The 54117-nt window shown below is 68.4% G+C and carries 58 protein-coding genes and 1 tRNA gene (2 of these 59 running past the window's edge); 29 read left to right on the forward strand and 30 right to left on the reverse strand.

Annotated features, from left to right (window positions below; all coding sequences use genetic code 11):
- The 3 genes in view from AC1RL8_RS29230 to AC1RL8_RS29240 are tightly spaced (at most 10 nt apart) and all read left to right on the forward strand, a layout consistent with a single transcriptional unit that may run on beyond the window.
- Window positions 1-603 carry the 3' portion of an alpha/beta hydrolase gene (locus AC1RL8_RS29230; protein WP_307636358.1) on the forward strand. 240 nt of this gene lie to the left of the window's left edge, so only the last 603 of its 843 coding nucleotides appear in the window; its start codon lies off the left edge, out of view; the stop codon is at window positions 601-603.
- Window positions 600-1190, forward strand: a complete 591-nt coding sequence (locus tag AC1RL8_RS29235; RefSeq protein WP_492687262.1) for a malonic semialdehyde reductase — start codon at window positions 600-602, stop codon at window positions 1188-1190. Before AC1RL8_RS29230 ends, AC1RL8_RS29235 begins: the two co-directional genes overlap by 4 nt.
- 10 nt (window positions 1191-1200) lie before the next feature.
- Window positions 1201-1938, forward strand: coding sequence for a sulfite exporter TauE/SafE family protein (locus tag AC1RL8_RS29240; RefSeq protein WP_159274679.1), 738 nt, complete (start codon window positions 1201-1203; stop codon window positions 1936-1938).
- Between the two features lie 12 nt (window positions 1939-1950).
- On the opposite strand, the gene AC1RL8_RS29245 is transcribed toward AC1RL8_RS29240, so the two are convergent.
- On the reverse strand, window positions 1951-2652 hold the full coding sequence (locus AC1RL8_RS29245; protein WP_492687263.1) for a YggS family pyridoxal phosphate-dependent enzyme: 702 nt from the start codon (window positions 2650-2652) through the stop codon (window positions 1951-1953).
- 51 nt (window positions 2653-2703) lie between these two features.
- Between AC1RL8_RS29245 and AC1RL8_RS29250 the strand changes: the two genes are divergently transcribed.
- The 3 genes from AC1RL8_RS29250 to AC1RL8_RS29260 all read left to right on the forward strand — a co-directional run bounded on the left by AC1RL8_RS29250 (window position 2704) and on the right by AC1RL8_RS29260 (window position 5995).
- Window positions 2704-3747, forward strand: coding sequence for a type IV pilus twitching motility protein PilT (locus tag AC1RL8_RS29250; protein ID WP_062482334.1), 1044 nt, complete (start codon window positions 2704-2706; stop codon window positions 3745-3747).
- Between the two features lie 134 nt (window positions 3748-3881).
- Window positions 3882-5018: a PilT/PilU family type 4a pilus ATPase gene (locus AC1RL8_RS29255; protein ID WP_062482331.1), complete on the forward strand. Its 1137-nt coding sequence runs from the start codon at window positions 3882-3884 to the stop codon at window positions 5016-5018.
- Between the two features lie 68 nt (window positions 5019-5086).
- A complete protein-coding gene (locus AC1RL8_RS29260) occupies window positions 5087-5995 on the forward strand; it encodes an NAD(P)-dependent oxidoreductase (protein WP_492687264.1) in 909 nt (302 codons plus the stop codon).
- 30 nt (window positions 5996-6025) lie between these two features.
- Here AC1RL8_RS29260 and AC1RL8_RS29265 read toward each other — a convergent pair whose 3' ends face one another.
- From AC1RL8_RS29265 to AC1RL8_RS29275, 3 genes are all read right to left on the reverse strand, one after another.
- Window positions 6026-6820, reverse strand: coding sequence for a BON domain-containing protein (locus AC1RL8_RS29265; protein WP_062482325.1), 795 nt, complete (start codon window positions 6818-6820; stop codon window positions 6026-6028).
- The gene (locus AC1RL8_RS29270; RefSeq protein ID WP_062482322.1) at window positions 6817-7458 is read right to left on the reverse strand and encodes an SIS domain-containing protein; all 642 of its coding nucleotides are present in this window, start codon (window positions 7456-7458) and stop codon (window positions 6817-6819) included. Before AC1RL8_RS29270 ends, AC1RL8_RS29265 begins: the two co-directional genes overlap by 4 nt.
- An 86-nt stretch (window positions 7459-7544) precedes the next feature.
- Window positions 7545-7916 (reverse strand): YraN family protein, encoded by a 372-nt coding sequence (locus AC1RL8_RS29275; RefSeq protein ID WP_095746991.1) that lies wholly within the window; start codon window positions 7914-7916, stop codon window positions 7545-7547.
- Between the two features lie 47 nt (window positions 7917-7963).
- Here AC1RL8_RS29275 and rsmI point away from each other — a divergent pair, with 47 nt between their 5' ends.
- Window positions 7964-8920, forward strand: a complete 957-nt coding sequence (gene rsmI, locus AC1RL8_RS29280; protein WP_307588163.1) for a 16S rRNA (cytidine(1402)-2'-O)-methyltransferase — start codon at window positions 7964-7966, stop codon at window positions 8918-8920.
- 11 nt (window positions 8921-8931) lie between these two features.
- On the opposite strand, the gene AC1RL8_RS29285 is transcribed toward rsmI, so the two are convergent.
- Together AC1RL8_RS29285 and AC1RL8_RS29290 are read right to left on the reverse strand one after the other, a co-directional pair.
- Window positions 8932-9483: an RNA 2'-phosphotransferase gene (locus tag AC1RL8_RS29285; protein ID WP_307588166.1), complete on the reverse strand. Its 552-nt coding sequence runs from the start codon at window positions 9481-9483 to the stop codon at window positions 8932-8934.
- A complete protein-coding gene (locus AC1RL8_RS29290; RefSeq protein ID WP_307588168.1) occupies window positions 9480-10400 on the reverse strand; it encodes a LysR family transcriptional regulator in 921 nt (306 codons plus the stop codon). Before AC1RL8_RS29290 ends, AC1RL8_RS29285 begins: the two co-directional genes overlap by 4 nt.
- 43 nt (window positions 10401-10443) lie before the next feature.
- Here AC1RL8_RS29290 and AC1RL8_RS29295 point away from each other — a divergent pair, with 43 nt between their 5' ends.
- The gene (locus AC1RL8_RS29295; RefSeq protein WP_492687265.1) at window positions 10444-10998 is read left to right on the forward strand and encodes a hypothetical protein; all 555 of its coding nucleotides are present in this window, start codon (window positions 10444-10446) and stop codon (window positions 10996-10998) included.
- An 11-nt stretch (window positions 10999-11009) separates the two neighbouring features.
- Here the strand turns inward: AC1RL8_RS29295 and AC1RL8_RS29300 are convergent, their stop codons facing one another.
- The 4 genes from AC1RL8_RS29300 to AC1RL8_RS29315 all read right to left on the reverse strand — a co-directional run bounded on the left by AC1RL8_RS29300 (window position 11010) and on the right by AC1RL8_RS29315 (window position 12999).
- On the reverse strand, window positions 11010-11738 hold the full coding sequence (locus AC1RL8_RS29300; protein WP_492687266.1) for a glutathione S-transferase: 729 nt from the start codon (window positions 11736-11738) through the stop codon (window positions 11010-11012).
- 89 nt (window positions 11739-11827) lie between these two features.
- Window positions 11828-12055 (reverse strand): hypothetical protein, encoded by a 228-nt coding sequence (locus AC1RL8_RS29305; RefSeq protein WP_062481748.1) that lies wholly within the window; start codon window positions 12053-12055, stop codon window positions 11828-11830.
- 161 nt (window positions 12056-12216) lie between these two features.
- Window positions 12217-12291: transfer RNA gene (locus AC1RL8_RS29310), tRNA-Arg, on the reverse strand.
- A 42-nt stretch (window positions 12292-12333) separates the two neighbouring features.
- On the reverse strand, window positions 12334-12999 hold the full coding sequence (locus AC1RL8_RS29315; RefSeq protein WP_370869694.1) for a TetR family transcriptional regulator: 666 nt from the start codon (window positions 12997-12999) through the stop codon (window positions 12334-12336).
- Window positions 13000-13181: 182 nt separating this feature from the next.
- On the opposite strand from AC1RL8_RS29315, the gene AC1RL8_RS29320 reads away from it, so the two are divergent.
- The 4 genes from AC1RL8_RS29320 to AC1RL8_RS29335 all read left to right on the forward strand — a co-directional run bounded on the left by AC1RL8_RS29320 (window position 13182) and on the right by AC1RL8_RS29335 (window position 19798).
- Complete coding sequence (locus AC1RL8_RS29320; protein ID WP_062481754.1) at window positions 13182-14477, forward strand: efflux RND transporter periplasmic adaptor subunit; 1296 nt, start codon at window positions 13182-13184, stop codon at window positions 14475-14477.
- Between the two features lie 15 nt (window positions 14478-14492).
- Window positions 14493-17660, forward strand: coding sequence for an efflux RND transporter permease subunit (locus AC1RL8_RS29325; protein ID WP_062481757.1), 3168 nt, complete (start codon window positions 14493-14495; stop codon window positions 17658-17660).
- A complete protein-coding gene (locus tag AC1RL8_RS29330; protein ID WP_062481759.1) occupies window positions 17653-19077 on the forward strand; it encodes an efflux transporter outer membrane subunit in 1425 nt (474 codons plus the stop codon). The genes AC1RL8_RS29325 and AC1RL8_RS29330 overlap by 8 nt, the downstream gene beginning before the upstream one ends.
- Window positions 19078-19192: 115 nt before the next feature.
- A complete protein-coding gene (locus tag AC1RL8_RS29335; RefSeq protein WP_062481762.1) occupies window positions 19193-19798 on the forward strand; it encodes a c-type cytochrome in 606 nt (201 codons plus the stop codon).
- Window positions 19799-19889: 91 nt separating this feature from the next.
- Here the strand turns inward: AC1RL8_RS29335 and AC1RL8_RS29340 are convergent, their stop codons facing one another.
- From AC1RL8_RS29340 to AC1RL8_RS29355, 4 genes are all read right to left on the reverse strand, one after another.
- Window positions 19890-20438: a DUF2946 family protein gene (locus AC1RL8_RS29340; protein WP_492687267.1), complete on the reverse strand. Its 549-nt coding sequence runs from the start codon at window positions 20436-20438 to the stop codon at window positions 19890-19892.
- A complete protein-coding gene (locus tag AC1RL8_RS29345) occupies window positions 20431-21447 on the reverse strand; it encodes a YheT family hydrolase (RefSeq protein WP_492687268.1) in 1017 nt (338 codons plus the stop codon). Before AC1RL8_RS29345 ends, AC1RL8_RS29340 begins: the two co-directional genes overlap by 8 nt.
- Before the next feature lie 81 nt (window positions 21448-21528).
- Window positions 21529-21981 (reverse strand): YybH family protein, encoded by a 453-nt coding sequence (locus tag AC1RL8_RS29350; protein ID WP_062481770.1) that lies wholly within the window; start codon window positions 21979-21981, stop codon window positions 21529-21531.
- Between the two features lie 52 nt (window positions 21982-22033).
- Window positions 22034-22837: a Rossmann-fold NAD(P)-binding domain-containing protein gene (locus AC1RL8_RS29355; protein ID WP_492687269.1), complete on the reverse strand. Its 804-nt coding sequence runs from the start codon at window positions 22835-22837 to the stop codon at window positions 22034-22036.
- Between the two features lie 47 nt (window positions 22838-22884).
- Here AC1RL8_RS29355 and AC1RL8_RS29360 point away from each other — a divergent pair, with 47 nt between their 5' ends.
- From AC1RL8_RS29360 to trxC, 4 genes are all read left to right on the forward strand, one after another.
- The gene (locus tag AC1RL8_RS29360) at window positions 22885-23484 is read left to right on the forward strand and encodes a LemA family protein (RefSeq protein WP_172438430.1); all 600 of its coding nucleotides are present in this window, start codon (window positions 22885-22887) and stop codon (window positions 23482-23484) included.
- Between the two features lie 12 nt (window positions 23485-23496).
- Window positions 23497-24423 (forward strand): TPM domain-containing protein, encoded by a 927-nt coding sequence (locus AC1RL8_RS29365; RefSeq protein ID WP_492687270.1) that lies wholly within the window; start codon window positions 23497-23499, stop codon window positions 24421-24423.
- Between the two features lie 5 nt (window positions 24424-24428).
- Complete coding sequence (locus tag AC1RL8_RS29370; protein WP_492687271.1) at window positions 24429-24959, forward strand: TPM domain-containing protein; 531 nt, start codon at window positions 24429-24431, stop codon at window positions 24957-24959.
- 61 nt (window positions 24960-25020) lie between these two features.
- The gene (gene trxC / locus AC1RL8_RS29375; protein WP_070063801.1) at window positions 25021-25470 is read left to right on the forward strand and encodes a thioredoxin TrxC; all 450 of its coding nucleotides are present in this window, start codon (window positions 25021-25023) and stop codon (window positions 25468-25470) included.
- Between the two features lie 18 nt (window positions 25471-25488).
- On the opposite strand, the gene AC1RL8_RS29380 is transcribed toward trxC, so the two are convergent.
- The 16 genes from AC1RL8_RS29380 to AC1RL8_RS29455 all read right to left on the reverse strand — a co-directional run bounded on the left by AC1RL8_RS29380 (window position 25489) and on the right by AC1RL8_RS29455 (window position 40325).
- On the reverse strand, window positions 25489-26013 hold the full coding sequence (locus tag AC1RL8_RS29380; protein WP_492687272.1) for a DUF3617 domain-containing protein: 525 nt from the start codon (window positions 26011-26013) through the stop codon (window positions 25489-25491).
- A 69-nt stretch (window positions 26014-26082) separates the two neighbouring features.
- A complete protein-coding gene (locus tag AC1RL8_RS29385) occupies window positions 26083-26781 on the reverse strand; it encodes a phosphatase PAP2 family protein (protein ID WP_492687273.1) in 699 nt (232 codons plus the stop codon).
- 52 nt (window positions 26782-26833) lie between these two features.
- On the reverse strand, window positions 26834-28000 hold the full coding sequence (locus tag AC1RL8_RS29390; protein ID WP_492687274.1) for a Gfo/Idh/MocA family protein: 1167 nt from the start codon (window positions 27998-28000) through the stop codon (window positions 26834-26836).
- A 158-nt stretch (window positions 28001-28158) separates the two neighbouring features.
- Complete coding sequence (locus AC1RL8_RS29395; RefSeq protein WP_095747005.1) at window positions 28159-29124, reverse strand: substrate-binding domain-containing protein; 966 nt, start codon at window positions 29122-29124, stop codon at window positions 28159-28161.
- A gap of 44 nt (window positions 29125-29168) precedes the next feature.
- Window positions 29169-30206 carry an ABC transporter permease gene (locus tag AC1RL8_RS29400; protein WP_492687275.1) on the reverse strand — a complete coding sequence of 346 codons (1038 nt, stop codon included), beginning with the start codon at window positions 30204-30206 and terminating at the stop codon, window positions 29169-29171.
- Window positions 30172-31707 (reverse strand): sugar ABC transporter ATP-binding protein, encoded by a 1536-nt coding sequence (locus AC1RL8_RS29405; protein WP_492687276.1) that lies wholly within the window; start codon window positions 31705-31707, stop codon window positions 30172-30174. Before AC1RL8_RS29405 ends, AC1RL8_RS29400 begins: the two co-directional genes overlap by 35 nt.
- Window positions 31704-32873 carry an ROK family protein gene (locus AC1RL8_RS29410; RefSeq protein ID WP_447748871.1) on the reverse strand — a complete coding sequence of 390 codons (1170 nt, stop codon included), beginning with the start codon at window positions 32871-32873 and terminating at the stop codon, window positions 31704-31706. Before AC1RL8_RS29410 ends, AC1RL8_RS29405 begins: the two co-directional genes overlap by 4 nt.
- Before the next feature lie 248 nt (window positions 32874-33121).
- Window positions 33122-33541: a F0F1 ATP synthase subunit epsilon gene (locus tag AC1RL8_RS29415; RefSeq protein ID WP_492687277.1), complete on the reverse strand. Its 420-nt coding sequence runs from the start codon at window positions 33539-33541 to the stop codon at window positions 33122-33124.
- Between the two features lie 18 nt (window positions 33542-33559).
- Entirely contained in the window at window positions 33560-34975 is a 1416-nt protein-coding gene (gene atpD, locus AC1RL8_RS29420) for a F0F1 ATP synthase subunit beta (RefSeq protein ID WP_062480184.1), read from the reverse strand.
- A 43-nt stretch (window positions 34976-35018) separates the two neighbouring features.
- A complete protein-coding gene (gene atpG, locus AC1RL8_RS29425; protein WP_062480182.1) occupies window positions 35019-35894 on the reverse strand; it encodes a F0F1 ATP synthase subunit gamma in 876 nt (291 codons plus the stop codon).
- Window positions 35895-35927: 33 nt separating this feature from the next.
- The gene (gene atpA, locus AC1RL8_RS29430; RefSeq protein ID WP_062480180.1) at window positions 35928-37541 is read right to left on the reverse strand and encodes a F0F1 ATP synthase subunit alpha; all 1614 of its coding nucleotides are present in this window, start codon (window positions 37539-37541) and stop codon (window positions 35928-35930) included.
- 47 nt (window positions 37542-37588) lie between these two features.
- Window positions 37589-38119 carry a F0F1 ATP synthase subunit delta gene (locus AC1RL8_RS29435; protein WP_062480178.1) on the reverse strand — a complete coding sequence of 177 codons (531 nt, stop codon included), beginning with the start codon at window positions 38117-38119 and terminating at the stop codon, window positions 37589-37591.
- A 7-nt stretch (window positions 38120-38126) separates the two neighbouring features.
- Window positions 38127-38597 carry a F0F1 ATP synthase subunit B gene (locus tag AC1RL8_RS29440; RefSeq protein ID WP_492687278.1) on the reverse strand — a complete coding sequence of 157 codons (471 nt, stop codon included), beginning with the start codon at window positions 38595-38597 and terminating at the stop codon, window positions 38127-38129.
- Between the two features lie 33 nt (window positions 38598-38630).
- On the reverse strand, window positions 38631-38900 hold the full coding sequence (gene atpE, locus AC1RL8_RS29445) for a F0F1 ATP synthase subunit C (protein WP_056576471.1): 270 nt from the start codon (window positions 38898-38900) through the stop codon (window positions 38631-38633).
- A gap of 49 nt (window positions 38901-38949) precedes the next feature.
- Complete coding sequence (atpB, locus tag AC1RL8_RS29450; RefSeq protein ID WP_095747009.1) at window positions 38950-39828, reverse strand: F0F1 ATP synthase subunit A; 879 nt, start codon at window positions 39826-39828, stop codon at window positions 38950-38952.
- A 26-nt stretch (window positions 39829-39854) separates the two neighbouring features.
- Complete coding sequence (locus AC1RL8_RS29455; protein ID WP_056576477.1) at window positions 39855-40325, reverse strand: ATP synthase subunit I; 471 nt, start codon at window positions 40323-40325, stop codon at window positions 39855-39857.
- 137 nt (window positions 40326-40462) lie between these two features.
- Here AC1RL8_RS29455 and AC1RL8_RS29460 point away from each other — a divergent pair, with 137 nt between their 5' ends.
- The 13 genes from AC1RL8_RS29460 to ispG all read left to right on the forward strand — a co-directional run.
- On the forward strand, window positions 40463-41356 hold the full coding sequence (locus tag AC1RL8_RS29460) for a D-amino acid aminotransferase (protein WP_492687279.1): 894 nt from the start codon (window positions 40463-40465) through the stop codon (window positions 41354-41356).
- The gene (locus AC1RL8_RS29465; protein ID WP_159279646.1) at window positions 41353-41661 is read left to right on the forward strand and encodes a YbeD family protein; all 309 of its coding nucleotides are present in this window, start codon (window positions 41353-41355) and stop codon (window positions 41659-41661) included. Before AC1RL8_RS29460 ends, AC1RL8_RS29465 begins: the two co-directional genes overlap by 4 nt.
- Window positions 41658-42335 carry a lipoyl(octanoyl) transferase LipB gene (lipB, locus tag AC1RL8_RS29470; protein WP_062480168.1) on the forward strand — a complete coding sequence of 226 codons (678 nt, stop codon included), beginning with the start codon at window positions 41658-41660 and terminating at the stop codon, window positions 42333-42335. The genes AC1RL8_RS29465 and lipB overlap by 4 nt, the downstream gene beginning before the upstream one ends.
- Window positions 42336-42342: 7 nt before the next feature.
- Entirely contained in the window at window positions 42343-43326 is a 984-nt protein-coding gene (gene lipA, locus AC1RL8_RS29475; protein WP_062480166.1) for a lipoyl synthase, read from the forward strand.
- A 418-nt stretch (window positions 43327-43744) separates the two neighbouring features.
- The gene (gene dxs, locus AC1RL8_RS29480; protein ID WP_492687280.1) at window positions 43745-45640 is read left to right on the forward strand and encodes a 1-deoxy-D-xylulose-5-phosphate synthase; all 1896 of its coding nucleotides are present in this window, start codon (window positions 43745-43747) and stop codon (window positions 45638-45640) included.
- Between the two features lie 34 nt (window positions 45641-45674).
- Entirely contained in the window at window positions 45675-46616 is a 942-nt protein-coding gene (locus AC1RL8_RS29485) for an SAM-dependent methyltransferase (protein WP_062480112.1), read from the forward strand.
- Between the two features lie 27 nt (window positions 46617-46643).
- Window positions 46644-47567, forward strand: coding sequence for an SAM-dependent methyltransferase (locus AC1RL8_RS29490; RefSeq protein WP_492687281.1), 924 nt, complete (start codon window positions 46644-46646; stop codon window positions 47565-47567).
- A 124-nt stretch (window positions 47568-47691) separates the two neighbouring features.
- Window positions 47692-48564, forward strand: coding sequence for a polyprenyl synthetase family protein (locus AC1RL8_RS29495; protein ID WP_070063858.1), 873 nt, complete (start codon window positions 47692-47694; stop codon window positions 48562-48564).
- A gap of 51 nt (window positions 48565-48615) precedes the next feature.
- Window positions 48616-49716, forward strand: a complete 1101-nt coding sequence (locus AC1RL8_RS29500) for a Rieske 2Fe-2S domain-containing protein (RefSeq protein ID WP_492687282.1) — start codon at window positions 48616-48618, stop codon at window positions 49714-49716.
- A gap of 25 nt (window positions 49717-49741) precedes the next feature.
- Window positions 49742-50695, forward strand: a complete 954-nt coding sequence (gene ispH / locus AC1RL8_RS29505; protein ID WP_487847397.1) for a 4-hydroxy-3-methylbut-2-enyl diphosphate reductase — start codon at window positions 49742-49744, stop codon at window positions 50693-50695.
- A 55-nt stretch (window positions 50696-50750) separates the two neighbouring features.
- On the forward strand, window positions 50751-51899 hold the full coding sequence (locus AC1RL8_RS29510; protein ID WP_492687283.1) for a Rieske 2Fe-2S domain-containing protein: 1149 nt from the start codon (window positions 50751-50753) through the stop codon (window positions 51897-51899).
- Between the two features lie 35 nt (window positions 51900-51934).
- The gene (locus tag AC1RL8_RS29515; RefSeq protein ID WP_492687284.1) at window positions 51935-52924 is read left to right on the forward strand and encodes a terpene synthase family protein; all 990 of its coding nucleotides are present in this window, start codon (window positions 51935-51937) and stop codon (window positions 52922-52924) included.
- A gap of 79 nt (window positions 52925-53003) precedes the next feature.
- A protein-coding gene (gene ispG, locus AC1RL8_RS29520; RefSeq protein ID WP_492687285.1) for a flavodoxin-dependent (E)-4-hydroxy-3-methylbut-2-enyl-diphosphate synthase crosses the window boundary here: on the forward strand, window positions 53004-54117 show its 5' portion. Its footprint extends 185 nt past the window's final position; 1114 of the gene's 1299 nt are visible here — the first part of the coding sequence; its start codon is at window positions 53004-53006; its stop codon lies off the right edge, out of view.

Below are 54117 nucleotides of genomic sequence, written 5' to 3' on the forward strand. Positions count from 1 at the left end.
CTCGACAAGAGCGACGCCTCGCTGGTCGCGCCGCCTTTCACCGCGGCCGGCTACGCGGTCGCGGTCGTCAACTATGCGCTGTGCCCGGCGGTGGACGTGGAGACCATCGTCGCGCAGGTTCGCCGTGCGGCCGCATGGCTCGCGTCGCACCACGCGCAATGGGATGCCCCGCCGGCACGCCTGTTCGCCTGCGGGCATTCGGCCGGCGGGCACCTGGCGGCGATGCTGCTGGCCACCGAGCCGGTGGTGGCGGCCGCGATCTGCATCAGCGCGCTGTACGACCTGCGCCCGCTGCTCGACGTGCCGTCGGTGATGGACGCCACGCGCTTCACGCCGCGCAGCGCGGCGGCGCTGAGTCCGGCGCTGTGGCGTCCCCTGACCGGTACGCGACTGCTCACCGCCCTGGGCGGCAACGAGAATCCTGGCTTCCGCGAACAATGCGACACCATCCGCCTGCACTGGCGCGACGTTCATGCGGGCCACATCGAGTGCCCGGGTCATGATCATTTTTCGATCCTCGACGAACTGACGCGCGCCGACGGCGCGATCGCGACAGCGACCTTGCGGCTGATGCAGTCCTTCGACCTTCCACGTTCCCCATGATTCCAGACAGCGCCCTCGACACCCTCTTTCGCCAGGCCCGCTCCCACAACGGCTGGCTGCCCCGCCCGGTCAGCGAGGCGCAGCTGCGCCAGATCCACGAACTCGTGAAGTGGGGTCCGACTTCGGCCAACTGCTCGCCGATGCGCGTGGTCTTCGTGCGCACCGACGAAGGCCGCGAACGCCTGCGGCCGCTGCTCTCGCCCGGCAATGTCGAGAAGACGATGACGGCGCCCGTCACCGCGATCCTCGGTTTCGACACGGCCTTCTACCGCGAGCTGCCACGGCTCTTTCCGCACCGGCCGTCGATGCAGGACGACTTCACGGGGCCCGACAAGGAGGCGCACGCGCTGCGCACGGCCTTTCGCAACGCGAGCCTGCAGGCGGGCTACTTCATGCTCGCGGCACGCGCCATCGGGCTGGATTGCGGGCCGATGTCGGGCTTCGATGCCGCAGGCATGGACGCAGCGTTCTGGCATGGCACGTCGGTACGCACGAATTTCCTGTGCAACCTCGGCCACGGCGACCCTGCCCAGCTGTTCGACCGCCACCCGAGGCTCGCGTTCGAAGAAGCCTGCCGCTTCGCCTGAGGGTCGCGCGATGCTTGTCGATGCGACGTTGATCGCCGCAGCCTTCGTGGCGGGCACCCTGAACGCGGTGGCCGGCGGCGGCAGCTTCCTGACGCTGCCGGCCCTGGTGTTCGCGGGCGTGCCGGCCGTGAGCGCCAACGCCACGGGCACGCTCGCGCTGCTGCCCGGCTACCTGTCGGCGGCCTGGGGCTTGCGCGGCGACACCCAACCGCCGCCCGGGCTGTCCATGCGGACGCTCGTGGTGCTGTCGCTGATCGGCGGCAGTACCGGCGCGCTGCTGCTCCTGCTGACGCCCGATGCCACCTTCCGCCGCGTCGTGCCCTGGCTGCTGCTGCTCGCCACCTTGCTGTTCGTGCTGGCACCGCGCCTCACGGCGTCTCGACAGTCGGGCGCGCACCGGCCGGCGGTCGCGATGGTCTCGGTGCTCGCCGTCACGGTCTACGGCGGCTACTTCAACGGCGGGCTGGGCATCCTGCTGCTGGCACTGTTCGGCTTGCTCGGCCAGACCCGCCTGCTGGCGGCCAACGGGCTCAAGAACCAGGTGTCGGCGCTGCTCACGCTGATCGCGGTCGCCCTCTATGCCTGGGGCGGCCTGATCGCCTGGCGCGAGGCCGCGATCATGGCGGGCGCCGCGCTGCTCGGCGGCTACCTCGGCGCCCGGGGCGCGCGGCGCCTGCCGCCGGCCTGGCTGCGCGCGGGCATCGTCGCCACGGGGCTGACGATGAGCTTGCTGTTCTTCCTGCGCTAGGGGCCTATGACTTCAGGCGGGCTTGCGCGCCCGCCCGCCGAAGATCGCCGTACCGACCCGCACCATCGTGCTGCCGGCGCTGACCGCCGCTTCGAGGTCGCCACTCATGCCCAGCGACAGCGTGTCCAGCGCGATGCCCGCCGCGCGGATCGCCTCGAACACCGCATGGGCGCGCAGGCACAGTTCGCGCTGCGCCGCGAAATCGGGCGCCGGTTCGGGGATCGCCATAAGCCCGCGCAGCGTCAGTTGTGGCAAGGCCGCCACAGCGCGCGCGAGCGCCAAGGCTTCTTCCGGCGGCACGCCAGACTTGTTCGCGCCGCCGTCCACGTTGACCTGCAGGCACACCTGCAACGGCGGCAGGTGGGCCGGGCGCTGGGCCGACAGGCGCTCGGCGATCTTCAGGCGGTCGATGCTGTGGACCCAGTCGAACTGCTCGGCCACGGGCCGCGTCTTGTTGCTCTGCAGAGGGCCGATGCAGTGCCATTCGAGCCCCGCGCGCAGGTCGGCCAGCGCGGCAATCTTGTCCAGCCCCTCCTGCACGTAGTTCTCGCCGAAGGCCGCCTGGCCGGCCGCGTGCGCCTCGCGCACCGCCTCCGGCCCGAAGGTCTTGGACACCGCCAGCAGGCGCACCGCCGACGGGTCGCGCCCGGCCTGCGCACAGGCCCGGTCGATCCGGGCCCTTACTTGCTGGAGATCGTCGCCAATCATCGTCATAATCTTCCGAATTCGTATCAAAACGTCACTAAAGCCTGCCTGAGGAGCCCCGTGGACATCACCCAACTGCTGGCGTTCAGCGTCAAGAACAAAGCCTCCGACCTGCATCTGTCGGCCGGCCTGCCGCCGATGATCCGCGTGAACGGCGACGTGCGCCGCATCAACGTCGATGCGCTGGACCACAAGGCGGTGCATGCCATGGTGTACGACATCATGAGCGACACGCACCGCAAGCACTACGAAGAGTTCCTGGAGGTCGACTTCTCGTTCGAGATCGACGGCCTCGCGCGCTTCCGCGTGAACGCCTTCAACCAGGCGCGCGGTGCGGCCGCGGTGTTCCGGACCATTCCCTCGAAGATCCTCACGCTCGAGCAACTCAACGCGCCGAAGATTTTCGGCGAACTCGCGCTCAAGCCGCGCGGCCTCGTGCTGGTGACGGGCCCCACGGGCTCGGGCAAGTCGACCACGCTGGCGGCGATGGTGAACTACCTCAACGAGAACGAGTACGGCCACATCCTCACGGTGGAAGACCCGATCGAGTTCGTGCACGAATCCAAGAAGTGCCTGATCAACCAGCGCGAAGTGGGGCCGATGACGCTGTCGTTCGCCAACGCGCTGCGCTCCGCGCTGCGCGAAGACCCGGACGCGATCCTGGTGGGCGAATTGCGCGACCTCGAAACCATCCGCCTCGCGATGACCGCGGCCGAAACCGGCCACCTGGTGTTCGGCACGCTGCACACCTCGTCGGCCGCCAAGACCATCGACCGGATCATCGACGTGTTCCCGGGCGAAGAAAAAGAAATGATCCGCGCGATGCTGTCCGAATCTTTGCAGGCCGTGATCTCGCAGACGCTGTGCAAGACCAAGGACGGCCAGGGCCGCGTGGCGGCGCACGAGATCATGCTGGGCACGCCGGCCATCCGCAACCTGATCCGCGAGGCCAAGGTCGCGCAGATGTACTCCACCATCCAGACCGGCCAGGGCTCGGGCATGCAGACGCTCGACCAGAACCTGACGGAGCTGGTGCGCCGCAATACGATCTCTGCCGCCGAAGCGCGCGGCAAGGCCAAGATTCCAGAAAACTTCCCCGGCTAGTCATGAGGCCCCCCGGCTTTTCACTTCGCTGCGCTTCGTGTAACTCCACCCCCCAAGGGGGAGGCGCGGCCGCCTTGGGGCGGCCCGGCGGTCGGCCGCCTGCAGATTCAATCTAGACATCAAGGAGCGCTCTCATGGAACGCGATCAAGCCAGCCAGTTCATCAACGACCTGCTCAAGCTCATGGTGAGCCGCAACGGCAGCGACCTGTTCATCACCGCCGATTTCCCGCCGGCCATCAAGGTCGACGGCAAGGTCACCAAGGTGTCGCAGCAGGCGCTGGGCGCGCAGCACACGCTGGCGCTCACGCGCTCGATCATGAACGACCGCCAGACGGCCGAGTTCGAGCGCACCAAGGAGTGCAACTTCGCGATCTCGCCGACGGGCATCGGGCGCTTTCGCGTCAACGCGTTCGTGCAGCAGGGCAAGGTCGGCATGGTGCTGCGGACCATTCCCGCCAAGCTGCCGACCATCGACGGGCTGGGCATGCCGCAGGTGCTCAAGGACGTGGCGATGACCAAGCGCGGCCTCACCATCCTGGTGGGCGCCACGGGTTCGGGCAAGTCGACCACGCTGGCCGCGATGATCGACTGGCGCAACGAAAATTCGTACGGCCACATCGTCACGGTGGAAGACCCGGTCGAGTTCGTGCACCCGCACAAGAACTGCGTGGTGACGCAGCGCGAAGTGGGCATCGACACCGACAGCTGGGAAGCGGCGCTGAAGAACACACTGCGCCAGGCGCCCGACGTGATCCTCATGGGCGAAATCCGCGACCGCGAAACGATGGAGCACGCCGTCGCCTTTGCCGAAACCGGCCACCTGTGCATGGCCACGCTGCACGCCAACAGCGCCAACCAGGCCCTGGACCGCATCATCAACTTCTTCCCCGAAGAGCGCCGCGCGCAGCTGCTGATGGACCTGTCGCTGAACCTGCGCTCGCTGGTGTCGCAGCGGCTGGTGCCCACCGAAGACGGCCAGGGCCGCGTCGCCGCCGTCGAGATCCTGCTGAACACGCCGCTGATCTCCGACCTGATCTTCAAGGGCGAAGTGGGCGAGATCAAGGAGATCATGAAGAAGAGCCGCAACCTGGGCATGCAGACCTTCGACCAGGCGCTGTTCGACCTGTTCGAGGGCAACGCGATCAACTTCGAAGAGGCGATCCGCAACGCCGACTCGGCCAACGATCTGCGCCTGCAGATCAAGCTCAACAGCCAGCGCGCGCGCAGCACCGACCTGGCGGCCGGCACCGAGCACTTCGCGATCGTCTGAGGCCGCCCCGCCGGCGCACCGCGGGGCGCGCCGGCCTTGTTTCTTTCTTTGGCTTTAAGCTGTCGGCCATGAGCAGCATCAACTCCCGCACCTACGAATCCGTTCCCGCCCAGACGGTGGCCTTTCTCGGCCTCGGCGTCATGGGCGGGCCCATGGCCGGGCACCTGGTCAAGGCCGGCCACACGGTCACGGTCTACAACCGCACGCCCGCCAAGTCGCAGGCCTGGGTCGCCGAGTTCGGCGCCCCCGGCCGCCACGCCCCCACCCCGCGCGAAGCGGCGGCCGGCGCAGACATCGTGTTCTGCTGCGTCGGCAATGACGACGACCTGCGCTCGGTGGTGCTGGGCGACGACGGCGCGCTGGCCGGCATGAAGCCCGGCGCCGTGCTCGTGGACCACACCACGGCCTCGGCCGACGTGGCACGCGAACTGTCGAAGGCGGCGCTCGCGCGCGGCTTGCACTTCATCGACGCGCCCGTGTCGGGCGGCCAGGCGGGCGCGCAGAACGGCGCGCTCACCGTGATGTGCGGCGGCGACGCGGCCGTGTTCGAGCGCATCCGTCCGGTGGCCATGGCCTTCGCGCGCGCCGTCACGCTGCTGGGCGACAGCGGCGCGGGCCAGCTCGCCAAGATGGTGAACCAGATCGCCATCGCGGGGCTGGTGCAGGGCCTGTCGGAAGCCATCGCCTTCGGCCAGCGCGCCGGCCTGGACATGGAAGCCGTGCTCGGCGTCATCGGCAAGGGCGCGGCCCAGAGCTGGCAGATGGACAACCGCGGCAAGACCATGATCGAAGGCAAGTTCGACTTCGGCTTTGCCGTCGACTGGATGCGCAAGGACCTGGGCCTGGTGCTCGACGAAGCCAAGCGCAATGGCGCGCGCGTGCCGGTGACGGCGCTGGTCGACCAGTTCTATGCCGACGTGCAGCAGGCCGGCGGCAGGCGCTGGGACACCTCCAGTCTCATCATCCGACTCAAATGAAAAAAGCCCGCGGAAGCGGGCTTTTTGGTTTCAGCGGACCGGCGAGGTCGTTGCACCACCGGCCGGCGCGGGCAGCGGCTCCATCGGCGGCAGCGGCACGCGCGAACCCGAGGCAGCACCCGGCGTCGATGGCGTCGCATTGCTCACCGGTGCGGGGCCCGTGCCGCCGCGCTGCGCAGCCGACTGGTTGGCCGCTTGGCTCGCGGCCAGGTCGGCCTCGCTCACCACCTCGACCACGCGCACGACCTTCGCCACGCCCGTCACGCCGCGCGTGATCTCGGTGGCGCGGTCGGTCTCGCGGCGCGTGGCGATGCCCATCAGGTAGACCGTGCTGCGCTCGGTCACGACCTTGAAGGAGTTGGCGAAGATGTCCTTGGCGTCGAGCAGCGAGGCCTTCACCTTGCCGGTGATGTACAGGTCGTTCGAGCGGTCCTGGAAGGTGCTCGGGGCGCCGATGGTGAGTTCGTTCACCACCGAGCGCACGTTGACCACGCGGCTCACCTCGTCCTCGACGCGGCGGCGGTCGGCGTCGTTGCCGACGGCGCCGGTCAGCAGCACCTGGCGGTTGAAGCTGGTGACGCTCACGTACATGTTGTCGTTGGCGATGTCGCGCACGCGGGCCGCGGCGCGCAGCTCGATGCCCTGGTCGTCGAGCTGGGCGCCCGAGCTGCGGCGGTCGGTCGCCACCATGCCCACGCCCACCACCGCGGCGCCGCCCACGACGAGCGGCACGCAGGCGGACAGTCCGGCCACCAGGGCGGCGCCCAGGGTGAGCGCCAGGGCGAAACGTTGGGTCGAGGCCTTGGTCAGGGTCGTCATGGTCATGAGGAAACTTCCTGTTCTCCGAGTAGCTGGGCATCCACGCCGTCGCACAGGCAATGCAGCGCGAGCAGGTGGATTTCGTGAATGCGCGCCGCACGCTCGTGCGGCACGCTGATCTGTACATCGGTTTCGCGCAGCGCGCGCCCGATGGCGCCGCCGGTGCCGCCGACGCCGGGCGCCGCGGTGGCCAGCCCCGTGGCGGCGTTGCCGAGCAGCGCCACCACCGTCATGTCGCGCTCATGCGCGGAAAGCACGGCGGCCAGCACCGCGGACGACTGCCCGCTGGCGCTGAGCACCAGCAGCACGTCGCCGGCCTGGCCGAGCGCGCGCACCTGGCGCGCGAAGCGGTCGGCATCGGCGGCCTGCGGGCTGTCGGCCGCCGGGTCGGTGGTGTCGCCGGGCAGCGCGATCGCGCCCAACTCGGGCCGCTCGCGTTCGAAGCGGCCCACGAAGTTCGACGCGAACTGGGCGGCCAACAGGCCCGACACGCCGGCGCCGCAGGCCAGCACCTTGCCGCCGCTGGTCACGCAGGCCAGCAGCGCCTGCATCGCTTGAGAGATGGGTTTGCTGAGGACCGGGCCGGTCTGGTATTTGAGGTCGGCACTGTCGATGAAGTGCTGCTGAATCCGTTGCTCGAGCATGGGGCGCGATGATAACTGGGGGTCGTGAAACAAGACGTTTGAGTGGTGGAGCCTTCAGCAAGGCTTCAGTTCCCTTTCGGGGTGCGTCAGCCGGCGTCGAAAGCGGCTTTCAGCCAGGTGATTTTCTCCTCGATCAGCACCACATCGAAACGGCATGGCGGCAATGCGCGCAAACGGCCCAGGTAGTGCCGCGCGGCCAGCACGATGCGCCGCTGCTTGCCCGCCGTGATGCTGCCGCCCGCGCCGCCGTGCGAGCCCGCGCTGCGCTGTCGCACCTCGACGAACACCAGCGTGCCATCGCGCGGATCGCGCATGATCAGGTCGACCTCGCCGCCGCCGCGCCCCGGCGTCCGATAATTGCGCGCGACCGGCACGAGGCCGGCCCGGCGCAGGTGGTCGAGCGCGGCGTCTTCCGCCGCATCGCCGCGATGCTTCGTCGTCGTGGTGCTTGTCGTCATGGCTCCCTGCCCTGTTTTTTGTTTTCGCTGCCCTACGGAGAAACCCCTTGGCTTCACTCGCCCCCGCTTCCTTCGGCGCGGCCCTGCCGGCCGCGCTCGACGCCGCGGGCGCGCAGCATTATCCGCAGGGCACGCTGTATGTCGTCGCCACGCCGATCGGCAACCTGGCCGACATCACGCTGCGCGCGCTGCATGTGCTGCAGCTGGTGGACGCCGTCGCCTGCGAGGACACGCGCCACACGCAGAGCCTGCTGCGCGCCTACGGCATCGACCGCCCCGGCGCCCAACTGCTCGCGGTGCACCAGCACAACGAGGCCGAGGCCGCACAGGCCGTGGTCGCGCGGCTCGCGCAGGGCGAGCGCATCGCCTACGTGAGCGACGCCGGCACGCCCGGCGTGAGCGACCCCGGCGCGCGCCTGGCCGCCGCCGTGCGCGCGGCCGGCCAGCGCGTGCTGCCACTGCCGGGCGCCAGCAGCGTCATCACGCTCGTGAGCGCGGCCGGGCTCGTGGCCGACGGCGGCGAGAGCAGCCACGCCCACAACAGCAGCGCCTTCGTGTTCGCGGGCTTCCTGCCGAGCAAGGCCGGCGAGCGCGACACCGCCGTGCAGGCCCTCGCGCAGGAGCCGCGCGCCGTGGTGCTGCTCGAAGCGCCGCACCGCATCGACAGCCTGGCCCGCGCGCTGGCCGTGCTGGGCGAGCGCCGCATCACCGTCGGCCGCGAGCTCACCAAGCAGTTCGAAGAAATCGCCACCGTGGCCGCCAGCGCGCTGCCCGACTGGTTCGGCGCCGACCGCGACCGCACGCGTGGCGAGTTCGCGCTGGTGCTGCACCCCGTGGCGGTGAGCGGCGACGGCGGTGCGGAAGGCGAGCGCGTGCTGCGCCTGCTGCTGGCGGAACTGCCGGTGAAGACCGCCGTGAAGCTGGCCGCCGAGATCAGCGGCGCGCCGCGCAACACGCTGTACGAGCTGGCGCTGCGCATCCGCAACGGCGCGGAAGGCGAGTAGACCGGCCGCGGCTACGCGCCGGGCCCGGGTTCCGACAGGAATTCCGGCGGCACGCGCGCGGTCAGCCAGACCCCGTTCTCGGCGAGATGAAACGCGTGGCCGAGCGCATGCATGCGGCCGGTGTCCACCCGCAGCACAAGCGCCTTGCCATGGCGCCGCCCCACCTGCACCGCCGTGGCCTCGTCGGCGGACAGGTGCACATGCTGCCGCGCACCCGGCAACAGACCCTGCACGCGGATGGCCGCCAGAAAGCGCGTCGCGGTGCCGTGGAACAGCAATGCCGGCGGCGTCACCGCCTCGAAGCTGCGGCTGACCTGCGCCGTGGAGTGCCCTTGCAGCGCGCGGATGCGCAGCCCGTCGCCTGACAGCTCGTAGCGCTTCTTCATCCCCGAATCGACGGCGCGCACGACGTCCGGCCGGGTCAGGTCGCGGCCAGACGCCACAGCGCCCGCGACGAGATCGTCGATGCCGGCCCACCCCTCTGCGTCGAGGCGCAGCCCGACGGATTCCGGCGCATGCCGCAGCACGTAGGCGATGAACTTGCTCGCGTCTTCGGGTGTCATGGCGCCTTCCGGCCGGAGGACTGAAGGGCCGCCCGCCAATGGTCGGCATGGGCCAGCAGTGCGTCCTTGAGGCGCTGCTCGTGCGGCGTGGGCGGACGGTCGGCCGCATGGAACACGTGGTACTCGAGCGGCGGATAGCCCTGTAATGGAATGGCGACCAGTTCCCGGGGGATGCGGCAGCAGGCATTCACCACTGCAAGGCCGAAACCCAGCTGGGCGAAACGCAGCATCAGTTCCCAGCCGTTGGCTTCGAGCGAGGGCTGCCAGGGCACCGACTCGGCCTGCAGCAGCCGGCCGAGCAGTTCGCGGTGCGGCCTGCCGGCGGGCGGCACGATCAGGTGCGCGCCCTTCAGGTCCCGCAGGCGCACCGACTTGCGCCCGGCCAGCGCGTGCGTGCGGGGCACGACCAGCACCTGCCCCACGGACGTCAGGCGCCGCGCCTGCAGGTCCGCGGGCACCGTGCCGAGCGGCGCGATGCCCAGCTGCGCCTGCCCGGCCCGCACCGCCTGGACCGCTTCGTCGCGGTTGCGCGTGAGCAGTTGCAGGTGCGGCGATGCGCCCGGTCCGGAGAACTGCGACAGCGCCTTGCCCAGCAGGTAGAGGTACGCGCCCTCGCCGGCCGCCAGCGTGACGACCGGCGTGTCCTGCCCCACGGCCAGTCCCTTGACGAAGCGCCGGTTGAACGTCAGCAACTCCCGCGCATGTCGCGCGACCTGCTCGCCGGTCTGCGTGAGTTGCAGCGCACTGCCCACCCGCACGTACAGCGTTGCATCGAGCTGCTCGGACAGCTTGCGCACCTTCGCATGCAAGGCCGGCTGGCTGATGTGCAGCAGTCGGGCCGACTCACTGAAGTTCAGCGTGTCGGCGAACACGGCGAAGGACTGCAGCGCGTCGAGGTTGGTGCGGGGTACATCCATCTATCCATTTTATGGATAACACCTTCAATATCAGTAGTTCCTGGTGAACGCCTTCATTTCTACGATCCGGCTGCTTCTTCAAGAACACAAGGAACAAGAAATGAAAAACACACACCCACTTCCCCGCCTCGGCATCGACATCGGCCGTGTGCTGATCGCGCCCGAGGACGCCGATGGCGCGGACACGTCCTTCATCGGCGGTTCGCTGGACGACGCGCTGCGCACACCGCCCTATGAAGGCATGTTCGATGCAGTCGGCCCGCTGGTGGACCGATTCGAGGGACGCGTCTGGCTGGTCTCGAAATGCGGCCCGAGCGTGCAGGCCAAGAGCCGTGCCTGGCTGCGGCATCACCGCTTTTTCGAACGCACGGGCATTGCGCCCGCCAACCTGCGCTTCTGCCTGCAGCGACCGCAGAAGGCCGATCACTGCCGCGAATTGCGCATCACGCATTTCATCGACGACCGCAGCGACGTGCTGCGTCACCTGGAAGGCATCGTGCCCCACCGGTATCTGTTCGGCCCCCAGCGAAAGCCAGTGACAGTCGCGGGCCTGGTGCGGCTGCCCGCATGGCAGGACGCTGCCGCGCTGGTCACCTGAGACGCCGGTCTTCAGCCGTCCAGCTCGGCATAGCGCCGAAAGATCCCGTCCTCGTTGAACGCGATGCGTCGGGGGCTTTGCAGGTAGTCGTGCACGCGCTGGCGTCGCCGGATGTTCGCGTGCAGCCTCACGACCGCGGGCGTGGCGTCGAGCGCTCGCGCAGCGGCCTTGGGAAAGGCGTACTGCAGGCCTTCCACCAGCTGGAACAGCGACAGGTCGGCATAGGTCAGCACGTCGCCGACCAGGTGCAGGTCGCCCGAAGGGTTGCGCTGCAGCACCTGCTCGAACCAGTTCAGGAATTTCGGAATGCGCGCTTCGCGGAAGGCACGCGCACGCTGCAGGGCTGCGTCGCGCTGGTCTTCGTAGTAGTCGCCGGTCGAGATCGGGTGGTGGGTGTCGTGCGCCTCGGCCACCGCGTCGGCGATGGTGAGTTGCAGCTGGTGCGTCCACAGGCCGTCGGATTCGCCGATGCCGGCCAGCCCGAGCTTGGGGCCGAGGTACAGCAGGGTCGCGGCGGTCTGGCCGACCACGATGTCGCCGTCGACGAGGAACGGCGGTGCGAACGCGGCGCGCGGGTTGCCGGGGTCGCCGAGCCGGCGGCCCAGCGCGGACTCGCCGCCGCCTTGTGAGGCGGGCAGCCGCGCGACATCGACGTAGTCGGCGCCCGCGGCCTCGAGTGCGAGCCGCACGAATTCGCCGCGGCCCTGGATCGTGGGCCAGTAATGCAGTTGGTATGCCATGCGGCCATGGTGGCAGGGCCGGCGGGGCGCTGCAACCGGCGGCCGGCGGCGAGGGAGCTCAGATCAGGCGGCGAAGGCGCGCGGCCGGCTCACCAGAACTTCCACCACGGGCGCGGCGGCTGGCGCAGGGCCAGGGGGCGGGTGTCCAGGTCGGCGCTCTGGCTCGGCGGAATCGAATCGCCGAAGCGGCGGCGCATCTCGGCCTCCAGGGCGTGTGCGATGCCGCGGGCCTGTTTCTCGCCGCGCAGCGCGCGCCGACGCCATTCGGCGGCGTGTGCTGCGAGGCTGGTTTCGTCCAGTTCGGAGAGCTCCATCATGCGGGGAATTTTTACATGCGTGCGTCCGGGTGACAGGGTGCAACGGCGTGTCACGGCCCGGTCGCGCGGATCTCCGGATCGGCCTTGTCTTGCAAGGCCGCGCCGGGTCGGGGAAGAAGTGAAAAAACCGGAAGCCCTTGCGGAATTTCCGGTCTTGAAGGTGGTCCCGCCGCCAGGAATCGAACCTGGATCTCAGCCTTCGGAGGGCCGAATTCTATCCGTTGAAATACAGCGAGAGGGGTGCTCCGGAATGCACCGGAGCCACACATTATGGCCTATCAGGCCGCGGTGGTTTCCGCGTCGTGCGCCGTCGGGACGCCACCGGCCGGCGTGCGCGGGAAACCGAGCCCGGCCAGGTAGACGCGGAAGGTGCGCCGCCCGGTCGACACGAGGTCGAAGGCCGTGGGGTCGAGCAGCCAGTTCTGGATCAGCCCGCCCATCAGGGCGTGCATGCCCTGCGCCGCGACCGCGCCCGGCAACGGCAGCCGGATGCGGGCGCGCCGCGCGGCCAGCCGCAGGGCCTTTTCGAAATCGACCACGCAGGCGTTGCGCGCGTCCAGGTGGCGCTGCTGCACCGAGGCCATGTCGTGCGTGTACTCGACCTTGTGGGTCGCGATGTCGAACACGCGCCGCACCTGCGGGTCGGCGACCATGAGCGTCAGCGCATGGATCAGGCCTTCCTCGATCTCGACCAGCGGGTCATCGCCGGGGATGTCGCTCTTGGGCGGCGTCTCCAGCGGCAGGATCACGCGCTCCATCATGGCGTTGAACAGATCGGCCTTGTCCTTGAAGTGCCAGTAGATGGCGCCCCGGGTCGCGCCGGCCTGCTGCGCGATCTGCTGCAGCGTGGTCTGCGAAACACCTTGCGCCTGAAACAGCAGTTCCGCGGCATCGAGCAATCGATTCCGCGTCGCCAGTGCTTCTTCCTTCGTACGACGTGCCACCAAGTCTCCTGATTTGTAAAGCGAACGCCCTTTGCGTATCGTGGGGCCATTGCATGGCTGTCACTATACATCCATGAATGTATGTAAACTAGCGCGCTTCTCGGATGGCCCACCTGCCCGTGCTGGTTTACGGATCTCTCCCGCAAACGCGCCATCTCCCGTCTTCGCATCAAAGGAATCACATGCCTCTTCTGCATGTCTCGCGTCAACCGTCCTTGTCGTTTTCGCCGCGTCTCGCGACCGTGGCCCTCGTCTCCCTCCTGTTCCTGGCCGCCTGCGGCAAGGGCGAGGCCCCGGCCGGTCCGGGCGGCGGTGGCGGTGGCGCCCGTCCGGCGCCTGAAGTCGGCGTGGTGACGGTCAAGCCCACCGACGTGGGCCTCGTGACCGAGCTGCCCGGCCGCCTCGAAGCCTCGCGCATCGCCCAGGTGCGCGCCCGCACGCCGGGCATCCTGCTCAAGCGCGAGTTCCGCGAAGGCAGCGACGTGAAGGCCGGCCAGCTGCTGTTCCGCATCGACCCCGCACCGCTGGTGGCCGCCACGCAGAACGCCCAGGCCGCCCTGGCCCGCGCCGAAGCCAACGCCGTGCAGGCCAAGGCGCTGGCCGACCGCTACAAGCCGCTGGTCGAGGCCAACGCCGTGAGCAAGCAGGAATACGCGACGGCCGTGGCCTCCGCCAAGACGGCCGACGCCGACGTGGCCGCCAACCGCGCGCTGCTGCAGACCGCCAAGATCAACCAGGGCTACGCCGATGTCACCTCGCCCATCGCGGGCCGCATCGGCCGCGCGCTGGTCACCGAAGGCGCACTGGTCGGCCAGGGCGACGCCACCGAGCTGGCCGTGGTGCAGCAGATCAACCCGCTGTACGTGAACTTCACGCAGTCGGCCTCCGACGTGCTCAAGCTGCGCCGCGCCGTGGCCGCCGGCCAGTACAAGCGTGCCAGCGGCGAAGAAGCCGCGAGCATCCGCGTGGTGCTCGAAGACGGCACCGACTACGGGCAGGACGGCAAGCTGCTGTTCTCCGACCTCACGGTCGACCCGACCACCGGCCAGGTCACGCTGCGCGCCGAGATCCCGAACCCCAAGGGCGAGCTGCTGCCCGGCCTGTACGTGCGCGTGAAGCTCGAGCAGGCCCAGGTGACGAACGCGATCACGGTGCCGCAACAGGCCGTCACGCGCACCCAGCAGGGCGACCACGTGACGGTGGTCAGCGCCGACGGCAAGCTGAGCCAGCGCACCGTGAAGATCAGCGCCGCCAAGGACAACCAGTGGGTGGTGCTCGACGGCCTGAAGGCCGGCGAACAGGTGATGGTCGACGGCTTCCAGCGCCTGCAGATGATGCCGCCCGGCACGCCCGTGAAGGCGGTGCCGTGGCAGAAGCCGACGCCGAACGGCGCGGCTGCACCCGCGGCACCGGCAGCGTCTGCTGCCGCAGCGGCACCCGCCGCCAGCCCGGCTTCGGCCCCGGCTGACAAGAAGTAATCAGGAGCGCCTCGCATGGCCAAATTCTTTATCGACCGACCTATCTTCGCGTGGGTGATCGCACTGTTCATCATCGTGGTGGGCGGCGTCGCCATCACGCAGTTGCCGATCTCGCAGTACCCGCCGGTGGCCCCGCCGGCCATCGTGATCAACGTCGCCTACCCCGGTGCCTCCGCGCAAACGCTCGAGGACAGCGTGCTGTCCGTGATCGAGCGCGAGATGAACGGCTCGCCCGGCCTGATCTACATGGAATCGGTGGCCCAGGCCGACGGCACCGGCGCCATCACCATCAGCTTCGAGGCCGGCACCAACGAAGACCTCGCGCAGGTGGACGTGCAGAACCGGCTCTCGCGCGCCACGCCGCGGCTGCCCTCGGCCGTGACGCAGCAGGGCGTGCGCGTGGACAAGTCGCGCAACAACTTCCTGCTGTTCGCGATGCTGTCCTCGGACAACCCCGACTTCGACCCGGTGGCGCTCGGTGACTACGCCGCGCGCAACATCGTGCCGGAACTGCAGCGGATCGACGGCGTGGGCCAGGCCCAGCTGTTCGGCTCCGAGAACGCGATGCGCATCTGGATCGACCCGGCGAAGCTGCAAGGCTTCAACCTGTCGGCCAACGACGTCAATGCCGCGATCCGCGCGCAGAACGCCCAGGTGGCGTCGGGCACGCTCGGCGACCTGCCGAACATCCCCGGCCAGGCGATCTCCGCCACCGTCACGGTGAACGGCCAGCTCAACAGCGTCGAGCAGTTCCAGAACATCGTGCTGCGCGCCAACACCGACGGCTCGACCGTGCGCCTGAAGGACGTGGCGCGCGTCGAACTCGGCGGCCAGAACTACGCCACCTCCGCGCGCCTGAACGGCGTGCCCGCGGTCGGTATCGGCGTGCAGCCCACGCCCACCGGCAACGCGCTGAAGTCGGCCAAGGCCGTGCGCGCCAAGATGGCCGAACTGGAGCGCTACTTCCCCAAGGGCGTGAAGTGGGACATTCCTTATGACAGCTCGCGCTTCGTGCAGATTTCGATCTCCGAAGTGGTGAAGACGCTGTTCGAGGCCATCGCGCTGGTGTTCCTGGTGATGTTCCTGTTCCTGCAGAACTGGCGCTACACGATCATCCCGACGATCGTGGTGCCGATCGCGCTGCTGGGCACCTTCGCCACGCTGCTTGCACTCGGCTTCTCGATCAACGTGCTCACCATGTTCGGCATGGTGCTGGTGATCGGTATCGTGGTGGACGACGCCATCGTGGTGGTGGAGAACGTCGAGCGCATCATGAGCGAAGAGGGGCTGTCGCCGCTCGACGCCACGCGCAAGGCGATGCAGCAGATCTCGGGCGCCATCATCGGCGTGACCGTGGTGCTGATCTCGGTGTTCGTGCCGCTGGCCTTCTTCGCGGGTTCGACCGGCAACATCTACCGCCAGTTCTCGGCGGTGATGGTGGCCTCGATCGGCTTCTCGGCCTTCATGGCGCTGTCGCTCACGCCGGCGCTGTGCGCCACGCTGCTCAAGCCGGTGGAAGCCGGCCACCACCATGAGAAGCGCGGCTTCTTCGGCTGGTTCAATCGCGGCTTCTCGCGCACGGCCAAGGGTTACGAAGGCGTGGTCGCGCGCATCCTGCGCCGCGCCGCACGCTACCTCGTGATCTACGCCGCGATCATCGGCGCCGTCGCGTACTTCTACACGCACCTGCCGAGCTCGTTCCTGCCCGAAGAAGACCAGGGCAACATCATCGTGAACGTGCAACTGCCCCCGGGCGCGACGCAAGAGCGTTCGCTGTCGGTGATGCAGCAGGTCGAAGGCTTCATCCTGAAGCAGCCTGAAGTGCAGAGCATCGTGAGCGTGATGGGCTTCAGCTTCTCCGGCCAGGGCCAGAACGCAGGCCTCGCCTTCGTGACGCTGAAGGACTGGGAAGAACGCAAGGACCCGGCCAACTCGGCCAGTGCGCTGGCCGGCCGTGCCTTCGGTGCGCTGTCGGGCATCCGCGACGCCTTCATCTACCCGCTGAGCCCGCCGCCGATTCCCGAGCTGGGCAACGCCAGCGGCTTCAGCTTCCGCTTGCAAGACCGCGCGGGCGCGGGCCACGAGGCGCTGATCAACGCGCGCAACCAGCTGCTGGGCATGGCCTCGCAGAGCAAGATCCTCGCGCAGGTGCGCCCTGACGGCCTGGAAGACGCGCCGCAACTGGAGATCGACATCGACCGCGACAAGGCCAACGCCCTGGGCGTGAGCTTCGACGCGATCAACAGTGCACTGTCGACCTCGCTGGGTTCGAGCTACATCAACGACTTCCCGAACCGCGGCCGCCTGCAGCGCGTGGTGGTGCAGGCCGATGCGCCGGCACGGATGCAGCCGGACGACCTGCTGCGCCTGAACGCCGTCAACACCAAGGGCCAGCCGGTGCCGCTGTCGGCTTTCGCGACCACCAAGTGGGTCTCGGGCGCCACGCAGACCGTGCGCTACAACGGCTACCCCGCCATCCGCATCAGCGGTGACGCGGCGCCGGGCCAGAGCACGGGCGCGGCCATGGCCGAGATGGAAAAGCTCGCCGGCCAGCTGCCGCAAGGCTTCGGCTTCGAGTGGACCGGCCAGTCGCGTGAAGAAAAGCTCGCCGGCTCGCAGGCCATGATCCTGTACGGCTTCGCGATCCTGGCGGTGTTCCTCTGCCTGGCCGCGCTGTACGAGAGCTGGTCAATCCCGCTGTCGGTGATCCTGGTGGTGCCGCTGGGCGTGCTGGGTGTGCTGGTGGCGACGATGCTGCGCGCCTATTCGAACGACGTGTACTTCCAGGTGGGCCTGATCACCATCATCGGCTTGTCCGCGAAGAACGCGATCCTGATCATCGAGTTCGCGAAAGACCTGCAGGCGCAGGGCCGCGGCGTGGTCGAGGCCGCGCTCGAGGCCGCACACCTGCGGTTCCGTCCCATCATCATGACCTCGCTGGCCTTCGGCCTGGGCGTGCTGCCGCTGGTCCTGGCCTCGGGCGCAGGCTCGGCGAGCCAGCGTGCCATCGGCACCGGCGTGCTCGGCGGCATGGTGACCGGCACGGTCCTGGCCGTGATCTTCGTGCCGGTGTTCTTCGTGGTGGTGCGCACGCTGTTCAAGGGCAGCGCGCGCCAGCACGAGGCCGACAAGCGGCATGCGGCAGCTGCCGGCATCACGGGAGATACCACACACCATGACTAAGAAACCTCTGATCCCCACCGTGCTGGCAGCCGCGATGCTGCTGGCGGGCTGCTCGCTGATCCCGACCTACGAGCGCCCCGCGGCGCCGGTGCCGACGACCTACCCGGGCGACCCGGCGCAGCCGTCGGGTCCCGCTGCGGCCGCCCTGCCCTGGCAGGACTTCTTCACCGACCCGCGCCTGGCGGGCCTGATCCAGACGGCGCTGGCGAACAACCGCGACCTGCGCGTGTCGGTGCTCAACATCGAGCAGGCGCGTGCGCAGTTCCAGATCGAACGCTCGGCGCTGTTCCCGGCGCTCGGCCTCACGGGCACGGGCTCGCGCTCGAGCCCCAACGCCTACCAGGCGATCGATCCGACGCAGGGCAGCGTGGCCTCGCAGTACGCGGTCAACTTCGGCTTCACTGCGTGGGAGCTCGACTTCTTCGGCCGCATCCGCGCGCTGAAGGACCAGGCGCTGTCGCAGTACCTGGCCACCGAAGAGTCACGCAAGGCCGCGCAGATCAGCCTGATCGCGGCCGTGGCCAGCGGCTGGCTCACGCTGCTGGCCGACGACGAGCTGCTCGAGATCACGCGCCAGACCATGGTCACGCGCGACGAATCGGTGCGCCTGACCAAGCTGCGCTTCGACAACGGCGTGTCGTCCGAGATCGACTTCCAGGCCGCGAACTCGCAGGCCGAGACCGCGCGCGCCGCGTATGCGCAGCAGCAGCGTGCCCGCCTGCAGGACGAGAACGCACTCGCGCTGCTGCTGGGCGCGCCGGTGCCGGCCGAGGCCACCGCCGGTGGCACCAAGGGACTCGCGGGCATCCGCCCGATGCCCGACGTGCCGGCCGGCCTGCCCTCCGACCTGCTGACCGAGCGGCCCGACATCCGTGCGGCCGAGCAGCAGCTGATTGCGGCCAACGCCAACATCGGCGCAGCGCGCGCGAACTTCTTCCCGCGCGTGTCGCTCACGAGCTCGATCGGCACCGCGAGCAGCGAGTTCTCGAACCTGTTCGATCGCGGCACCAAGGCCTGGAGCTTCGCGCCCACGGTCACGCTGCCGATCTTCGATGCGGGCCGCAACATCGCGGGGCTCAACTCGGCCAAGGCCGGGCGCGAGATCGCGGTGGCGCAGTACGAGAAGTCGGTGCAGACCGCGTTCCGCGAAGTGGCCGACGCACTCGCGGGCCGCGCCACGCTGGGCGAGCAGGCACGCGCGCAGACCGCGCAGGCCGACGCCGAGGCGGTGCGCTACAAGCTGTCCGACCTGCGCTATCGCAACGGCATCGCCAGCGCGCTCGACCTGCTCGACGCACAGCGTTCGCTGTTCACGGCGCAGCAATCGGCGGTGGCCACGCGCCTGCTGCAGCTGCAGAACCAGGTCACGCTGTACAAGACGCTGGGTGGCGGCTGGGCCACACGCAACAACGGTTGAGACACCTGCGCGTCCGATATGGAGAGGTCAATTGCCCGCGCGGGCAAAGGGCCTCTCTATAATCGCCGGTTGGTTAGAAAAAGCCCCCGACGAGCCCCCCGTTATTGAGGACGCCATGAGCGCAGACCCGCACAACCAGGCCACAGAAGAAGCCCATACCGGCCCGATCAAGAACCCGAAGCAACTGCTGCTCGCGGTATTTTTCTCTTTCATCATTCCGATCCTGATCATCGTGGGCCTCGTGTCCTATGTGGTCTCGGGCACCAAGCCCGCCGGTACCGCGGAGGGCGACAACATGGCGCTCTACGGCGTGACCAAGGAATCGCGCGACCGTGAAGTGGCCGAACGCCTCAAGAAGGTCGGCTCCATCGAGATCCGTGACGCCAACCGGCCGCTGGCTGCTGGCGACGCCGTGTTCAAGGCCCAGTGCGTGGCCTGCCACGGCGCACCCGGCATCCCCGGCGCCCCGCACCTGAACGACGCCGCAGCCTGGGGCCCGCGCATCGGCCAGGGCTACGCGACGCTGCTCGAGCACGCGCTCAAGGGCAAGGGCGCCATGCCCGCCCAGGGCGGTGGCGACTTCGAAGACATCGAAATCGGCCGTGCCGTGGTGTACCTGGCCAACGCCGGTGGCGCCAAGTTCCCGGTGCCGGACCGTCCGGCAGCGGCTGCCGCGCCGGCCGAAGGTGCTTCGGCTGCGGCCAGTGCGCCTGCCAAGTAAGCGATCGACGGCGCCTTGCGCCCATGAAAAAACCGGCTCTCAGGCCGGTTTTTTTACGCCCGGACGATCCGGATTGCTATCTTTTCAATAGCTATACAGCCACGCCTGCATGGCGCTCTGCTGGGCTCAGCACATGGCCGAAGCGCTCCGGCAGGTCGGCTGCGCGCACCGGCTCCGGCGTCCAGACGCCCTGCTCCACGGCCTCGGCAGCGATGCCCACGTCCTGCGTGTGCACCAGCCCGAGCCCCGCCGGCGCCACGAGATAGAGCCGGCCCTCTTCGTCAAGCAGGCAGCCCGACACCTCGGCCGGCGCGCCCGTGTGGGCCGTGACCGTGAACGCGCCCGCGCCCTGCTGCGCCACGCGCCACACCAGTGGCGCCGCCTCCAGCTCGACATACACGCGCTGCGGTCCGTTCTGGAAGAACCACTGGCCGTCGGCGTCGTGCTCGTAGTTGCGGTGGATGAAGTCGATCAGCTTGTCGTGCCGCAGCATCGAGCCCTTGGCGCTGCGAAACGGGCCCTGCGCCTGCGTGCGGTCGTCGCGCATGTACCAGTTGCCGCGCGCGTCCAGGCCGAGCCAGCCGTAGCAGTGCGGCACGTTCGGCCACTTGGCCAATGCCTGTTTGACGATGTCATCCATGGGCCGTATTTTGCGCCCGCGTCGACGAGAGGTGGTGCGCCAGCCACCCTCCCACGCGCTCGGGCATTCCGCCCACGTGCCCCGGCGGCAGGCCGAGCGGAAAGCCCACGTGGCCGCCACCCGCGGGCTGCCACAGCGTGACGCGCGACCCGACCTCGTTCGGCCCCGGCAGGCTGCGGGCCGGAATGAAGGGGTCGTTGCGGGCGTTCACCACCAGCGCGGGCACGCGGATCGCGCCCAGCAGCGGCTTGGACGAGCCGCGCGCCCAGTAGTCGTCGGTGTTGCGAAAGCCGTGCAGCGGGGCCGTGAACACGTCGTCGAAGTCGTAGAGATCGCGCGCGGCCATCAGCCGGTCGCGGTCGAACAGGCCCGGGAACTGCGCCAGCTTGGCCAGCGCCTTGGGCTTCATGGTCGCGAGGAACATGCGCGTGTAGACCAGCCGGTTGAAGCCGCGCCCGATCGCCTCGCCGCCCGCCGCCAGGTCGAGCGGCGCGCACACCGACGCCACCGCGTCGACCGAGGCCCGCGCGCTCTCGCCCGCCTCGCAGGCCCAGCGCAGCAGCGCATTGCCGCCCAGCGAGACGCCGGCCGCCAGCACCGGCCCGCCGCCGCCCTGCACCACGTGCTGCGCGTGCATGCGCCGCAGGATCCAGTCGATCTCCTCGTGGTCGCCCGAGTGGTAGGCGCGCGGCGCGAGGTTCAGCTCGCCGCTGCAGCCGCGAAAGTGCGGCACCGCGAAGGCCATGCCGCGCGCGGCGGCAAAGGCCGCGAAGGCCTCGGCGTAGTGGCTGCGCGAGGAGCCCTCGAGCCCGTGGAACAGCACCAGCAGCGGCCGGGGGCCGGGCTGCGGCGCATCGACGAAGTCGACGTCGATGAAGTCGCCGTCCGGCGCGGTCCAGCGCTCGCGGCGGTACACCGGCGCGGGCCCGTCGAAGCGGCGCGCGCACAGCGCGGCCCAGATGGTCTGCAGGTTGCCGCCGGGCAGCCAGCGCGGGGCGTCGTAGCCCATGGCGTCGTACGCAACGGGCGACGCGGAATCCGGTGAGAAAGAGGAAGAAGGAAAGGGAGAGGCCATCGCTCGAAGCAGGACTCAGTGCAGGACCTGCGGCGGATCGTTCGCGTCGTCCGGCTCGCGCGCGCTGCCCGGGCTCGCGTGGTGCGCCACCATGCGCCAGCCCTGCGCGGTCTTGTGATACACGTTGGTGGCCAGCACGAAGGCATGGCGCGGCCCCTCGGCCGTGAGCACCTCGATGCGCTCCAGCACGTTGTGCACGGCGCTCGCCAGCGACTCGATCTTGCGCACGCGCGCCGGCGTCGCATGGATGGCGCCGTTGGCGAACATCTGCTCGAAGGCCGCGCGGATCGCCACCGCGCCCACCAGCCGCGGGCCGCCCGGGTGGACGCAGAACACCTCGTCCTCGTCGGCCCAGCAGGCCATCAGCGCATCGACATCGCCGCGTTGCAGCGCTTCATAGAAGGCGGCCTCGACATCGTCGGCAGTGCCGCCGATGGCCGCGGCGGCGCGGAAAGGGGTCTTGGGCATGGCGGTGAGGGGCGAGAGCGAAGGGGGTAGGCCGGATTTTGCCCTGCCCATGTCACGGCCATGTGGCAGCAGGCGACCCGGCCGTGGGTGCTTCGGGCGCGGACGCCGGAATCAGCCACGCGCGCGCCGCCGCCTCGGTGGCGCCCTGCGCGGCCTGCCACACCATCTCGGGCGCGGCCACATGCACGCCGGGCGGCGCCACGCGCAGCGCGAGGTCGACCAGCTCGGCCATCTTGGGCGCGCGCACCGGCTGCTCGTTGGCCGGCACCATGAACCGCATGATCGACAGCATCCAGGCGGCCAGCCGCTCGCCGAGGTTGGCCAGGCGCACGTCAGCCGGCTTGCGCGCCGAGCGCAGCAGGATCACGCGCTCGAAGCCGCAGGCGACCACGGCCTGCTCGTCGAGGCTGGCCAGCCCGCGCTTGAGCGCCTCGGGCAGCCGGCCTCGGTCGTGCGGCTGCACGATGGCCAGCGTGCGCACGCCGCTGGCGCGCAGCCAGCGCGCCAGTTCGGGCAGGTCGGCGGGCTCGGGGTGCCACAGCGCGCGCTCGCGGCCGTGGTACAGGCGCGGCGGGTCGAAGGCGACCACCGCCACGTCGGCCGCCACCAGGGGCCACTGCGCGATCGGCAGCGCCGGGCACTGCACGGTCTCGACGCCGGGCAGCCCGTCGTGCATGGGCTCGCGCGCCAGCACGCGCGTGCGCTGGAAGCGGTGGCGGCCCGCGAGCCGGTGCAGCAACTCCTGGCCGAGCGCGCCGGTCGCACCCGCGATCAGCAGCGTGCCGGCGGGCGGCGCGGCCGCCGGCGGCACCGCGCGGTTCGCGGCCTGCAGGGCGTGGAGGGGATCGAGGGCCATGACCCCATCTATGCTAACTTCGGCCTCCTTCTGCGGAGGTAATGCAAATGATGATGAAGCGCTGGTTCCTGATTCTCGCGGCCGTCCTGTCCCTCAGCGGATGCGGCTACAACCAGTTCCAGTCCCTCGACGAGGCCAGCAAGTCGGCCTGGAGCGAGGTCCTCAACCAGTACCAGCGGCGTGCCGACCTCGTGCCGAACATCGTCGCCACCGTGAAGGGCGAAGCCAGCTTCGAGCAGGACACGCTCACCAAGGTGATCGAGGCGCGCGCCAAGGCCACCTCGATCCAGGTGACGCCCGAGACGCTCAACAACCCCGAAGCCTTCAACAAGTTCCAGCAGGCGCAGGGCGAGCTGTCGTCGGCACTGTCGCGGCTCATGGTGGTGGCCGAGCGCTACCCCGACCTCAAGGCCAACCAGGCCTTCCGCGACCTGCGCGTGACGCTCGAGGGCACCGAGAACCGCATCACCGTGGCGCGCAACCGCTACATCGAGAGCGTGCAGGAGTACAACGTGCTCGCGCGCAGCTTCCCGACCAACCTCACGGCCATGGTCTTCAGCTACAAGCCGAAGGCGAATTTCTCGGTGCAGAACGAAGCCCAGATCTCGACGCCGCCCACGGTCGACTTCAGCACCCCGAAGAAGTAAGAAGCGGCGCCGATGGCCGCAGCCCTGATCCGCCGCGCACTGGCAGCGATCTTCATCGCGGCCCTCGCATGGGCCGGCCTGCCCGCGCTGGCGCAGGGCCTGCTGCCGATCCCCACGCTCACGGCGCGCGTGATCGACCAGACCGGCACGCTCGACGCCGCGCAGCGCTCGGGCCTCGAGACCAAGCTCGCGGCCTTCGAGCAGCGCAAGGGCTCGCAGATCGTGGTGCTGATGGTGCCGACCACGGCGCCCGAAGACATCGCGAGCTACGCGCAGCGCGTGGGCGACACCTGGAAGATCGGCCGCAAGGGCGTGGGCGACGGCCTCCTGGTCATCGTCGCCAAGGACGATCGCAAGATGCGCATCGCCACGGCCAAGACGCTCGAAGGCGCGGTGCCCGACCTCGCGTCGGTGCGCATCATCGACGAGGAAATGAAGCCGCGCTTTCGCAACAACGACTTCGCGGGCGGCCTCAACGCGGCGGTGGACCGGCTCATCGGCCTGGTCGACGGCGAGCCGCTGCCCGAGCCTTCGCGCAACAGCAGTAGCGGCAGCAGCAACGACGGCTTCGACTGGGAGAACCTCGCGATCTTCCTGTTCGTCGGCGTCTTCGTCGGCGCCCCGATCGCGCGCGCCATCCTGGGCAAGACGATGGGCTCGGTCGCCATGGGCGGCGGCATCGGCGTGGTCGCGTTCTTCCTCACGACCAGCACCGTGATCGCGGTGATCGCCGGGATGATCGCGCTCATGGTTTCGCTGTTCTCGGGCCTTGCCGGCTTCGGTCCCGGTCGCGGCGGCCGAGGCGGCGGCGGTGGAGGTGGCTGGAGCAGCGGCGGAGGTGGCGGCGGCTGGAGCAGCGGCGGCGGAGGTGGCGGCGGCGGATTCAGCTCCGGCGGCGGTGGCAATTTTGGCGGCGGCGGCGCGTCGGGAGACTGGTGAACCTCATGGCAACTGCAGACCCCACGCTCCTCTCGAAGCTGGGCCGCATCTGGCGGCATCGCTGGACCGACGAAGCCGCCGTGCGCCGTGTGCTGCCGGCCGACGCGATGCAGCGCCTGGCCGGCCGCGTGGCCGCGAGCGAGCGGCGCCACAGCGGCGAGATCCGCATCTGCGTCGAGGCCGGCCTGCCGATGTCCTACCTGTGGCGCCACGCGCCGCCCCGAGAGCGCGCCGTGACGCTGTTCGGCAAGCTGCGCGTGTGGGACACCGCACACAACAACGGCGTGCTGATCTACCTGCTGCTGGCCGAGCACGCGATCGAGATCGTGGCCGACCGCGGCATCGACGCCCATGTGGGCTCCGCCGAATGGGCCGCCATGACGCAGCGCATGGCCGTGGCCTTCCGCGAAGGCCGCTTCGAGGACGGCATCACGCTGGCGCTGGAAGAGGTGTCGGCGCTGCTGATGGCCCACTTCCCGCTGGCCGACGACCAGCCCGACACCAACGAGCTGCCCGACGCGCCCGTGGTGCTCTGAGGCCCGGCGCCCTCGGCGCCGGCGCCTTGCAATCCGTGTACATGGCCCCTATTTTTCGGGCATGACCGAATCCGAATCGCTGCACATCGTCTGCCCGCACTGCCACACGACCAACCGCGTGCGCACGGCGCAACTGGGCAGCGCGCCCGACTGCGGCAGCTGCCACCGCCCGCTGTTCACCGGCCACTCCACCGCACTGCCCGACGTGGCCACCTTCGATCGCCACATCGCGCGCAACGAGATCCCGGTACTGGTCGATTTCTGGGCGCCCTGGTGCGGCCCGTGCCGCCAGATGGCGCCGGCCTACGAACAGGCGGCGGCCCAGCTCGAACCGCAGGTGCGGCTGGCCAAGGTCGACACCGAGGCGGTGCAGGCGCTGGGCGCGCGCTTCAACATCCGCAGCATCCCGACGCTGGCCCTGTTCAAGGGCGGGCGCGAGGTCGCGCGGCAGGCCGGCGCAATGGGCGCGGCCGACATCGTGCGCTGGGTCAAGGCCAACGGCGCAGGCTGATCCGACCACCGGCCGCGCTCACTTGCGCGGCGGCATCTTCGCCATCGCGTCGAGCATATTCATCTTCATGCCGTTGCCCATGACCATGTCGCCCGGCTTCTGGCCCGGCTTGCAGGGGCCGACCCACCTGGCGTCGACGACGCTCGTGCCTTCGGTGCGCCCCATCAGCGGCGGGCTGTAGGTCGACTTGCTTTCGACGCGGTAGGCGCTGCTGAAGTCGCCGCTCATCACGGCGCGCGAGGTCGCGGTGGTCGGCCCGATCTTGCAGACCGAGTCGATGACCAGCTTCACGCCTTCGAGGCGCAGGTCCTGCTTGGAACACATGTCCTTGCCCATGCCCTGCCCCATCTCGCGCATCGCCTTGTCGGTGGCCGCGTCGATGCATTGCTGGATCGTCTGGCCCGGCGTCTTGGCCGTGACCGCACCGCCCTCGCCGGTCTGGATTTCCCACAGGCCCGGCTTGCGCGCCGGGTAATCGATGGCCAGCGCGGGGCCGGCGAGAAAGCAGGCGGCGGCAGTGATGGAGAGCAGGCGAAAGGTCATGGCGGGCTCGGTGGACGGCGATGCCGCTTTGTACCGTCGGCGCCCGCGCGGCGGAATACCGCGATCGGTCTACGCCGCGACTGGCGCCAGGGCCGCTGATGGGCGCTCACGCAATGCGAAGCCCAGCGCCAGGCCCAGCCCGAGGCCGCCCAGCACATCGATCAGCACATGCTGGCGCACGGCCATCGTCGAGTACACGATGGCCACGGCCCACGCGAGGTTGAGCAGCCGCAGCCAGCCCGGCGCGCCGGCTTCGCGCAACTGCCGCGCCAGCACGATGCAGGCGAAGACCGAGAACGACACATGCAATGAAGGAAAGGCGTTGCCCGCCGCATCGAAGGTCTTGAGGAAGTGCAGCGACGAGCCCGGTGCAGCATCGATCGCGAAGTTCGGGATCGCCGTGGGCATCCACCAGAACACGGCCAGCGCGATCGCCGTCATCACCGCGCAGCCGATGGCGATGGTGTTCAGCTCGCGCCGATCCCTGGCCAGCAGCACCGGCAGTGCGATGTAGGCCCACAGCGTGAGGTACACCGGCAGCATCGCCGGCCAGAACGCGATCAGCCGGTCGACGGCCGTGAGCGGCAGCACCCACGCCGGCCCGGCGTGGTGCATGACCCAGAAGTACAGCGGGAAGAAACCCAGCGTGGCGACGGTGTTGCCGGCCAGCTTGAGCAGCCACAGCGTGCGGCAGCGCTGCCAGAGGGCGCGCGACCATGAAGGCTGAGGCGAAGGGGCGTCGAAAGAAGAAGAGGAGGAATGCGTCATGGCGGCCGCTGGTGCCGCGGCCTCGCCTCGTTTCAACGAGGCCCGTGCGCGGCTACCAGGGCGTCCACTTTAATTCGCTTCCAGCCGACACCACCGTGCGTTCGATGAAACGCACGCCGCGCGCACCATCTTCCACGCGCGGATAGTCCGCCGCCAGTGGATCGGCCACCTGCCCCGCGAGCCGCGCTCGGATGTCCGCCGCCACGCCCGCATAGACGTTCGCGAATGCCTCGATGAAGCCTTCGGGATGGCCGGCCGGCAGGCGGCTCGCGCGCCGCGCCGACTCGCACAGCCAGGGCGCGCCGCGCGTGAGCACGCGCCGGGGGCCGTCGTGCGGCAGGTGCACGAGCTGGCTCGGCTGCTCCTGGCGCCATTCGAGCGTGCCCAGCGTGCCGGAGACGCGCAGGCGCAGGTCGTTCTCCAGCCCGGTGTTGATCTGCGAGGCCACCAGCACGCCGCGCGCGCCGCCTTTGAAGCGCAGCAGCAGGCTGCCGTCGTCGTCGAGCAGGCGGCCCGGCACCAGCGCGCCGAGGTCGGCGCACAGGCTCTCGATCTCCAGGCCGGTGACGGTGGCCACGAGGTTCTCGGCGTGCGAGCCGATGTCGCCGATGGCGCCGGCCGCGCCGCTGCGCGCGGGGTCGGTGCGCCAGTCGGCCTGCTTGTTGCCGCCCGCGGCTTCCACGTGGCTGGCGAGCCAGCCCTGGTTGTATTCGACGACGACCTTGCGGACCTCGCCGATCTGGCCCGTGCGCACCATCTCGCGCGCCTGCCGCACCATCGGGTAACCGGTGTAGTTGTAGGTCACGCCGAACACCGTGCCCTGCTTCGCCACGGTGGCGACCAGCGCATCGGCCTGCGCGCGCGTGTGCACCAGCGGCTTGTCGCACACCACATGGAAGCCCGCCTCGGCGAAGGCCTGCGCCACCGGGTAGTGCACATGGTTGGGCGTGACGATCGAGACGAAGTCGATGCGCTCATCGGCCGGGCGCTTCAGCTCGTCGGCCAGCAGCGCCTGCCAGTCGCCGTGGTTGCGATCGTCGGCCAGGCCGAGGTCGCGGCCCGAGGCGCGCGCCTTGTCCGGGCTCGACGACAGCGCGCCGGCGACCAGCGCGATCTGGCCGTCGAGCGCCATGGCCTTGCGGTGCACGGCGCCGATGAAGGCGTCGCGACCGCCGCCGACCATGGCGCAGCGCAGCGTGCGAAGAGGGGTATCGCTCATCAAGCTCCTCGGTATTCCTGACTTGGTCACTGTCCCCTCTCCCTCTGGGAGAGGGCTAGGGTGAGGGCATCGGCCTTGGCATGCGCACAACCTGTGCCGGTGCTGCTGCCCTCACCCCAACCCTCTCCCCGAGGGGAGAGGGAGCAAGGCGAACCGCCTCAGAACGGCGAGTTCGGGTGGTAGAAGTCCTTGGCGTTTTCCTTCGTGATCAGCACCGACGGAATGATCGTCGTCGCCGGCAGCTTCTCGCCCTTCAGGCGCGCCTCGGCCGTGAGCTTGATCGCGTCGTAGATGAACTTGGGCGAGTAGCTCACGTCGGCCGTGATGCGCTTGTCCTTGCCGTCCATGATGGTCTTGACCATGTCCTTGGCGCCCGCGCCGCCGAACACGATCTTGATGTCGTCGCGCTTGGCCTGCGAGATGGCCTTGAGCACGCCCACGGCCATGTCGTCGTCGGCGGCCCAGATGGCGTCGATCTGCTTGAAGCGCGTCAGGTAGTCCTGCGTGACCTTGAAGGCGTCGTCGCGGTTCCAGTTGGCGTACTTGGCATCGAGCAGCTTGATGTCGGGGCTGCCCTTGAGCACGGCGTTGAAGGCGTCCATGCGCTCGTTGTCCAGCGTGGTCGCGATGCCGCGCAGCGCCACCACATTGCCCTTGCCGCCGAGCTGCTTGACGATGTACTCGGCCGGGATCTTGCCGAAGGCGGTGTTGTCGCCGGCCACGTACGCGTCTTGCGCGCTGGTGTCGGTCAGGCCGCGGTCGACCACGGTGACGTACGCACCCTTGGCCTTGACCTGCGCGACCGGCTTGGTGAGCGCGGCCGATTCGAACGGGAACACGACGAGCGCGTTGATCTTGGTGACCGTCGACAGGTCCTGCAGCTGGTTGGCCTGCTCGGGCGCGTTGGCGGCGGTCTTGATCGTGATCTTCAGGTCCTTGTGTTCTTTCTCGAGGTCCTTCTTCGCCTGGTTGGCCCAGTAGTTGATGCCGCCCATGAAGCTGTGCGTGGCCGCGGGAATCGACACGCCGAGGTTGACCTTGTCCGCGGCAAGCGCGGGCAGGCTGGCGGCGAACGCTGCGGTGGCAACCGCCGTGAGCGCGAGGCGTCGGGTGAAAGTCGTCATGCTGGATGTCTCCTCTTTGGTGGTGGAACGGAACGAACGGAAAACTAGCGGCGCCCGCGTTGAAGGAACGCGACGACGATGATCACGAAGCCCTGGACGGCTGCGTTGAGGTACACGCTGATGATGCTGGTGAGGTTCAGGATGTTGCTGATGACCGAGAGCAGGATCGCGCCCACCACCGTGCCGGTGATGCTGCCCGCGCCGCCCTTCAATGCGGTGCCGCCGACGATCACCGCGGCAATGGCTTCGAGCTCCCACAGCAGGCCGGTGGTCGGCGAGGCCGAGCCCAGGCGCGGCACGTACAGCAAGGTGGCAATGCCCACGCACACGCCGAGCAGCACGTAGGTGAGGATCTTCACGCGGTCGACGTCCACGGCCGCGTAGCGCGCCACCTGCTCGTTGGAACCGATGGCCTGCACGTAGCGCCCGTAGGCCGTGCGGTTCAGGATGACGCCGCCGATGACCGCGACGATCACGAACACCCACACCGGCACCGGGATGCCCGCAAGGCTCGCGTAGTACACCGGCGCATAGAGGTCCGACAGCTCGTTGTCGAGCGTGAGCGCGCCGCCGTCGGCAAAGTACGTGAGGTACGCGCGGAAGATGCCCAGCGTGCCCAGTGTCACGATGAAGGGCTCGATGCGTCCCTTGGTGATGAGCAGGCCGTGCGCCAGGCCGAACAGCGCGCCGAGCACCACGGCGAGCACCGCGCCCATCATCACCGCCATCAGCGGCGAGCCCGAGGCGGGGCCGGCCCAGTTGATGAACATGATCACGCTGCCCGCGATGAGCGCGGCCATCGAGCCCACCGACAGGTCGATGCCGCCCGAGATGATCACGAAGCACATGCCCACCGCGATGATGCCGATGAAGGCCGTGCGCGTGAGCACGTTCATCGCGTTGTCGACCGTGGCGAAGTCGCCGTTGAGCAGCGTGCCCGCGATGCACAGCAGCACGAGGCCGATGACCGGGCCGAGGCCGTGCAGGCGCTCGGTCCAGCGCGGCGTGCCTTCGCTGCGGTGTGGCTGCTGCGGCTGCTGAGCGGCGTCAGGCTGCGTGGGTGTCTGCGGTTCCGGTGGCATGAGCGATGAGCTCCTCTTCAGTCAGGTGGGTCGCGTCCAGCGTGGCAACGAGCCGACCCGCGCGCATCACCGCGACGCGGTGGCACAGGCCGATCAGCTCCATCAGCTCGGACGAGACGACGATCACCGCGAGGCCTTCGCGGGCGAGTCGCTGGATCAGGAAATAGATGTCGCGCTTGGCGCCGATGTCCACGCCGCGCGTGGGCTCGTCGAGCACCACCACCTTGGGCTGCGGCTGCAGCACCTTGGCGAGCGCGAGCTTCTGCTGGTTGCCGCCCGACAGCGACGAGGCCCGCACGTCGAGCGAGCCGGTGCGGATGCCGTAGTCCTTCACCGCCTCGCCGAGCGCCGCGCGCTCCGCGTCGGGCTTGAGCCAGGGCTGCGCGTAGCGCTCCAGCGCCATCAGCGTGAGGTTCTGGCGCAGGCCGAAATGCACGTGCAGGCCCTTGCCCTTGCGGTCTTCGCTGAGATACGTGAGGCCGTGTTTCGCGGCATCGCGCGGGTTGCGCCAGCCCTTGCCGTGGGGCACGGGCTCGCCGCGCATCTCGACGGTGCCGCTGGCGGGGCGCAGCCCGAGCAGGCCTTCGAAGAGTTCAGTGCGGCCCGCGCCGACGAGGCCCGCGAAGCCGAGGATCTCGCCGGGGCGCACCTCGAAGCTCGCGTCCTGCGCCCAGCCGGGCACGCTGAAGTTGCGCACGCGCAGGGCGGGCTTGTCGGCGGCCACGACGAGGTCGCGCGGCGGGTACAGGTCGGCGAGTTCACGGCCCACCATGAGGTTGGCCATCTGCTGGCGCGAGACATCGGGCGTCGGTGCGCGCGCCACGAAGCGGCCGTCGCGCATCACGATCACCTCGTCGGTGACCTGCTCCACCTCGTCGAGCTTGTGCGAGATGTAGACGATGGTCACGCCGTCGGCGCGCAGCTGGGCGATGAGCTTGAACAGGCGCTCGGTCTCGCCGGGCGTGAGCGTGGCGGTGGGCTCGTCCATGACGAGCAGGCGCGCGCGCCGGGCGATGGCCTTCGCGATCTCGACGAGCTGCTTCTCGGCGACGATGAGGCGGCGCACCTTGGTGCGCGGGTCGATGGCCAGGCCGACGGCGGCGAGCGCGGTGGCGGCATCGCGCTCCATCGCGGCGTCGTCGAGCAGGAACCCCTTCTTTTTCTCGTGGCCCAGGAAGATGTTCTGCGCCACGCTGAGGTCTTCGGCGAGGTTGAACTCCTGGTGGATCAGCACGATGCCCAGTGCCTCGGCATCGCGCGAGCTCGTGAAGCTTTGCGGTTGGCCGTTGATGCGCAAGGTGCCGCTGGTCAGCGACTCGTAGCCCGACAGGATCTTCATCAGCGTGGACTTGCCCGCGCCGTTCTCGCCGAGCAGGCCGTACACGCGCCCCGGCGCGAGCGCAAAGCTCACGCCGTGCAGCACCTGCACGGGTCCGAAGGCCTTCACCACGCCGTCAAACTCGACGGCCACGCTGCCCTTGGTTGCCACGGCGTTCGTCATGGCGCCACCCCGCGGGCCTTGAGCGTTTCCTGCATCGCCAGCACGCCCGCGCCGACGAGGCCGCCCTGCGTGCCCAGCGGCGTGTATTGAATCTCGAGGTGCCGCGTCGACAGCGCCAGCGAGCGCTGGTAGACGCTCTGGCGCACGGCCGCGAGAAACAGCGGCCCGATGCGCGTGATGCCGCCGCCGATGAACACGTGCGAGGGATTGAAGAAGTTCACGACCGACGCGAGCATCTGCCCGATCAGGCTGCCGGCGCGCTGGATGATGGCGTTGGCCGCCGGGTCGCCGCCGCGGCTGGCCTGGCCCACGTCGAAGGCATCGATGCGCCCGCGCGAGCGCAGGCATTCGGCGAGCGTCGCGCTTTCGCCGGCTTCGGCCGCTTGCATCGCCATGCGCGTGATCGCGGGGCCGGCCGCCATCGCCTCGACGCAACCCAGGTTGCCGCAGTGGCAGCGCGGGCCTTCCTGGTCGACGCAGATGTGGCCCACGTCGCCGGCCGAGCCGGCCGCGCCGCGGTACACCTCGCCGTGGCAGACGATGCCGCAGCCGATGCCGGTGCCGATCTTGATCACGAGGAAATTGGAGAGCGAGCGCCGCAGCCGCCACAGCTCGCCGAGCGCCATGAGGTTCACGTCGTTGTCCACGAACACGGGCGCCGCATAGTCCTCGCGCAGGTAGTCGCGGATCGAGAAGCTGTCCCAGGCCGGCATGAGCGGCGGGTTCACGAGCTGGCCGATCTCGAAGTTGACGGGGCCGGGCACGCCGATGCCGATGCCCAGCACGTTCCGTGGGCCCTGCCCGCAGCGGGCCAGCAGTTCGCGCATGAGCACGCGCACGCGCGCCAGCACCACGGCCGGGCCTTCGCGCACGTCGGCGGCTTCCTCGTGCTGGGCCAGCACCGTGAGGTCGGGACGCAGCACCGCGACATCGAGGCTGGTGGCGCCGATGTCGATGCCGACGAGCACGCCGAGTTCGGCATTGAGCTGGAGGTTTTCGGCGCGGCGTCCGCCCGAGGAGCGCTGCAGGCCGGCCTCGGCCAGCAGGCCCTGGTCGACCAGGCCGGCGATGAGCGCGTTGGCCTTGCTCTTGGAGAAGCCCAGCTGCTCGGCCATGGCATGGCGAGAGCCGCCGGCCGACCAGAAGGTCGATTCCAGCAACCGCATTTCGTCGGTCGTGATGCCGCTCCAGGGTGCCACGCGTGTTGTCTCCGCTCTTCTTGTGGGAAAGGCGCCGGTCAGAAAGCACCGGTCGCCGGGCGAAGGCGAATACTAGGAGGGCATCTTCAGCCGGGCAAGGCTGAACTTCGACCTATTTCAGATCGAATGCACCTTCATCCTGGCTCGGACGGACGAAAAAAAGCCGCCCGGAGGCGGCTTTTTCTTGGCTTCTGCCCGAGGGCAGCGGCTTTGATTTACTTCTTTTGGCGGTACTTGCGCAGCGCAGCGATCTGCGCAGCCATCACGGCCAGTTCCGACTGCGCCATCGCGATGTCGATGTCGCTCTTCGCGTTCTTCAGCGCTTCCTCGGCGGCCGCCTTGGCGTGGTTGGCCTTCTCGTCGTCGAGGTCCTTGCCGCGGATCGCGGTGTCGGACAGCACGGTGACGGCGTCGGGCTGCACTTCGAGGATGCCACCGGCCACGAAGACGAACTCTTCGCCGCCGTCGGCCGTCTCGATGCGCACGGCGCCGGGGCGGATGCGCGTGATCAGCGGCGTGTGACGCGGATAGATGCCGAGCTCACCGGCTTCACCGGGCAGCGCGACGAACTTGGCTTCGCCCGAGAAGATTGACTCTTCCGCGCTGACCACGTCGACGTGAATGGTGTTTGCCATCTGAGTTCCCATGTCGCCTTAGGCGACCTTCTTGGCTTTTTCGAACGCTTCGTCGATGGTGCCGACCATGTAGAACGCTTGTTCCGGCAGGTGGTCGGCTTCGCCGTTCACGATCATCTTGAAGCCGCGGATGGTTTCCGACAGCGGCACGTACTTGCCCGGCGAACCCGTGAACACTTCGGCCACGTGGAACGGCTGCGACAGGAAACGCTGGATCTTGCGAGCGCGGGCCACGGCGAGCTTGTCGTCGGGAGCCAGTTCGTCCATGCCCAGAATCGCGATGATGTCGCGCAGTTCCTTGTAGCGCTGCAGCGTGCCTTGCACGGCGCGGGCCACGTTGTAGTGCTCTTCGCCGACCACGTTCGGGTCGAGCTGACGCGAGGTCGAGTCCAGCGGGTCCACGGCGGGGTAGATACCCAGCGAAGCGATGTCACGCGACAGCACCACGGTCGAGTCCAAGTGGGCGAAGGTCGTGGCGGGCGACGGGTCGGTCAAGTCGTCGGCAGGGACGTACACGGCCTGGATCGAGGTGATCGAGCCGACCTTGGTCGACGTGATGCGCTCTTGCAGGCGGCCCATTTCCTCGGCCAGCGTCGGCTGGTAGCCCACGGCGGAAGGCATACGGCCCAGCAGTGCCGACACTTCGGTACCGGCCAGCGTGTAGCGGTAGATGTTGTCCACGAAGAACAGCACGTCGCGGCCTTCGTCGCGGAACGACTCGGCGATGGTCAGGCCGGTCAGGGCCACGCGCAGACGGTTGCCCGGGGGCTCGTTCATCTGACCGTAGACCATGGCGACCTTGGAGTCTTCGAGCTTCTCGAGGTTCACGACGCCGGAGTCGGCCATCTCGTGATAGAAGTCGTTGCCTTCACGGGTACGTTCACCCACACCGGCGAACACCGACAGACCCGAGTGGGCCTTGGCGATGTTGTTGATGAGTTCCATCATGTTCACGGTCTTGCCCACGCCGGCACCACCGAACAGGCCCACCTTGCCGCCCTTGGCGAACGGGCACACCAGGTCGATCACCTTGATGCCGGTTTCCAGCAGGTCTTGCGACGGCGACAGTTCGTCGTACGCGGGAGCCTTGCGGTGGATGGAGGCGGTCAGCGTCTGGTCGACCGGACCACGCTCGTCGATGGGCGCGCCCAGCACGTCCATGATGCGGCCCAGCGTCGCCTTGCCCACGGGCACGGTGATGGGGGCTTGCGTGTTGGTCACGATCAGGCCGCGGCGCAGGCCGTCGGAAGAACCCAGCGCAATCGTGCGGACCACGCCGTCGCCGAGCTGCTGCTGGACTTCGAGCGTCAGTGCGCTGCCTTCGAACTTGAGGGCGTCGTAGATCTTGGGCATCTTGTCGCGCGGGAATTCCACGTCGACCACAGCGCCAATACACTGAACGATCTTGCCTTGAACTGCTTCTGCTTGAGCCATGTCTGCTCCGATAAAAATTTAAATCTGTTGAGGTCCGAAGGGCTCAGACACCGGCGGCCGCCGCAGCGCCCGAAACGATTTCCGAGAGCTCCTTGGTGATGCCAGCCTGGCGGGTCTTGTTGTAGACCAGCTTCAGCTCGCTGATCACATTGCCTGCGTTGTCGGTGGCGGCCTTCATGGCCACCATCCGCGCCGAATGCTCGGACGCCATGTTTTCTGCCACGCCCTGGTAGACCAGCGACTCGACATAGCGGACCAGCAGCTCGTCGATCACGCTTTGCGCATCGGGCTCGTAGATGTAGTCCCACGAGTGCTGGCCTTCCTCGACTTGCAGCGAGTCTGCGGCCAGCGGCAGCAGCTGCTCGACGAGCGGCTCCTGCTTGATCGTGTTGATGAACTTCGTGTAGCACAGGTACACGGCCGAGAGCTTGCCTTCCGCGTAAGCGTCCAGCAGGGTCTTGACCGGGCCGATGAGCTTGTCCAGATGCGGCGTGTCACCCAGGTGGGTGACGTGCGCCACCACGCGGGCACCGATGCGGTTCAGGAAGCCCAGGCCCTTGCTGCCGATGGCGACCGACTCGATCGCCACGCCGGCCGACTGCGCTTCGCGCAGCTTGGCCGTCACGGCGCGCAGCAGGTTGGTGTTCAAGCCACCGCACAGGCCCTTGTCGCTCGTCACGATGATGAAGCCGATCGCCTTGGCGTCGTTCTTCTTCATGAAGGCGTGCGTGTACTCGGGATTCGCCTTGCCAAGGTTCGCCGCGATGTTGCGGATCTTCTCGCTGTAGGGGCGTGCGGCACGCATGCGCTCTTGCGCCTTGCGCATCTTGGAAACCGAGACCATTTCCATGGCCTTGGTGATCTTCTTGGTGTTCTCCACCGATTTGATCTTGCCGCGGATTTCCTTACCAGCTGCCATATGAGCTCCTTCTTGCGTCGGTCAAAAGGTCGCTCAGGCGAACGACTTCTTGAACGAGGTGGCTGCTGCCAGCAGTTCGGCTTCGGCGTCCTGGCACACCTTCTTGAAGGCCTGCTTTTCCGCGCTGTCGTCCGGCTTGGCCGGCTTGACGTCCCACTTGGCACCATGCTTTTCCATGGTTTCGAGCAGGGCGGCGTGGCTCGTCTTCAGCAGCTGGTGGAAGCCGTGTTCGAACGGGAGCACCTTCTTGACGTCGATGTCGTCCATGAAGCCCTTGTTCACTGCGAACAGCGTGGCATTCATCAGCGAGATCGGCAGCGGGCTGTACTGGGTCTGCTTGAGCAGTTCCGTCACGCGCGCACCGCGGTCGAGTTGCTTGCGGGTCGCTTCGTCCAGGTCGGAAGCGAACTGCGCGAACGCGGCCAGTTCACGGTACTGGGCCAGGTCGGTACGGATACCGCCCGACTGGTTCTTGATCAGGTTGGTCTGCGCCGACGAACCCACGCGCGACACCGAGATACCGGCGTTGATGGCGGGACGGATGCCGGCGTTGAACAGGCTGGTTTCCAGGAAGATCTGGCCGTCGGTGATCGAGATCACGTTGGTCGGAACGAAGGCGGACACGTCGCCAGCTTGCGTTTCGATGATCGGCAGCGCGGTCAGCGAACCGGTCTTGCCCTTGACTTCACCCTTGGTGAAGGCCTCGACGTAGTCGGCGTTCACGCGGGCTGCGCGCTCGAGCAGACGGCTGTGGAGATAGAACACGTCGCCGGGGTAGGCTTCGCGGCCTGGCGGGCGGCGCAGCAGCAGCGACACCTGACGGTAGGCCACGGCTTGCTTGGACAGGTCGTCATAGACGATCAGGGCGTCCTGGCCGCGGTCGCGGAAGTACTCGCCCATCGTGCAGCCCGAGTAGGCCGACACGTACTGCATGGCAGCCGATTCGGAGGCCGAAGCAGCCACGACGATGGTGTAGTCCATCGCGCCGGCTTGTTCCAGCGAGCGCACCACGTTCTTGATCGACGAAGCCTTCTGGCCGATCGCAACGTAGACGCAGGTCATGTTCTGACCCTTCTGGTTGATGATCGCGTCGATCGCCACTGCGGTCTTGCCGGTCTGGCGGTCGCCGATGATCAGCTCGCGCTGGCCACGGCCGACGGGCACCATCGAGTCGATCGACTTCAGGCCGGTCTGCATCGGCTGGTCGACGGACTTGCGTGCGATCACGCCAGGTGCAACCTTTTCGATCACGTCGGTCATCTTGGCGTTGATCGGACCCTTGCCGTCGATCGGCTGGCCCAGGGCATTCACCACGCGGCCGATGAGCTCGGGGCCGACCGGCACTTCCAGGATGCGGCCCGTGCACTTCACGGTGTCGCCTTCGGAGATGTGCTCGTACTCGCCCAGAATCACGGCGCCGACCGAGTCGCGCTCGAGGTTCAGCGCCAGGCCGAACGACGGCGTGCCGTCAGCCGTGGGCGGGAATTCCAGCATTTCGCCTTGCATCGCGTCCGACAGGCCGTGCACGCGCACGATGCCGTCGGTCACCGAGACCACGGTGCCCTGGTTGCGGATGTCGGCGCTGACGCCAAGGCCTTCGATGCGGCTCTTGATCAGTTCGGAAATTTCTGCGGGATTGAGTTGCATGACTCTTTCCTTCTTTCAATAAATAGGGCCAACCGCGGCTCGCCGCCTCAGGCGGTGAGCGCTGCTTTCATTTGTTCGAGACGCGCCTTGACGGAGGTGTCGAGGACTTCGTCCCCCACCACCACACGGATGCCGCCGATCAGCGAAGGATCGGATTCCACACGCGTGTTCAGCGGGCGACCGAAACGGCGCTGCAGTGCCACGGCGACCTCGGCGAGACTCGCCGCGTCGATCGGGAAGGCGCTGTAGATCACCGCGTCGGCCGTGCCGCCCTTGGCGTTCTTGAGCTCGCGGTACTGGGCCGCGACTTCAGGCAATGCAGCAAGCCGGCCGTTGTCGATCACCGTGCGCAGGAAGTTCTTGCCGGTGTCCGGCAAGGCTTGCGGCAGCAGACCGGAGATCAGATCGAAGATCTGTTCCGGCGACACCTTCGGGTCGGCAGCGAACTGCAGGAGCTGCGGATCGGCAGTGATGGCGGCCAGCTGGCCGATCCATCCGGCCGTGCCTTCGAGGTCGCTCGAAGTAGCCCCGAAGAGCGCGTCCGCGTAGGGGCGGGCAATGGTCGCAAGTTCGGCCATATCGTCCTCAGAGCTCGGTCTTCAGGCGCTGGAGCAGGTCGGCGTGGACACCGGCGTTGACTTCCTTGCGGAGAATCTGCTCGGCACCCTTGACGGCCAGCGCAGCAACCTGCTCACGCAGGGCTTCACGGGCACGCACGGACTGCTGTTCGGCTTCGGCGTGCGCGTCGGCCACGATCTTGTTGGCCTCCACCATTGCACGGCCCTTGGCCTCTTCGATGATCTGCTGGGCGCGGCGCTCGGCATCGGCCAGGCGGCTGGTGGTCTCGTTGCGAGACTGGACCAGTTCCTGCTCGACGCGCTGGTTGGCGGAAGCGAGTTCAGCCTTGGCCTTCTCGGCGGCCGCCAGGCCCGCAGCGATCTTTTGTGCGCGTTCATCCAAAGCCTTCGCGATGGGCGGCCACACGAATTTCATCGTGAACAGCACCAGCAGCAAGAAGACGATGGCCTGAACGAACAGGGTCGCGTTGATACTCACGGCAACACCTTTCTGGAGTGGCGTTGAACCGGCTTACTTGGGCAGGTTGGCCAGCAGGGTCGCGGCGAACGGGTTGGCGAAGGCGAACAGCAGGGCGATGGCCACGCCGATCAGGAAGGCCGCGTCGATCAGACCAGCCAAGATGAACATCTTGGTCTGCAGGTCGTTCATGAGCTCAGGTTGACGGGCCGACGATTCCAGGAACTTGCCACCCATCAGCGCGATGCCGATGGAAGCACCGATGGCGCCGAGACCGACGATCAGACCACAAGCGAGAGCGACGAGACCGAGAATGTTTTCCATGATGACTCCTTAGAACAGATTTAAAGCAAACGAAAAGAAAAAGGGAAACTCAATGCGCCTCATGCGCCTGGCCCAGATAGATCAGGGTCAGCATCATGAAGATGAAAGCCTGCAGCGTGATCACCAGGATGTGGAAGATCGCCCAGACAGTGCCGGCAATGATGTGCCCGATGGGCAGCAACACACCGGAGAACGAGGCCGCCATGGCACCGCCCATGAGGGCGATGAGCATGAAGACGAGCTCGCCCGCATACATGTTGCCGAACAACCGCATGCCGTGCGAGACCGTCTTGGCCAGGTACTCGATGACCTGCATCAGCAGGTTGACGGGCCACAGCAGAGGGTGGGCACCGAAGGGCGCGGTGATCAGCTCGTGGCCCCAGCCGCCCAGGCCCTTGACCTTGACGCTGTAGAAGAGGCACAGGAGCAGCACGGAAGTGGAAAGACCGAGCGTGGTCGAGAGGTCGGCGGTCGGCACGGCACGCATGTAGGCGTGGTGCGGATCGTGGCCCAGTGCCGAGTAGACCTGGGTCCAGATGGCCGGCAGCAGGTCGACCGGCAGCATGTCCATCGCGTTCAGCAGGAAGATCCAGACGAACACGGTGAGCGCCAGCGGAGCGATGAACTTGCGGCTGGCGGCGTTGTGCACGTTGGCCTTGGCCTGGTTGTCGACCATCTCGACCAGGATCTCGACCGCCGCCTGGAAACGGCCGGGCACGCCGGGCGTTGCCTTGCGGGCAGCCAGCCACAGCACGAAGCAGCCCAATGCGCCGATGATCAGCGCGTAGAGCACCGAGTCGAGGTTGATGACGTTGAAGTCAACAATGGCGGATTGAACGACGGGCTTGAGGCTCCAGTCGACTTGCCAGTGCTGGAGGTGGTGAACGATGTATTCACTCGCGGTCGGGGCGTGTCCTTCGGCGGCCATCTTTCAGCGTCTCTCTTCCAAAACAGTCAAATCCGGTTCAAAAATTTGGGCCGCACCAACAGTGCCACCCAGTACATCTTCATGGCGACCACCACGCCAGCCACCATGGCCAGCCAGACGAGCCCCCCGATCAGCCACGGCGCCGCGGCCAGCAAGGCAACGGTCAGCGCGATCTTGATCATCTCCCACACAAAAAACCTCAACATGACAGCTTGCGACGGCATGCCCGGTTTGCGCCGGACACCGCGGACAAACAAGGCCGCGGGGATCGCTACTGTCATGGCTCCGTAAAACGCCGAGATTGCCGCCTCGGATCGCGCCGTCCAGATCCACGCCAGGCAAGCTACCACCACGCCTGCAGCCACTTGGGCTGCGATCACCCACCAGGGTGACAGCTCGGGGTTTTGCTCGCGCAACTTCTGGGCCTCTTCGGCCGTGAGTGGCTTGAAATCGGATTCTTCGGCGTCAACCTCAGGGACAGGGGCGTTGGTTGTCATTCGAATGCACCCCGTGTTTGTCCCCGGAGAATTTTACAAAGCCATTGATTATAAGTAAAACCTAGCGGGGTCCCGCCATAACGTGACACTTCGTCGACAGTTCTGCACCGAGTGTGGCGTCCGCCCATAATTTGCGGATGCAAGACATCACCTCGGCACTGCCCGACACGCCGTGCTTTCTCAACGGCGAATTCACCCCGCTGCGCGACGCGAAGATCAGCGTCCTCGACCGCGGCTTCATCTTCGGCGACGGCATCTACGAAGTGATCCCCGTCTACTTCGGCGTGCCCTTCTGCTTCGATGAACACATCGCGCGCCTCGAGCGTTCGCTGGCCGAGCTGCAGATCGACAACCCCCACACCCGCGACGAATGGCGCGCCATTGCAATGCAGCTCGCCGCGCCGCAGGGCAAGGCACCGCAGGCGATCTACTTCCAGGTCTCGCGCGGCGTGGCGCCGCGCGACCACGTGATGGTGCGCGGCCTGCGCCCCACCGTGTTCGCGATGGTGAACCCCCTGCCGCCCGTGGCCGATGCGGTGCGCGCCAAGGGCGTGACCTGCGTCACGGCCGACGACTTCCGCTGGCAGAAGGCCCACATCAAGAGCACCAGCCTGCTGGGCGCGGTGCTCGCGCGGCAGATCAGCGTCGAGGCCGGCGCGACCGAGACCGTGATGTTCCGCGGCGAGTGGCTCAGCGAGGCCTCGTCGAGCAACGTGTGGATCGTGAAGGACGGCACGCTCATCGGCCCGCCCAAGGACAACCTCGTGCTGACCGGCATCCGCTACGGCCTGCTCGAACGCCTGTGCCAGGACAGCGGCATTCCCTTCGCGCTGCGGCGCGTGTCGCGCGACGAGGTGTTCGGCGCCGACGAACTGCTGCTGTCCTCGGCCACCAAGGAAGTGTTGCCCGTTGTCACACTCGATGGCCAGGCCATTGGCAATGGCCATCCCGGCCCCATCTACCAGAGCTTGTATGCCGCCTACCAACAGGCCAAGCAACGCAACGCCGACGCGCCAGGAGCCACCGCATGACCGACACCCCGACCCCTACCGACACCGCATCGATCCCCGATCCGCGCAAGGAATCGCTGATCGAGTACCCCTCGCAGTTCCCCATCAAGGTGATGGGCGCGAAGGTCGACGGCTTCGTGCACGCCATCACGCAGATCGCCGAGCGCTTCGACCCGGCCTTCGACGCCACCACGGTCGAGCTGCGCGACAGCAAGGCCGGCAACTACCTGGGCGTGACCATCACCGTCACCGCCACCAGCCGTGAGCAGCTCGACGACCTCTACCGCGCGCTGTCCGCGCACCCGATGGTGAAAGTCGTTCTTTGACGCCCCTCGAAGCGCAGTGGCTCGGCCGGGCCGACTACCTCGCCACCTACGCGGCGATGCAGCGCTTCACGCAGGAGCGCACGCCCGAGACACCCGACGCGCTATGGATCTGCGAGCACGACCCCGTGTTCACGCAGGGGCTGGCGGGCAAGACCGACCACATCCTGGCCCCCGGCCCGATCCCGGTCGTGCAGACCGACCGAGGCGGGCAGGTCACCTTCCACGGCCCCGGCCAAGTGGTGGCCTACCCGCTCATCGACCTGCGGCGCGCGGGCTACTACGTCAAGGAATACGTCTACCGCATCGAGGAATCGGTGCTGCGCACGCTCGCCCACTTCGGCGTGACGGGCCACCGCGTGGCGGGCGCGCCCGGCATCTACGTGCGCCTGGACGACCCGTTCTCGCACGCCGCCCTCACCGGCCCGATGCCCGGCGCCGACCCGTTCCGGGGCCTGGGCAAGATCGCCGCGCTGGGCATCAAGGTGAGTCGCCACGCCACTTACCACGGTGTGTCGCTCAATGTCGCGATGGACCTCGAACCCTTCTCGCGCATCAACCCTTGCGGCTACGCGGGGCTGCAAACGGTCGACCTTTCTACAATCGGCGTCCAAACCACATGGGAAGAAGCCGCCAAAGTGCTGAGCCAAAAGCTCGGGGCTTTCCTGGCTCCTTGACACACCAATGAGCACCACCGAAGTCGTCCGCGACGCCCAGAGCGCCGAAACCTACAACCCGCTGGCCAAGCAGAAGGCCGCGGCCAAGCTCTCGCGCATCCCCGTCAAGGTGGTGCAGACCGGCGAAGTGCTCAAGAAGCCGGAATGGATCCGCGTCAAGGCCGGCAGCCCGACCACGCGCTTCTACGAGATCAAGCAGATCCTGCGCGAGAGCAACCTGCACACGGTCTGCGAAGAAGCCTCGTGCCCGAACATCGGCGAATGCTTCGGCAACGGCACGGCCACCTTCATGATCATGGGCGACAAGTGCACGCGCCGCTGCCCGTTCTGCGACGTGGGCCACGGCCGCCCCGACCCGCTGGACAAGGACGAGCCGCTCAACCTGGCCAAGACCATCGCCAAGCTGCGCCTGAAGTACGTGGTGATCACCAGCGTCGACCGCGACGACCTGCGCGACGGCGGCAGCCAGCACTTCGTCGACTGCATCAGCAACATCCGCGAGCTCTCGCCGATGACGCAGATCGAGATCCTGGTGCCCGACTTCCGCGGCCGCGACGACCGCGCCCTGGAGATCCTCAAGGCCGCGCCGCCGGACGTGATGAACCACAACCTGGAAACCGCGCCGCGCCTGTACAAGGAAGCGCGCCCCGGCAGCGACTACCAGTTCAGCCTGAACCTGCTGAAGAAGTTCAAGGCACTGCACCCGAACGTGCCGACCAAGAGCGGCATCATGGTGGGCCTGGGCGAAACCGACGAAGAGATCCTGCAGGTGATGCGCGACATGCGCGCCCACGACATCGACATGCTGACCATCGGCCAGTACCTGTCGCCGTCGGGCTCGCACCTGCCGGTGCGCCGCTACGTGCACCCCGACACCTTCAAGATGTTCGAGGAAGAGGCCTACAAGATGGGCTTCAGCCACGCCGCCGTGGGCGCGATGGTGCGCTCCAGCTACCACGCCGACCAGCAGGCGCACGCCGCCGGCGTCTGACGGCACCGCCCGGCCGCCCGCCATGCGCGGGCGTCGGCGCACCCCCTCCTCTCCCCCTTCTCCCCCTGACCTCGCACCACGGCCGTTTTCGAACGGCCGCGGCGGTCGTGCGCGCGCGCCGCGCCATCCAAAAAACTGATTAAAACCTCGGGGGTAAATAACTCGGGGTATCAAAAAATTTGCCGCCGCATTCGCTTGCGTGCGTCAAATCCATCCCCTACGCTGACCTCCTGATTTCGCCCGAACCGGAACTAAAAACCCGGAGCCGACGCGCTTTCAGGTTCCCTCGGAGGCTTTGACAAGGAAATTGAACCATCAATTTCCAAGGCATTGTTTTGTCCGAAATTAGCCAGTACCGCATCGCATAAAGAATTCAGTCGCCACGGCCCGCGCGTTTCCATCTCACGGAGAAATCGGAATGCATGCCCTGCTCGAAGCCATCGATTCGCCCCATTCGCTGCGCCAGCTCGGCATTGCGCAATTGCCGGGCCTTGCGGATGAATTGCGATCCTTCATCGTCGACAGCGTGTCCCGCACGGGCGGCCACTTCGCCTCCAACCTGGGCACGGTCGAGCTGACGGTCGCCCTGCACTACGTGTTCGACACCCCGCGCGACCGCATCGTCTGGGACGTCGGCCACCAGAGCTACGCCCACAAGATCCTGACCGGCCGGCGCCAGGCCATGCCCACCTTGCGCCAATTCGGCGGTATTTCCGGATTTCCCCGGCGCGCCGAATCCGAGCACGATCATTTCGGCACCGCGCATTCCAGCACCTCCATTTCCGCCGCCCTGGGATTTGCACAGGCCGCCCGCATTTCCAATTCAACCGACCACGCCATTGCGGTGATCGGCGACGGTGCCTTGAGCGCCGGCATGGCCTTCGAGGCCATGAACAATACGCAGGCCTGCGGCCGCCTATTGGTGATATTGAACGACAACGACATGTCGATTTCGCCCCCCGTCGGGATGCTGCGCCTTTATCTGGGCGGATTGATTTCAGAACGCGCCTATGCCAGCGCCAATGAAGCCAGCCGGCAAAGGTTGCGCGCCATGCGCCCGGCGCTGGCCCCCTGCGAGCCCTCGGAGCTCGGGCTGTCGCCCGCCACCCTGTTCGAGCAGTTCGGCCTCCACTACACCGGCCCGATCGACGGCCACGACCTGGGCGCGCTGATCCCGGCCCTGCAGAAGTTGCAGGCACAGCCGGGGCCGCAGCTGCTGCACATCGTCACGCAGAAGGGCCACGGCTACCGCCCGGCCGAGCAGGACCCGGTCCTGTACCACGGCCCCGGCAAGTTCGACCCCGCCGCAGGCATCAAGACCGCCCCGGCAGCCGCCCCCGCCAGGCCGACCTACGCCCAGGTCTTCAGCGACTGGCTCTGCGACGAGGCCGAGGCCGATGTGCGCGTGGTCGCCATCACGCCGGCCATGCGCGAGGGCTCGGCGCTGATGGACTTCGAGCGGCGCTTTCCCGAGCGCTACTTCGACGTCGGCATCGCCGAGCAGCACGCCGTGACCTTCGCCGCGGGCCTCGCGGCGGCAGGGATGCGGCCCGTGGTCGCCATCTACTCGACCTTCCTGCAGCGCGCCTACGACCAGCTGATCCACGACGTGGCCTTGCAGAACCTGCCGGTCGTTTTCGCGGTCGACCGCGCCGGCATCGTCGGCGCCGACGGCGCGACGCACATGGGTGCCTTCGACGTCGCCTACCTGCGCTGCATTCCGAACATGGTCGTGATGGCCGCGTCCGACGAGGACGAGTGCCGCCAGATGCTGCACACCGCCCTGCGCCACGACGGCCCGGCCGCCGTGCGCTACCCGCGCGGCGGCGGGCCCGGCGCGCTGCCCGTGCGCGCGCTGCAGCCGCTGCGCATCGGCCGCGGCCAGGTGCGGCGCGAGTCGACACAGCCGATGGGCGCGCGCATCGCCATCCTGGCCTTCGGCACCATGGTCGCGCCCAGCCTGGCCGCCGCCGAACGGCTCGACGCCACGGTCGCCAACATGCGCTTCGTGAAGCCGCTCGATGCCGACCTGGTGCTCTCGCTCGCCGAGACGCACGACGTGCTCGTGACCGTCGAGGAAGGCTGCGTGATGGGCGGCGCCGGCGCCGCCTGCCTCGAATCACTGGCCGCGCAGGGCGTGCTGATTCCGTCGCTGCACCTGGGCCTGCCCGACGAGTTCGTCGAGCACGGCGACTGCGCCCGATTGCTTGCAGCCCACGGCCTGGATGCCGACGGGCTGGTGCAGTCGATCCAGGCGTTCTTCGATGCCAACGCCCCCGCGTTCCGCACGGCTCGCATGAGCCTCGTTTCCTGAAACCCACCGTGACCGCCAGCCACAGGAGAACCCGATGAGCACAGCCACCGCACGCCGCATCGACGCGCCCGCCCCGCCTTCGCTTCAAGTGATCCGGGGTGCCGAGGCCAACCCGTACCACGCCAAGGTCGAGTACACCTACCAGGACGACCCCGAGGACTGGCGTAAGGCCATCGGCGAGGACCTGATGTTCCAGTTCGGCGTCTACGACGACCCGCGCTCGGTGCCGCCGATCTCGCTCAACGAATCGGGCCTGCGCTACTTCGACCAGCAGATGGAGATCGCGGGCCTGGACCAGCCGCCGCCCTTCCCCATCCGCCGCATCCTCGACGTGGGCTGCGGCTGGGGCTTCGGCCTGCGCTACCTCGCGGAGCACTTTCCGCAGTGCCGCCAGCTCGACGGCATCAACATCAGCGAGACGCAGCTCGCGCACTGCGCCCGCTACCACGCTCAGCAGCACCTGAGCGACCGCGTGAACCTGTACCTGTGCGACGCACAGGACGTCGCCCTGCTGCCCAACCCCGACACGCCCTACGACCTGGTGACGATCCGCGGCGTCATCTCGCACTTTCCCAACGACCTGTACGAACGCTCGATGAAGCAGGTGGCCGCGCGCATGCGCCCGGGGGCCAAGGTCGTCATCTCCGACAACCTCTACAACATCCCGCTGGACAACTACCGCTCGGACATCGAGGACGAGGTCGACCGCCTCGCCTGCAAGCACCGCAAGACACCGGCCTACTTCCGCCGCGTGCTCGAGGAGAGCGGCTTCGTGGTCGAAGACATGCGCGTGCTCCCCCGCAACATCGACGTGGCGCGCTGGTTCACCGACGTGAAGGAAAACATCGAGAAGAACTTCACGCCCGACACCATCCCGCCGCCGCTGGAAGAGCTGCGCGTGATGGCGGTCAGCCTCTCGGTCGCGCTGATCAAGGACAAGTTCTCGACCTACAGCGTCATCGCGCGACGCCTCTGAATTCCCCCCACCAGGAGCGCCCACACCATGCAAGCATCCGCGCAAGCCGTCGGCATCGACGTCATCCACAGCCGCAGCCTCGACCACTACCAGGACAAGATCGAGCAGGTCTATGCCGACACGCCCGACCAGTGGCGCAAGGCGATCGGCAACGAGCTCTGGTACCAGTACGGCGTGTTCGACGAGAAGATGGACCCGCACGACCTCCCGCTCGACGCCTCCGGGCGGCGCCACATGGAGCACCAGTTCGAGCTCGCCGAGCAGGCCGGCGCCGACCACTCGCCGGCCACCGTGCACCGCGCGATCGACATCGGCTGCGGCTGGGGCCCGGTGCTGAAGTTCATCGCGCAGCGCTACCCGCAGTGCGCGCGCATCGACGGCGTGAACGTGAGCCGCCCGCAGCTGGAATGCGCGCGCGAACTCATCGCGCACGAAGGCCTGGCCGACCGCGTGCGGCTGTACCAGTGCAACGCCAAGGACATCGGCGAGCTGCCCGATGCGCAGGTGCCCTACGACCTGGCCATCCTGCGCGGCAGCCTCATCCACTTCACGCCCGAGGTGCTGGAGCAGGCCATGGCCTCGCTGTCGGCGCGCATGCGCACGGGCGGCACGGTCATCATTTCGGAGAGCCTCTACAAGGTGGACCTGGCGACCTACAAGTCGCACATCCCGGACAAGGTCGACCGCGCCGCGTCGGGCTACCGCAAGACGCCCGACGGCGTGAAGCAGGTGCTCGAGCGCCACGGCTTCGCGGTCCTCGACCAGCGCGTGCTGCCGTCGAACGCGGAGGTGATCCGCTGGTACGGGCTGGTCAAGGACAACCTGGACGCGCACCACCCGACCAGCAAGACCGCCACGTTCACCGAGCTGCGCGACATCGCCGTGAGCTTCTCGGACGCGCTGCTCAAGGACAAAGCCTCGTCGTTCAGCTTCATTGCGCGGCGGACCTGAGTCCCGCGCACCGACCCGACCCCACCCCGGGAAGACCTGAGTGAACCAAGAAGCTCCGTGGCAGGACGAGGCACGCGCGGTCCCGTGCCCCGGCATCGAACCCGCCGGTGCCTTCGACGCGTGGATGCAGGGCACCACCCGCCGCATCGAAACGGCCCTCGGCCTGCACCTGCCGCCGCCCGACACCCGGCCCACGCGCCTGCACGAGGCATTGCGCTATGCCGCGCTCGGCGGCGGCAAGCGCATCCGCCCCTTGTTGTGCCAGGCGGCGGGCGCCCTCGCCGAAGCGCCGCCCGATGCGCTCGACGCCACGGGCGCCGCCATCGAGATGGTCCACGTCTACTCGCTCGTGCACGACGACCTGCCCGCGATGGACGACGACGACCTGCGCCGCGGCAAGCCCACCGTGCATGTGGCCTACGACGAAGCCACCGCGATCCTCGTGGGCGACGCGCTGCAGGCGCAGGCCTTCTTCACGCTGAGCGAACTGCCGCTGCCGGCCGAGCGTCGCATCGCGCTGGTGCGCGAGCTGGCGCAGGCCGCCGGCTCTCGCCACCTCGTGGGCGGCCAGGCCATCGACCTGCAAAGCGCGGGCCGGTCGCTGAGCCAGCCGGCGCTCGAACAGATGCACCGCATGAAGACCGGCGCGCTGATCCGTGCGGCCGTGCGCATGGGCGCGCTGTGCGGCCTGGCCGACACGCCGGCCAACGCCGCGCTGTACCGCGCGCTCGACGACTACAGCAACGCCATCGGCCTGGCCTTTCAGGTGGTCGACGACATCCTCGACGCGACCGCCGACACGGCCACGCTGGGCAAGACCGCCGGCAAGGACGCCGACGACGACAAGCCGACCTGCGTGTCGATGCTCGGCCTGGCGGCCTCGCGCGCGCTGGCCGGCGAACTGCGCGAACGCGCCCACGCCGCGCTTGCACCGCTCGGGCCCGGGGCCCGGCGTCTCGGCCAGCTGGCCGACCTGGTCATCCAGCGCGCGCACTGAGCCGCCCGCGCACAGGTGCGTCCCCCCGCCTTCGAACAAGGAGCCCCGGCCATGACTGAACCCTCGACCCGCCTCATGACCGGCCCCCACGCCGGCGAGCACACCCCGCGGCTCGTGAGTGCCCGCAAGCCGCTGCTGCACACGCGCAGCGCCTCGGGCGACACGCGCATGCCGCTGCCCTACACCAACGGATGGTTCGCCGTGTGCTTCAGCCACGAAGTCAGGCCGGGCGCATTGATCACCGTCCCGTTCATGGGACAGGACCTGGTCGTCTACCGCACGGCGTCGGGCCTGCTTCGCGTCATCGAGCCGTACTGCCCGCACCTGGGCGCCCACCTCGGGCACGGCGGCACGATCGACGGCGAGCACCTGACCTGCGCGTTCCACGGCCTGGTGTTCGGTCCCGATGGCGCGTGCGTGCGCGCCTGCCCGGGCCAGACCCCGCCGCGCACGGCGCTGACGAGCCGCTACGCCAAGGAAGCGAACGGCGTGGTCATGGTGTGGCGCCACAGCGAGGACATCCCGCCCGAATGGGACTTTCCGAGCCTCGACCTCGACGACCGCATCTACCCGCAGTACGGACAGCGGGAACTCGACGGCTACGGCGACGCCGTGGGAGAGAACAGCGTGGACATGATCCATTTCGGATCGCTTCACGGCCTCACCGAAGCCGCGATGACGCACGAGATGGAGCAGCACACGCTCACCGTCTCGATCAGCGCGCGCTGGAAGGGCAAGCGGCTGAACATGCGCCTGACCAACTTCGGCCTCGGGCACACCCGGGCGGAAAACGAGATGCCGGAGTTCGGCCTGCGGGTCACGACGCTGGTCTATGCCACGCCCATCGCACCGCTGCGCTGGACCTTCCGCTGGATCGACATCCCCAGCGTCGCGCGGTTCGACGGTTGGCCCTCGCCTGCCAGAAAGCTCGCCTACCGCGTGCTCAACCCCATGGCGCATCGCTGGCTGATCTCGTTCTCCAGCGAGGACATGCCGTTCTGGCGCACCCGCGCCTTCCTCAAGCGCCCCGCCCTCATGGCGGGCGACCGCTCCATCGCCGCCTTCCGCCGCTGGTCCGCGCAGTTCTATCCCGCCACCCCGCCCGGCGACGCGGACACCGAGCCGGTCCTGAGAGCGTCGGCGGAACGATGAACCACCCCCACCAGGAGCTCCCACCATGCGCGTCATCCTTGCCCAGCCCCGAGGCTTCTGCGCCGGCGTCGTGCGGGCCATCGACACGGTGGAGCACGCGCTGCGGCGCCACGGCACACCGGTGTACGTGCGCCACGAGATCGTCCACAACAAGCACGTCGTCGACGGCCTGAAGGCGCAGGGCGCGGTGTTCGTCGAAGAACTCGCCGAGGTGCCCACCGACGCGGTCGCGATCTTCAGCGCGCACGGCGTGAGCCGCGCGGTGGAAACAGAAGCCCGCGCGCGCGGCCTGCGCGCGATCGATGCCACCTGCCCGCTGGTCACCAAGGTGCACGAGCAGGGGCGCCGCTATGCCGCCAAGGGCTATGCGCTGATCCTCATCGGCCACGCAGGGCACCCCGAGGTGACGGGCACGCTGGGGCAGATTCCGGCGCCGGTCACGCTGGTGCAGACCGAGGCCGACGTGGACGCGCTGGTGCTCGATGCCGACGCGCCGCTGGCCTACATCACGCAGACCACGCTGTCGGTCGACGACACGCGCGGCATCATCGACGCGCTGCAGCGGCGCTTTCCGCAGATCGTCGGCCCCGACACGCGCGACATCTGCTACGCCACGCAGAACCGGCAGACGGCCGTGCGCGAACTGAGCCAGCAGGTCGACGTGGTGCTGGTGGTCGGCGCGCAGAACAGTTCCAACTCGCAGCGCCTGCGCGAGATCGCGGCGCAGGCCGGCGTGCGCAGCTACCTCATCGCGCAGGGCAGCGAGCTCAAGCCCGACTGGGTGCGCGACGCCGGCGCGGTGGGCGTCACCGCCGGCGCCTCGGCGCCCGAGACCATGGTGCAGGACGTGGTCGCCGCGCTGCGCCGGCTGGCCGAGGTGGAACTGCTGACGCTGCCCGGGCGCGAGGAGCACGTGGTGTTCCGGCTGCCGGCCGAACTCGCCGCGGAGGCCGCCGCCGCCGAGGTGGCCACGCCATGACGCCGGGTGCGCGCATCGCCGCGCCCGCGCACGCCCACCGTCAACGGAGAAGATGATGACGAGAACTGCAGCCCTCTCCCAGGCCACGGCCAGCGACGTCGCCCCGCCCGCATCCGGCGGCATGCCATCGAACAGGCGCAGCACCGTGGGTGAAACACGCGCACCGCTGCCCTACCCCGACGGTTGGTTCTCGGTCTGCTTCAGCCGGGACCTCCCACCGGGCACCGTGCGCACCGTGCCCTTCATGGGCCAGGACCTGGTGCTGTACCGGACGGCCGCGGGGCGCGCCTGCGCCATCGACCCCTACTGTCCGCACCTGGGGGCCCACCTCGGCGTGGGAGGCAAGGTGCAGGGCGAGGAACTGGTCTGCCCGTTCCATGGCCTGGCGTTCAGCCCCGAGGGCGGCTGCGTGCGCACCGGGCAGGGCACCACGCCTCCCGATGCATCGCTCACGCTGCGCTACACGAAGGAAGTCAACGGCGCGGTGATGGTGTGGGCGGACCACGAGAACCGGCCGCCGAACTGGGAGGTGCCCGAGCGCGACCTGAGCGCGTTCGCATCGCCGCCGCAGCACAGCAGCCACGAGATGCGCGGCTATCCCCAGGACACTGGCGAGAACAGCGTCGACCAGGTGCATTTCGGCTGGCTCCACGGACTGACGGACACCGCCGCGACCTACGAGGTGGGCGACTGCTGGATGGAAACGCTGCTGACCGCGCGCTGGCACGGGCAGCCGATGCGCATGCGCATGCGGCAGTTCGGCATGGGCCATGTGCAGGCGGAAAGCGAGATGTCCCGCATCGGTTTTCGCGTGATCACGATGCTGTACTCCACGCCCACCGCGCCCATGGAATGGACCATGAGCTGGATCGACACCTTTGAGCTCGCGCTCTTCGAACGCCTGCCCCGGCCGCTGCGACGGGCCGCCTATGCGCTGCTGGGTCCGGTGGCCAAGCGCTGGCTGGCCAGCTTTGCCCAGATCGACTTTCCGATCTGGAACGCCCGCGCCTTCCTCGGCCGTCCCAAGTTGCTCCGGGGCGATCGCGGGATTGCGGAGTTCCGGCGCTGGTCTGCCCGGTTCTATCCGCCGTCGTCCACCGACAAGCGCGTCTTTCCCATCCGCCCGGTGCCGCCGGTCTCGTCGGCGACCTCGAGTGCGGGCGCCGCCGGTGCATCGGCAGAGCCCCTCGCGCCTGTTTCCTGACCCACGGCCCACCCCAAGACCACCGGAACCCCACCATGAACTACCCCGACCGCATCGTCTTTCCCGAAGTGAGCTTCCATATCCCGGAGATGTTCTGCAGCGTGCCCCCGAAGATCCACACCGACTACCCGGTGATCGACGAGCGCAATGCCGCCTGGGGCCGCGAGTTCCTGCCGTTTCCGGACGAAGCGACGCGGCTGAAATTCCTGCGCCTGCACCTTCCGATGTGGGATTGCCTGCTGTTTCCGATCGGCTCGGCCGACCGCATCTTCCTGACCTCGTGCGTGACGGGCCTCATCCTGGCCATCGACGACATGCCGCTGGGCCGGCACGCGGTGTGCGGCGACGGGGACGTCGCGCTGCTGGAAGGCCACCCGCTGGCACGCGCGGCCGCGGACATCTTCGGCCGGCTCAGGCAGTCCATGTCGCCGCAGGTCTACCGCCGCTATTGCCTGGAGTGGAAGGCCTGGTTCGACAGCGTGGAAGTGGAGGCCGGGCTGGTGGCCGAAGGCAAGGTGCTGCCGTACGACGAGTTTCTTGCGCTGCGCCATCCCAACACGGGGCTGCTGCCCTACTTCCCGGTCTCCGAGTTCATCTACGACCTGGACCTGACCGAGCTGCTGGCGCAGGACGCCGACCTGCAGCGCGCCATCCTGGCCACCAACGAGCACGTCGCGCTGGTCAACGACCTGCTCTCCCATCACAAGGAGCACGCCGTGGGCGTGACCCTCAACGCGATGGAAAGCCTGCGCATGGCGCACGGCCACAGCCCGCAGGAGGCCGCGGACATCCTCTGCCAGCGCATCCGCGAGGCCGACCGCACGCGCGTCGAAGCGTGCGAGCTGCTGCGCCGCCGCTACGCCCATCGCCCCGACGCCGATCGCTTCGGCCTGTACCTGGACAGCTTCGGCCTGATGTGCGCCGGCAACCTGCGCTGGATCCTGGAGAACGATCGCTACGTGGACAGCCGCGGCAACGGCTGGGACTGGACGCGCTCGCGCCACGTCGTGCTCGACCGCCCGTAGCGCCAGGGTGCGCCGCCACGATGGACCAAGGAGCCTCGACCATGCCCGGATCGTCAATGCACGTCAGCAAGGCCACGCCATGAAACCGCCCGTCGCACGCCGCCTCTCGCGGCAGGTGCGCGTCGGCACCGTGCGCATCGGCGGCGACGCGCCCGTGGCCGTGCAGGCCATGACCAACACCGACACCGCCGACGCGGCCGCCACCGTGGCGCAGGTCGCCGCGCTCGCGCGCGCGGGGGCCGAGCTGGTGCGCCTCACCGTGAACAACGAAGAGGCCGCCGCGCAGGTGGCGCCGATCCGCGACGCGCTGGCGCGCCAGCAGGTGCACGTGCCGCTGGTGGGCGACTTCCATTTCAACGGCCACCGCCTGCTCGCGCAGTACCCCGACTGCGCGCAGGCGCTGGCCAAGTACCGCATCAACCCCGGCAACGTGGGCCGGGGCAGCAAGCGCGACGAACAGTTCTGCCAGCTCATCGAGATCGCCTGCCGCCACGGCAAGCCCGTGCGCATCGGCGTGAACTGGGGCAGCCTCGACCCCGCGCTGCTGGCGCGCCTGATGGACGCGAACGCGCAGGCGGCGCAGCCCCAGCCCGCCGACGAGGTGATGCGCCAGGCGCTCATCGTCTCGGCGCTGGAGAACGCCGCGCGCGCCGAAGACGTCGGCCTGCCGCCCGATCGCATCGTGCTGTCGGCCAAGGTGAGCCAGGGGCAGGACCTGATCGCCGTGTACCGCGAACTCGCCGCGCGCTGCGACTACCCGCTGCACCTGGGCCTGACCGAGGCCGGCATGGGCTCCAAGGGCATCGTGGCCTCGGCCACCGCGATGGGCGTGCTGCTGCAGCAGGGCATCGGCGACACGATCCGCGTGTCGCTCACGCCCGAGCCGAACGGCGACCGCACGCGCGAGGTGCTGGTGGCGCAGCAGATCCTGCAGTCGATGGGCCTGCGCGCCTTCACGCCCAGCGTGACCGCCTGCCCCGGCTGCGGGCGCACCACGAGCACCTTCTTCCAGTCGCTGGCCAGCCAGATCGAAGGCTGGCTGCACGCGCAGGCGCCGGCCTGGCGCGTGCGCTTTCCGGGCGTGGAAGACATGCACGTGGCCGTGATGGGCTGCGTGGTCAACGGCCCCGGCGAGAGCCGGCTGGCACACCTGGGCATCTCGCTGCCGGGATCGGGCGAGCAGCCCGTGGCGC

This window comes from Variovorax sp. GW822-FHT04E09 (assembly GCF_058800845.1).

What these genes read in the sequence shown, in the direction of transcription:
- AC1RL8_RS29235 (WP_492687262.1), top strand. Translation starts at nt 600, where the DNA reads ATGATTCCAGACAGCGCCCTCGACACCCTCTTTCGCCAGGCCCGCTCC.
- AC1RL8_RS29240 (WP_159274679.1), top strand. Translation starts at nt 1,201, where the DNA reads ATGCTTGTCGATGCGACGTTGATCGCCGCAGCCTTCGTGGCGGGCACC.
- AC1RL8_RS29245 (WP_492687263.1), bottom strand. Translation starts at nt 2,652, where the DNA reads ATGACGATGATTGGCGACGATCTCCAGCAAGTAAGGGCCCGGATCGAC.
- AC1RL8_RS29255 (WP_062482331.1), top strand. Translation starts at nt 3,882, where the DNA reads ATGGAACGCGATCAAGCCAGCCAGTTCATCAACGACCTGCTCAAGCTC.
- AC1RL8_RS29260 (WP_492687264.1), top strand. Translation starts at nt 5,087, where the DNA reads ATGAGCAGCATCAACTCCCGCACCTACGAATCCGTTCCCGCCCAGACG.
- AC1RL8_RS29265 (WP_062482325.1), bottom strand. Translation starts at nt 6,820, where the DNA reads ATGACCATGACGACCCTGACCAAGGCCTCGACCCAACGTTTCGCCCTG.
- AC1RL8_RS29270 (WP_062482322.1), bottom strand. Translation starts at nt 7,458, where the DNA reads ATGCTCGAGCAACGGATTCAGCAGCACTTCATCGACAGTGCCGACCTC.
- AC1RL8_RS29275 (WP_095746991.1), bottom strand. Translation starts at nt 7,916, where the DNA reads ATGACGACAAGCACCACGACGACGAAGCATCGCGGCGATGCGGCGGAA.
- AC1RL8_RS29285 (WP_307588166.1), bottom strand. Translation starts at nt 9,483, where the DNA reads ATGACACCCGAAGACGCGAGCAAGTTCATCGCCTACGTGCTGCGGCAT.
- AC1RL8_RS29290 (WP_307588168.1), bottom strand. Translation starts at nt 10,400, where the DNA reads ATGGATGTACCCCGCACCAACCTCGACGCGCTGCAGTCCTTCGCCGTG.
- AC1RL8_RS29300 (WP_492687266.1), bottom strand. Translation starts at nt 11,738, where the DNA reads ATGGCATACCAACTGCATTACTGGCCCACGATCCAGGGCCGCGGCGAA.
- AC1RL8_RS29305 (WP_062481748.1), bottom strand. Translation starts at nt 12,055, where the DNA reads ATGATGGAGCTCTCCGAACTGGACGAAACCAGCCTCGCAGCACACGCC.
- AC1RL8_RS29320 (WP_062481754.1), top strand. Translation starts at nt 13,182, where the DNA reads ATGCCTCTTCTGCATGTCTCGCGTCAACCGTCCTTGTCGTTTTCGCCG.
- AC1RL8_RS29325 (WP_062481757.1), top strand. Translation starts at nt 14,493, where the DNA reads ATGGCCAAATTCTTTATCGACCGACCTATCTTCGCGTGGGTGATCGCA.
- AC1RL8_RS29330 (WP_062481759.1), top strand. Translation starts at nt 17,653, where the DNA reads ATGACTAAGAAACCTCTGATCCCCACCGTGCTGGCAGCCGCGATGCTG.
- AC1RL8_RS29335 (WP_062481762.1), top strand. Translation starts at nt 19,193, where the DNA reads ATGAGCGCAGACCCGCACAACCAGGCCACAGAAGAAGCCCATACCGGC.
- AC1RL8_RS29340 (WP_492687267.1), bottom strand. Translation starts at nt 20,438, where the DNA reads ATGGATGACATCGTCAAACAGGCATTGGCCAAGTGGCCGAACGTGCCG.
- AC1RL8_RS29345 (WP_492687268.1), bottom strand. Translation starts at nt 21,447, where the DNA reads ATGGGCTACGACGCCCCGCGCTGGCTGCCCGGCGGCAACCTGCAGACC.
- AC1RL8_RS29350 (WP_062481770.1), bottom strand. Translation starts at nt 21,981, where the DNA reads ATGCCCAAGACCCCTTTCCGCGCCGCCGCGGCCATCGGCGGCACTGCC.
- AC1RL8_RS29355 (WP_492687269.1), bottom strand. Translation starts at nt 22,837, where the DNA reads ATGGCCCTCGATCCCCTCCACGCCCTGCAGGCCGCGAACCGCGCGGTG.
- AC1RL8_RS29360 (WP_172438430.1), top strand. Translation starts at nt 22,885, where the DNA reads ATGATGATGAAGCGCTGGTTCCTGATTCTCGCGGCCGTCCTGTCCCTC.
- AC1RL8_RS29365 (WP_492687270.1), top strand. Translation starts at nt 23,497, where the DNA reads ATGGCCGCAGCCCTGATCCGCCGCGCACTGGCAGCGATCTTCATCGCG.
- AC1RL8_RS29370 (WP_492687271.1), top strand. Translation starts at nt 24,429, where the DNA reads ATGGCAACTGCAGACCCCACGCTCCTCTCGAAGCTGGGCCGCATCTGG.
- trxC (WP_070063801.1), top strand. Translation starts at nt 25,021, where the DNA reads ATGACCGAATCCGAATCGCTGCACATCGTCTGCCCGCACTGCCACACG.
- AC1RL8_RS29380 (WP_492687272.1), bottom strand. Translation starts at nt 26,013, where the DNA reads ATGACCTTTCGCCTGCTCTCCATCACTGCCGCCGCCTGCTTTCTCGCC.
- AC1RL8_RS29385 (WP_492687273.1), bottom strand. Translation starts at nt 26,781, where the DNA reads ATGACGCATTCCTCCTCTTCTTCTTTCGACGCCCCTTCGCCTCAGCCT.
- AC1RL8_RS29390 (WP_492687274.1), bottom strand. Translation starts at nt 28,000, where the DNA reads ATGAGCGATACCCCTCTTCGCACGCTGCGCTGCGCCATGGTCGGCGGC.
- AC1RL8_RS29395 (WP_095747005.1), bottom strand. Translation starts at nt 29,124, where the DNA reads ATGACGACTTTCACCCGACGCCTCGCGCTCACGGCGGTTGCCACCGCA.
- AC1RL8_RS29400 (WP_492687275.1), bottom strand. Translation starts at nt 30,206, where the DNA reads ATGCCACCGGAACCGCAGACACCCACGCAGCCTGACGCCGCTCAGCAG.
- AC1RL8_RS29405 (WP_492687276.1), bottom strand. Translation starts at nt 31,707, where the DNA reads ATGACGAACGCCGTGGCAACCAAGGGCAGCGTGGCCGTCGAGTTTGAC.
- AC1RL8_RS29410 (WP_447748871.1), bottom strand. Translation starts at nt 32,873, where the DNA reads ATGCGGTTGCTGGAATCGACCTTCTGGTCGGCCGGCGGCTCTCGCCAT.
- AC1RL8_RS29415 (WP_492687277.1), bottom strand. Translation starts at nt 33,541, where the DNA reads ATGGCAAACACCATTCACGTCGACGTGGTCAGCGCGGAAGAGTCAATC.
- atpD (WP_062480184.1), bottom strand. Translation starts at nt 34,975, where the DNA reads ATGGCTCAAGCAGAAGCAGTTCAAGGCAAGATCGTTCAGTGTATTGGC.
- atpG (WP_062480182.1), bottom strand. Translation starts at nt 35,894, where the DNA reads ATGGCAGCTGGTAAGGAAATCCGCGGCAAGATCAAATCGGTGGAGAAC.
- atpA (WP_062480180.1), bottom strand. Translation starts at nt 37,541, where the DNA reads ATGCAACTCAATCCCGCAGAAATTTCCGAACTGATCAAGAGCCGCATC.
- AC1RL8_RS29435 (WP_062480178.1), bottom strand. Translation starts at nt 38,119, where the DNA reads ATGGCCGAACTTGCGACCATTGCCCGCCCCTACGCGGACGCGCTCTTC.
- atpE (WP_056576471.1), bottom strand. Translation starts at nt 38,900, where the DNA reads ATGGAAAACATTCTCGGTCTCGTCGCTCTCGCTTGTGGTCTGATCGTC.
- atpB (WP_095747009.1), bottom strand. Translation starts at nt 39,828, where the DNA reads ATGGCCGCCGAAGGACACGCCCCGACCGCGAGTGAATACATCGTTCAC.
- AC1RL8_RS29455 (WP_056576477.1), bottom strand. Translation starts at nt 40,325, where the DNA reads ATGACAACCAACGCCCCTGTCCCTGAGGTTGACGCCGAAGAATCCGAT.
- AC1RL8_RS29460 (WP_492687279.1), top strand. Translation starts at nt 40,463, where the DNA reads ATGCAAGACATCACCTCGGCACTGCCCGACACGCCGTGCTTTCTCAAC.
- AC1RL8_RS29465 (WP_159279646.1), top strand. Translation starts at nt 41,353, where the DNA reads ATGACCGACACCCCGACCCCTACCGACACCGCATCGATCCCCGATCCG.
- lipA (WP_062480166.1), top strand. Translation starts at nt 42,343, where the DNA reads ATGAGCACCACCGAAGTCGTCCGCGACGCCCAGAGCGCCGAAACCTAC.
- dxs (WP_492687280.1), top strand. Translation starts at nt 43,745, where the DNA reads ATGCATGCCCTGCTCGAAGCCATCGATTCGCCCCATTCGCTGCGCCAG.
- AC1RL8_RS29485 (WP_062480112.1), top strand. Translation starts at nt 45,675, where the DNA reads ATGAGCACAGCCACCGCACGCCGCATCGACGCGCCCGCCCCGCCTTCG.
- AC1RL8_RS29490 (WP_492687281.1), top strand. Translation starts at nt 46,644, where the DNA reads ATGCAAGCATCCGCGCAAGCCGTCGGCATCGACGTCATCCACAGCCGC.
- AC1RL8_RS29495 (WP_070063858.1), top strand. Translation starts at nt 47,692, where the DNA reads ATGCAGGGCACCACCCGCCGCATCGAAACGGCCCTCGGCCTGCACCTG.
- AC1RL8_RS29500 (WP_492687282.1), top strand. Translation starts at nt 48,616, where the DNA reads ATGACTGAACCCTCGACCCGCCTCATGACCGGCCCCCACGCCGGCGAG.
- ispH (WP_487847397.1), top strand. Translation starts at nt 49,742, where the DNA reads ATGCGCGTCATCCTTGCCCAGCCCCGAGGCTTCTGCGCCGGCGTCGTG.
- AC1RL8_RS29510 (WP_492687283.1), top strand. Translation starts at nt 50,751, where the DNA reads ATGACGAGAACTGCAGCCCTCTCCCAGGCCACGGCCAGCGACGTCGCC.
- AC1RL8_RS29515 (WP_492687284.1), top strand. Translation starts at nt 51,935, where the DNA reads ATGAACTACCCCGACCGCATCGTCTTTCCCGAAGTGAGCTTCCATATC.